At 35.3% G+C, this 57,671-nt stretch carries 50 protein-coding genes and 1 riboswitch (2 of these 51 cut by a window edge); of the genes, 38 read left to right on the top strand and 12 right to left on the bottom strand.

All coding sequences use genetic code 11. The features are described from left to right. From HMPREF2802_RS10580 to HMPREF2802_RS10605, 6 genes are all read left to right on the top strand, one after another. A protein-coding gene (locus HMPREF2802_RS10580) for a PTS mannose/fructose/sorbose/N-acetylgalactosamine transporter subunit IIC (RefSeq protein WP_070504423.1) crosses the window boundary here: on the top strand, positions 1–332 show its 3' end. Its footprint begins 562 nt before the window's first position; the window shows 332 of its 894 coding nt (coding positions 563–894); the start codon falls outside the window, past its left edge; the stop codon is at positions 330–332. Beyond that, complete coding sequence (locus HMPREF2802_RS10585) at positions 319–1,194, top strand: PTS system mannose/fructose/sorbose family transporter subunit IID (protein WP_083307636.1); 876 nt, start codon at positions 319–321, stop codon at positions 1,192–1,194. The genes HMPREF2802_RS10580 and HMPREF2802_RS10585 overlap by 14 nt, the downstream gene beginning before the upstream one ends. Positions 1,195–1,466: 272 nt before the next feature. Further along, positions 1,467–1,859: a PTS sugar transporter subunit IIA gene (locus HMPREF2802_RS10590; RefSeq protein ID WP_070504426.1), complete on the top strand. Its 393-nt coding sequence runs from the start codon at positions 1,467–1,469 to the stop codon at positions 1,857–1,859. A gap of 266 nt (positions 1,860–2,125) precedes the next feature. Next, entirely contained in the window at positions 2,126–2,893 is a 768-nt protein-coding gene (locus HMPREF2802_RS10595; protein ID WP_070504429.1) for a hypothetical protein, read from the top strand. 5 nt (positions 2,894–2,898) lie between these two features. Then, positions 2,899–3,243 (top strand): hypothetical protein, encoded by a 345-nt coding sequence (locus tag HMPREF2802_RS10600; RefSeq protein ID WP_070504432.1) that lies wholly within the window; start codon positions 2,899–2,901, stop codon positions 3,241–3,243. A 221-nt stretch (positions 3,244–3,464) separates the two neighbouring features. Beyond that, complete coding sequence (locus HMPREF2802_RS10605; protein WP_070504435.1) at positions 3,465–4,400, top strand: AEC family transporter; 936 nt, start codon at positions 3,465–3,467, stop codon at positions 4,398–4,400. 398 nt (positions 4,401–4,798) lie between these two features. Here the strand turns inward: HMPREF2802_RS10605 and HMPREF2802_RS10610 are convergent, their stop codons facing one another. Further along, positions 4,799–5,785 (bottom strand): hypothetical protein, encoded by a 987-nt coding sequence (locus tag HMPREF2802_RS10610; protein ID WP_070504438.1) that lies wholly within the window; start codon positions 5,783–5,785, stop codon positions 4,799–4,801. A gap of 210 nt (positions 5,786–5,995) precedes the next feature. Between HMPREF2802_RS10610 and HMPREF2802_RS10615 the strand changes: the two genes are divergently transcribed. The 10 genes from HMPREF2802_RS10615 to HMPREF2802_RS10660 all read left to right on the top strand — a co-directional run bounded on the left by HMPREF2802_RS10615 (position 5,996) and on the right by HMPREF2802_RS10660 (position 15,902). Further along, the gene (locus HMPREF2802_RS10615; RefSeq protein WP_070504441.1) at positions 5,996–6,565 is read left to right on the top strand and encodes an LPXTG cell wall anchor domain-containing protein; all 570 of its coding nucleotides are present in this window, start codon (positions 5,996–5,998) and stop codon (positions 6,563–6,565) included. A gap of 89 nt (positions 6,566–6,654) precedes the next feature. Then, positions 6,655–6,981, top strand: coding sequence for a lipoprotein (locus HMPREF2802_RS10620; RefSeq protein WP_070504444.1), 327 nt, complete (start codon positions 6,655–6,657; stop codon positions 6,979–6,981). A 191-nt stretch (positions 6,982–7,172) separates the two neighbouring features. Beyond that, positions 7,173–7,427, top strand: coding sequence for a hypothetical protein (locus HMPREF2802_RS10625; RefSeq protein WP_070504447.1), 255 nt, complete (start codon positions 7,173–7,175; stop codon positions 7,425–7,427). A 223-nt stretch (positions 7,428–7,650) separates the two neighbouring features. After that, positions 7,651–8,385, top strand: coding sequence for a midas domain-containing protein (locus tag HMPREF2802_RS10630; protein WP_070504450.1), 735 nt, complete (start codon positions 7,651–7,653; stop codon positions 8,383–8,385). Positions 8,386–8,404: 19 nt separating this feature from the next. Further along, the gene (locus tag HMPREF2802_RS10635) at positions 8,405–9,157 is read left to right on the top strand and encodes a hypothetical protein (protein WP_070504453.1); all 753 of its coding nucleotides are present in this window, start codon (positions 8,405–8,407) and stop codon (positions 9,155–9,157) included. Between the two features lie 54 nt (positions 9,158–9,211). Beyond that, the gene (locus tag HMPREF2802_RS10640; protein ID WP_070504456.1) at positions 9,212–11,350 is read left to right on the top strand and encodes an AAA family ATPase; all 2,139 of its coding nucleotides are present in this window, start codon (positions 9,212–9,214) and stop codon (positions 11,348–11,350) included. Next, on the top strand, positions 11,347–12,384 hold the full coding sequence (mcrC, locus tag HMPREF2802_RS10645; protein ID WP_070504459.1) for a 5-methylcytosine-specific restriction endonuclease system specificity protein McrC: 1,038 nt from the start codon (positions 11,347–11,349) through the stop codon (positions 12,382–12,384). The genes HMPREF2802_RS10640 and mcrC overlap by 4 nt, the downstream gene beginning before the upstream one ends. A 301-nt stretch (positions 12,385–12,685) precedes the next feature. Beyond that, on the top strand, positions 12,686–13,795 hold the full coding sequence (locus tag HMPREF2802_RS10650; protein WP_070504462.1) for a carbohydrate kinase: 1,110 nt from the start codon (positions 12,686–12,688) through the stop codon (positions 13,793–13,795). After that, positions 13,779–14,690 carry a pseudouridine-5'-phosphate glycosidase gene (locus tag HMPREF2802_RS10655; RefSeq protein ID WP_070504465.1) on the top strand — a complete coding sequence of 304 codons (912 nt, stop codon included), beginning with the start codon at positions 13,779–13,781 and terminating at the stop codon, positions 14,688–14,690. The genes HMPREF2802_RS10650 and HMPREF2802_RS10655 overlap by 17 nt, the downstream gene beginning before the upstream one ends. Before the next feature lie 9 nt (positions 14,691–14,699). Further along, positions 14,700–15,902, top strand: a complete 1,203-nt coding sequence (locus HMPREF2802_RS10660) for a NupC/NupG family nucleoside CNT transporter (protein WP_070504468.1) — start codon at positions 14,700–14,702, stop codon at positions 15,900–15,902. Between the two features lie 68 nt (positions 15,903–15,970). Here the strand turns inward: HMPREF2802_RS10660 and HMPREF2802_RS10665 are convergent, their stop codons facing one another. Next, positions 15,971–16,681, bottom strand: coding sequence for a nuclease-related domain-containing protein (locus tag HMPREF2802_RS10665; RefSeq protein WP_070504470.1), 711 nt, complete (start codon positions 16,679–16,681; stop codon positions 15,971–15,973). A 159-nt stretch (positions 16,682–16,840) separates the two neighbouring features. On the opposite strand from HMPREF2802_RS10665, the gene HMPREF2802_RS10670 reads away from it, so the two are divergent. From HMPREF2802_RS10670 to HMPREF2802_RS10710, 9 genes are all read left to right on the top strand, one after another. Next, entirely contained in the window at positions 16,841–18,367 is a 1,527-nt protein-coding gene (locus HMPREF2802_RS10670; protein ID WP_070504473.1) for a UvrD-helicase domain-containing protein, read from the top strand. A 13-nt stretch (positions 18,368–18,380) separates the two neighbouring features. Beyond that, a complete protein-coding gene (locus HMPREF2802_RS10675; protein ID WP_070504476.1) occupies positions 18,381–19,085 on the top strand; it encodes a DarT ssDNA thymidine ADP-ribosyltransferase family protein in 705 nt (234 codons plus the stop codon). After that, a complete protein-coding gene (locus tag HMPREF2802_RS10680; RefSeq protein WP_070504479.1) occupies positions 19,075–19,731 on the top strand; it encodes a DarT1-associated NADAR antitoxin family protein in 657 nt (218 codons plus the stop codon). The genes HMPREF2802_RS10675 and HMPREF2802_RS10680 overlap by 11 nt, the downstream gene beginning before the upstream one ends. A gap of 179 nt (positions 19,732–19,910) precedes the next feature. Beyond that, positions 19,911–22,703, top strand: a complete 2,793-nt coding sequence (locus HMPREF2802_RS10685; RefSeq protein ID WP_070504483.1) for a type I restriction endonuclease subunit R — start codon at positions 19,911–19,913, stop codon at positions 22,701–22,703. Between the two features lie 108 nt (positions 22,704–22,811). Then, positions 22,812–23,375: a restriction endonuclease subunit S gene (locus HMPREF2802_RS10690; RefSeq protein WP_070504486.1), complete on the top strand. Its 564-nt coding sequence runs from the start codon at positions 22,812–22,814 to the stop codon at positions 23,373–23,375. Between the two features lie 14 nt (positions 23,376–23,389). Then, entirely contained in the window at positions 23,390–24,946 is a 1,557-nt protein-coding gene (locus tag HMPREF2802_RS10695) for a type I restriction-modification system subunit M (RefSeq protein ID WP_070504489.1), read from the top strand. Beyond that, positions 24,939–26,162 (top strand): restriction endonuclease subunit S, encoded by a 1,224-nt coding sequence (locus tag HMPREF2802_RS10700; RefSeq protein WP_070504492.1) that lies wholly within the window; start codon positions 24,939–24,941, stop codon positions 26,160–26,162. Before HMPREF2802_RS10695 ends, HMPREF2802_RS10700 begins: the two co-directional genes overlap by 8 nt. Before the next feature lie 448 nt (positions 26,163–26,610). Further along, positions 26,611–27,570, top strand: coding sequence for a hypothetical protein (locus HMPREF2802_RS10705; RefSeq protein ID WP_070504495.1), 960 nt, complete (start codon positions 26,611–26,613; stop codon positions 27,568–27,570). 23 nt (positions 27,571–27,593) lie between these two features. Further along, positions 27,594–28,121: a hypothetical protein gene (locus tag HMPREF2802_RS10710; protein WP_070504498.1), complete on the top strand. Its 528-nt coding sequence runs from the start codon at positions 27,594–27,596 to the stop codon at positions 28,119–28,121. Between the two features lie 319 nt (positions 28,122–28,440). Here HMPREF2802_RS10710 and HMPREF2802_RS10715 read toward each other — a convergent pair whose 3' ends face one another. After that, positions 28,441–28,914, bottom strand: coding sequence for a JAB domain-containing protein (locus HMPREF2802_RS10715; protein WP_083307637.1), 474 nt, complete (start codon positions 28,912–28,914; stop codon positions 28,441–28,443). 1,922 nt (positions 28,915–30,836) lie between these two features. Between HMPREF2802_RS10715 and HMPREF2802_RS10720 the strand changes: the two genes are divergently transcribed. From HMPREF2802_RS10720 to HMPREF2802_RS10735, 3 genes are all read left to right on the top strand, one after another. Continuing rightward, on the top strand, positions 30,837–31,268 hold the full coding sequence (locus tag HMPREF2802_RS10720; protein WP_070504504.1) for a DUF805 domain-containing protein: 432 nt from the start codon (positions 30,837–30,839) through the stop codon (positions 31,266–31,268). Positions 31,269–32,014: 746 nt separating this feature from the next. Then, a complete protein-coding gene (locus HMPREF2802_RS10730) occupies positions 32,015–32,692 on the top strand; it encodes an LPXTG cell wall anchor domain-containing protein (protein ID WP_070504510.1) in 678 nt (225 codons plus the stop codon). Between the two features lie 448 nt (positions 32,693–33,140). Further along, on the top strand, positions 33,141–33,335 hold the full coding sequence (locus tag HMPREF2802_RS10735; RefSeq protein WP_070504512.1) for a DUF6007 family protein: 195 nt from the start codon (positions 33,141–33,143) through the stop codon (positions 33,333–33,335). A gap of 79 nt (positions 33,336–33,414) precedes the next feature. Here HMPREF2802_RS10735 and manA read toward each other — a convergent pair whose 3' ends face one another. The 3 genes from manA to HMPREF2802_RS10750 all read right to left on the bottom strand — a co-directional run bounded on the left by manA (position 33,415) and on the right by HMPREF2802_RS10750 (position 38,463). Continuing rightward, positions 33,415–34,350, bottom strand: coding sequence for a mannose-6-phosphate isomerase, class I (manA, locus tag HMPREF2802_RS10740; RefSeq protein WP_070504515.1), 936 nt, complete (start codon positions 34,348–34,350; stop codon positions 33,415–33,417). Positions 34,351–34,377: 27 nt separating this feature from the next. Further along, positions 34,378–36,510, bottom strand: coding sequence for a PTS fructose transporter subunit IIABC (locus HMPREF2802_RS10745; protein ID WP_070504518.1), 2,133 nt, complete (start codon positions 36,508–36,510; stop codon positions 34,378–34,380). Positions 36,511–36,588: 78 nt separating this feature from the next. Further along, on the bottom strand, positions 36,589–38,463 hold the full coding sequence (locus tag HMPREF2802_RS10750) for a BglG family transcription antiterminator (RefSeq protein ID WP_070504521.1): 1,875 nt from the start codon (positions 38,461–38,463) through the stop codon (positions 36,589–36,591). A 265-nt stretch (positions 38,464–38,728) separates the two neighbouring features. Here HMPREF2802_RS10750 and HMPREF2802_RS10755 point away from each other — a divergent pair, with 265 nt between their 5' ends. Together HMPREF2802_RS10755 and HMPREF2802_RS10760 are read left to right on the top strand one after the other, a co-directional pair. Further along, entirely contained in the window at positions 38,729–38,902 is a 174-nt protein-coding gene (locus HMPREF2802_RS10755) for a beta-class phenol-soluble modulin (RefSeq protein ID WP_232587140.1), read from the top strand. Positions 38,903–39,191: 289 nt separating this feature from the next. Beyond that, positions 39,192–39,533: a hypothetical protein gene (locus tag HMPREF2802_RS10760; RefSeq protein ID WP_070504524.1), complete on the top strand. Its 342-nt coding sequence runs from the start codon at positions 39,192–39,194 to the stop codon at positions 39,531–39,533. 288 nt (positions 39,534–39,821) lie between these two features. On the opposite strand, the gene HMPREF2802_RS12200 is transcribed toward HMPREF2802_RS10760, so the two are convergent. Beyond that, complete coding sequence (locus HMPREF2802_RS12200; protein ID WP_070504527.1) at positions 39,822–42,911, bottom strand: Ig-like domain-containing protein; 3,090 nt, start codon at positions 42,909–42,911, stop codon at positions 39,822–39,824. A gap of 545 nt (positions 42,912–43,456) precedes the next feature. On the opposite strand from HMPREF2802_RS12200, the gene HMPREF2802_RS10770 reads away from it, so the two are divergent. Continuing rightward, entirely contained in the window at positions 43,457–45,193 is a 1,737-nt protein-coding gene (locus HMPREF2802_RS10770; protein WP_070504530.1) for a CDP-glycerol glycerophosphotransferase family protein, read from the top strand. 99 nt (positions 45,194–45,292) lie between these two features. Here the strand turns inward: HMPREF2802_RS10770 and HMPREF2802_RS10775 are convergent, their stop codons facing one another. The 3 genes from HMPREF2802_RS10775 to HMPREF2802_RS10785 all read right to left on the bottom strand — a co-directional run bounded on the left by HMPREF2802_RS10775 (position 45,293) and on the right by HMPREF2802_RS10785 (position 49,063). After that, the gene (locus tag HMPREF2802_RS10775) at positions 45,293–46,492 is read right to left on the bottom strand and encodes a GTP-binding protein (RefSeq protein ID WP_070504532.1); all 1,200 of its coding nucleotides are present in this window, start codon (positions 46,490–46,492) and stop codon (positions 45,293–45,295) included. A gap of 411 nt (positions 46,493–46,903) precedes the next feature. Then, positions 46,904–48,199: an LLM class flavin-dependent oxidoreductase gene (locus HMPREF2802_RS10780; RefSeq protein ID WP_070504535.1), complete on the bottom strand. Its 1,296-nt coding sequence runs from the start codon at positions 48,197–48,199 to the stop codon at positions 46,904–46,906. A 114-nt stretch (positions 48,200–48,313) separates the two neighbouring features. Continuing rightward, entirely contained in the window at positions 48,314–49,063 is a 750-nt protein-coding gene (locus tag HMPREF2802_RS10785; protein ID WP_070504538.1) for a 3-oxoacyl-ACP reductase, read from the bottom strand. 119 nt (positions 49,064–49,182) lie between these two features. After that, positions 49,183–49,282, bottom strand: a riboswitch (TPP riboswitch). A 258-nt stretch (positions 49,283–49,540) separates the two neighbouring features. Between HMPREF2802_RS10785 and HMPREF2802_RS10790 the strand changes: the two genes are divergently transcribed. After that, complete coding sequence (locus HMPREF2802_RS10790) at positions 49,541–50,410, top strand: DUF4064 domain-containing protein (RefSeq protein WP_070504541.1); 870 nt, start codon at positions 49,541–49,543, stop codon at positions 50,408–50,410. 43 nt (positions 50,411–50,453) lie between these two features. Here HMPREF2802_RS10790 and HMPREF2802_RS10795 read toward each other — a convergent pair whose 3' ends face one another. After that, positions 50,454–51,752, bottom strand: coding sequence for a PrsW family glutamic-type intramembrane protease (locus HMPREF2802_RS10795; RefSeq protein ID WP_070504544.1), 1,299 nt, complete (start codon positions 51,750–51,752; stop codon positions 50,454–50,456). Positions 51,753–51,964: 212 nt separating this feature from the next. Between HMPREF2802_RS10795 and HMPREF2802_RS10800 the strand changes: the two genes are divergently transcribed. Both HMPREF2802_RS10800 and HMPREF2802_RS10805 read left to right on the top strand, forming a co-directional pair. Further along, positions 51,965–52,492 carry a DUF4064 domain-containing protein gene (locus HMPREF2802_RS10800; protein ID WP_070504547.1) on the top strand — a complete coding sequence of 176 codons (528 nt, stop codon included), beginning with the start codon at positions 51,965–51,967 and terminating at the stop codon, positions 52,490–52,492. Between the two features lie 318 nt (positions 52,493–52,810). Beyond that, positions 52,811–53,659 (top strand): YitT family protein, encoded by an 849-nt coding sequence (locus HMPREF2802_RS10805; protein ID WP_002472088.1) that lies wholly within the window; start codon positions 52,811–52,813, stop codon positions 53,657–53,659. Between the two features lie 94 nt (positions 53,660–53,753). On the opposite strand, the gene HMPREF2802_RS10810 is transcribed toward HMPREF2802_RS10805, so the two are convergent. Then, positions 53,754–54,437 carry a hypothetical protein gene (locus tag HMPREF2802_RS10810; protein WP_070504550.1) on the bottom strand — a complete coding sequence of 228 codons (684 nt, stop codon included), beginning with the start codon at positions 54,435–54,437 and terminating at the stop codon, positions 53,754–53,756. Between the two features lie 137 nt (positions 54,438–54,574). Here HMPREF2802_RS10810 and HMPREF2802_RS10815 point away from each other — a divergent pair, with 137 nt between their 5' ends. From HMPREF2802_RS10815 to bioA, 4 genes are all read left to right on the top strand, one after another. Further along, positions 54,575–55,948, top strand: coding sequence for a YqeG family HAD IIIA-type phosphatase (locus tag HMPREF2802_RS10815; protein ID WP_070504553.1), 1,374 nt, complete (start codon positions 54,575–54,577; stop codon positions 55,946–55,948). 74 nt (positions 55,949–56,022) lie between these two features. Further along, positions 56,023–56,550, top strand: coding sequence for a hypothetical protein (locus tag HMPREF2802_RS10820; protein ID WP_070504556.1), 528 nt, complete (start codon positions 56,023–56,025; stop codon positions 56,548–56,550). A gap of 204 nt (positions 56,551–56,754) precedes the next feature. Next, positions 56,755–57,444: a dethiobiotin synthase gene (gene bioD / locus HMPREF2802_RS10825; protein ID WP_070504559.1), complete on the top strand. Its 690-nt coding sequence runs from the start codon at positions 56,755–56,757 to the stop codon at positions 57,442–57,444. Continuing rightward, on the top strand, positions 57,425–57,671 hold the 5' end (the start) of the coding sequence (bioA, locus tag HMPREF2802_RS10830) for an adenosylmethionine--8-amino-7-oxononanoate transaminase (protein ID WP_070504562.1). It continues 1,121 nt past the right edge of the window; 247 of the gene's 1,368 nt are visible here — the first part of the coding sequence; the start codon lies at positions 57,425–57,427; its stop codon lies beyond the right edge, outside the window. Before bioD ends, bioA begins: the two co-directional genes overlap by 20 nt.

A 57,671-nucleotide genomic window follows, 5' to 3' on the forward strand; every position in this document is an offset into this window, starting at 1 on the left:
GTGCCGTCTTACCAGCAGTCGGTTTCGCGATTCTCTTGCGTTACCTTCCGCTCAAGAAACACTTCCCGTACTTTATTCTCGGGTTTATGATCACAGCGATTTTTACCGCAATCTATACCAACATGAATACGATTGGTACAGCTGTTACAGGTATTAAAAAGAGCTTCGCATACACAGAATCTAACATTCCAATGTTAGCTGTAGCGTTGATTGGATTAGCGCTTGCTGCGTTAGATTACAAACGTCATGCAGAACAACCTGCTGTATCAACACAACAAAATACGCCACAACAGCACGATGCGGAAGGAGAGATAGAAGATGACGAACTCTAATTCAAATGTGAATCAGACAGCACAAAGTTCAGGTACTTCACTCGGTCACACTGGCACAACAGGGTATCAATTAACGAAGAAAGACTTCAATCAAATCAACCGTCGTAGCCTTCTCTTCTTCCAATGGGGTTGGAACTACGAGCGTATGCAAGGAAGCGGTTATCTGTATCACATCTTGCCACAATTACGTAAGATTTATGGCGATGATACACCAGAATTGAAAGAAGCGATGAAGACACACGCACAATTCTTCAATACAAGTAACTTCTTCAACACGATTATCACAGGTATCGATATCGCGATGGAAGAAGAACAAGGCATCGCGTCTAAAGAGGCCGTTAAAGGGATGAAAGTCGGACTCATGGGTTCATTCGCTGCTGTTGGTGACTCCCTCTTCGCTGCACTTATCCCAACGATTATGGGTGCGTTAGCTGGTAACATGGCACAACAAGGTAACCCGCTCGGCGCGTTACTCTGGCTCATCGTGTCGGTCGCTGTCGTTATCTTTCGTTGGAAACAGCTCGGTTATGCCTATAAAGAAGGTGTGAGCTTAATCACAACGATGCAACATCGTCTTGAAACGTTGACGAACGCTGCTACATTGCTTGGGGTCTTTATGGTCGGCGCTCTGATAGCTACAGTTATTAAAGTGAACTTCGCATGGACACCAACGATTGGTAAAGTTACAGTCAATATTCAACAGAATGTCGATATGATCTTACCGAAATTATTACCACTTGCCATTACACTCGGCGTGTACTGGTTACTCGGTCGCAAGCACATGAACGCAACACGTGCCATCTTCATCGTGCTCATCCTTTCTGTCTTGTTATCCGCACTTGGCGTAATTACGCACGGTTAAGGTTGAGAGGTAGTTGTTGTGAGATGATACTTCTCGAGACGATGGAGTTAGGTTCCGTCGTCGCGTCGAGGAGTTAGGCAGTTTGAGTAAAAGGCGAGGCGTACGAGGAGACTTGTGTGCTTGGCCTTGATGGATAAAAGGTTAGGTGTACGGATTATTTAGCAGAATTCGTGAAGTTAGCCTTAATCTGTAAAAGGGCTGGGTGTGCGGACTTTATTGTAGGGTTCGCGTATCTGGCTTTTTTGTAAATATAGGCTAGAAGGTGAACGTAAATGGAGAAATTAATATTAATCAGTCATGGTGGGTTCTGTGAAGGGATTAAAGACAGCGTAGAGATGATACTCGGACCTCAAGAGAATATCGAAACCGTGGCGTTGATGCCGTCTGAAGGTCCAGAAGACTTTGAGACGAAGTTTAAAGCGGCTGCGGGTGAAGCGGACAAAGTTGTTGTCTTTGCAGATTTACTTGGCGGCACTCCAGCTAACACTGTGTCGAAACTTATCATGCAAGGCGCAAAATACCAATTATACGCTGGCATGAACCTACCTATGATTATCAGCTACATTAACGGTCAAATGCTTGGCGAAGAGATGGATTACGTAGCTGGTGGTAAAGATGGGATTGTCGACGTAGTAGCGATGTTGAATCAAGATGATGATGAGTAAAAGTCAGGGAAATCTAGCTTGACTATTGAATTTAGCGGAAATAATTAAAATGTGTACCACTTTCATTTCGATATTGGTAGAAGAGCAAGTGACGTTTCTTCTATAATGTTGGGGTGGAAGTGGTTTTTGGCGTTCAATCTATAGTGATTCACACACTTTTTCAGCCTATAAAAGATAATAATCATCAATTTGTAGGCAATATAAATGTTTTGTTACCATATAATTGATGGACTATATATCGATTATAGAGAAAAAGGGAGATATGTATGGAATTTAAGAAATTATTGATGGGTGTGGCAGCCTCGACACTACTTTTAGGCGCCTGCGGAAATGTAGAAAATCACGAGGATTCTGATAAAAAATCAAACGACCCAGATAAAGAACAACATGATAAAGATAAGAAATCTAATGACGACAAAGACAATAACTCAAATAATGATAATTCAGAAGATGTAGGAACTACAAGTGATCAAGACCAAGATCAAGCGGATAACGGCAACAATGGTGGTAACGAAACACACAATGTTTACAATGAATATAATACGACAAATAATACAGAAACCAATAACACTGATAGCAACAACGTAGACAGTGGCGATAAAGAGGATAATAGTTCAGTAGAAACTCACTCCAACTACCAACAAGATAACTCACAAGACAACTCTAAGAACGATAATTCATCAGGTAGCCACAACAATACACACGAAGAAAATAGTAATAACAGTAATGATCAAAGCGATGTGGGCAACGATAAATCAGAAAATGTTCAACAAAGCCAAGATAATTCAGTAGGTAAGACGGAAAACAAAGATTCTAATAATACTTCACAAAAACAAGACAATTCCGTGGATAAAAAACAAAATCAAAACTCAGATAATAACGACCAAGATGATGATAAATCTACAAATAAAGGTGACAACGATAATTCAAATAATGTGAACCAAGAACAAGATAATTCAGTAAATAAAGATGAAAATGATGATTCCGATGACGAAGATGAAGACAAGGGTGAGGTTTCCGAAAAGGAGCAGTAGACAAGGTGTACGACTGGTATAGTCATAGTGGACAAGGTGCTAGAGCGCATGAAGAATTCCATTATGATAAAGGGAAAAGTACCGATAAGTATCAATATGTTACATTCCCTTCATCTAGTGCTACGGGTAAGCCAATGTATTCCTATGGACTCGTAGATAAAAAGACTGGGGATATTATTGATATCGTCGTACAACCTACTGCTCAAGAACGTCACTATCTTGAACAAGAAGCTAATGAGAATAATCCTGGTTATGATTATACGATGACTGATAAACCGAACCACTTAATCCAGAAAGATAAAAACGAATTTAAAGGTTCAATGTTCACAAGAAAGAAAAAAGATGAATGATTTAGAATAATATAGTTCAGCAAAGAGTACAACAAGGTAGAGGCATAGTTTTAGTCTCTCAACTTAGTAAGTTGGGAGGCTTTATTTAATAAAAGAGAATGATGATAAATACAAGTTAATTTCTGATACAATCCTTTTCACCATCAAACGCACTCCCCAATAATTAAATTATTTGTGATATAGTGGTTAAGTTATTCAAATTGATAGAAAGAAGGATTGTTATGTTTTCTATTGCGATTTCTGCAATAACGCCCATAGTCCTACTTTTAATTATTGGGTACTATGCGAGTGTCAAAAAACATTTTACGCTCAGTGATAGCAACACATTTAACCTCATCGTGATTCAATATCTCTTGCCATTCAGCCTATTCTCATCCATATTATCGATTCCTATCAAGACTTTAATACATAATTTGAATTTATTCTTTATCATATTTCTCTCGCTTAGCATCTTTATGGTTTGTTTCACCCTGATCTTACATTACATATGTTCTCTGACACCTGAAAAGACGGCTTTACGCAGTTTAGCGTATTCATCAGCGGCAGTACCATTTATCGGTAAACCAATTCTCGCACCTTTCATGAGTAACGACATTACTACTGTGATTATCGTGTCAGCTGCGTTCGCTATTGCGCTCGTTCAACAACCGATGACTTTCATCATGCTTGCTTCTCAGAATAATAAACATAACGTCTCATTTATGAGAAATTTACTGATTACCTTAAAGGAACCTGTGATATTAGCACCTATTGTAGCCGTAATTTTACTTTTAGTTCGTTTCCCAATGCCACATATCATCATAAAGACGGGTGAAATAATGGGGATGGCCATTCCAGCAATTGCGATGTTTACGTCGGGAATTATTCTCTATACGCAGAAAATTGCTTTTAACTTTAATGTGATACTTTCTGTCATTATTCGAAATATTGTTACACCGCTCATTATTATTTTTGTGTTAAAGCTACTTCACTTTTCTTACGAAACGATTCACTATACAGCATTAGCGGTCAGTATTCCTGTGGGCTCTGTAGTAGTAATTATGGCAATCAAATTCAACACGTTACAGAAAGAGATGGCTTCAACGCTATTCTGTAGTACGGTGCTTTCCATCGTTACAATTCCATTAATCTTAACTTTAACGAAGTGGATTGTTTAGATTTTTAGTAGGTTAACGCTTTAAAATTAATTTTAAAACAATATAATACAAAGTTAAAAATGCATTAACAATGATAAGTGACGTGTTTATAATTAGATTTCTAAATATATTGCGATGAAATATGATGTGTGATAAGTTCGAGATACAAAGGCTACGGGATGATATGTTGTCTCGACCTTTGCAGTTCTGAACGCAACAACGCTTACGGGCACGTTAGCGAGCAGAATATAAATTGGGAACACGGCGATAGATTTAGGGATATATTACAGTTATTTTGATAAAGCTTCTCTCTTAGAGTAAAGAGGGGAGCTTCTGTTATATAGTAAAAGAGCCCTTTATGATTTGCTCATAAAAGACTCTTATAAGATATTTCCTCAATAAATGATATCACGATGAAATTAAAGGTTATCTAACTCGTCTTCTTTTTCTTTTTTCTCTTTTTCACCTTTATCTGTATCTTTATAATCAATAAGTTCATCTTTATCAAAGTATTTTTTGTCGTCTAGAACAATTTGGTCATTTTTGTGGTCAACAGGAATAAGCAATAATCTTTCAATATTTCCAGAATGGCCGGCATCGCTATAATAAGCTAAACCAGAATAATATTGACCTTTGTATTCGAAAGGTTTGATAGAAGTATTAAATGTAAAGTATCTTTCTAATTTATCGTTATCTACAGAACTATGAGAAGGATTGTTTTTCTTTAATGCCTCTTTTAATTCTTTATATTCGCGATTATTTGCATCTTTATCATATGAGTGACCTGTATCTTTTTGTCCAAATAAATATGATGTTGTAGAAATATTACCTTCTTCATCTAATCTCGCAGCTTTTCGTGGCTCGACAAATTTTGATGGTTGATCACTATGTTTATCTTCATAATGGTCAAATTTATCCATCAATTTATCAGTGTCGTATTTTAGACATTCATTAAAGGTATATTTAATTTTTCCAGTTATTGATGAAGCAGAATCGATTTGCTCAATTTTAAATTCACGTGTTTTTCCATTTTGGACAGCTACTATTTTATCTAAGAAACCGTCTTTATCGAAAGATCCTTTTATTTTTGATTTTACATCTTCTAATTCAAAGTGATCTCCCTTTTTTGTAGGTTTGTCATATAAATTTGTCGCTACTCTATACATCAATTTCTTATCAGAAGAATTCATGTAATCATGTAGCTCGATTTTATTAGTTTTTTGCTCATCGTCTGCTTTAGATTCATTATTATCTTTGTTCTCGTTATCTTTATTAGAAGAGTTGCTTTTGTTGGCAGCATGCTTATTACTTTCATCATTACTCTCATTTGTACTTTCATCATTTCCACAAGCCGATAATACTCCAACTAAAAAGAGAATAGGTATAAGTTTAAAAATAGTTTTCATAAAGACACTCTCATTTTCATAATATGTAACAGTTGTATTATTGAATGATAAGACTATTATATATCAATAAAGGTTGCCTAACAATATACTGAATGTTCAACTATTGCATTTATATAATTATGAATTTCTTTGGATTATATTTTAAAATATATTGAGATAAAATATTATATGTGATAAGTTCATAGTATCTTAGCAAAAGGGGGATGTTGTATGACAAAAAACTTAAAAATTCTAGGTTCAATGACAGTAGCTGGAGCTGTTTTAGCCGGTAGTATGGGCTTTAACCATGCAGATGCAGCTGAACAATATTCCGAAGTAAATGACGATAATGCGGTAGATATAGTTAAAGACGTAGGTTCAGACCATGGTATGAACCCAGATTTAGGTGAATATTCTGACCCTAAAGACAAAGGTGACTACTATGAAATCCATATGCATAACAAATCACATGTAGGTGGTAATGTATATCGTGTTTATAAAGATGGGGAGGTTAAAAGTAGCGGTTTAGCTAATGACGAATTTACAAAACTCGGAAGTTACGATTTAGCAGAAGATAACAATCAAACTTCCGAATCTGAACAACCAAAAGCTGAAAATAACAATGAACAACAAGATGACTCTACAGCAAAAACTGCTCAAAATCAAAAAACAAATAATCAAGCTAATGAATTACCAGAAAGTGGCCAAAATGACAATACTGCAATCAACATTATAATCGGTGCAATGGCATTAGTACTCGGTATAGGAGTATTAGTAAGTAGAAAATTCGCAAAGAAATAAGCAAAATATTTCGATTAATAAATCAGAGCTTCTTTCTTTGAACTGAGGAAGAAGCTTTATTTTTGTAATATATAAGGGGGATATACATAATGAAAAAATTGATAATGATATTGAGTGTTTGTATTCTAGCACTTTCACTCTCAGCATGTGGTAAAAGTGCTAAGGAAAAAGTACAAGGTAAATGGGAGCACAAAGAATCCGGAGAGAAGATATATTTAAAAATTAAAGATGATAAAGCGGAATTAAAACATATGGGAATTACACTTGTGACTGGAAAAGTTAAAAAAACTAAAAAGAAAGATACTTTTGAAATAAGTGATGGAGATGCTAAAAGTAAAGTTGAGATAATAGATGAAGATCATATTAAAGTAGATGGCGATAAATTTGAAAGAACTAAAGATGAAGATGATGAATAAATAAGCGTTACTTTTAATGATTAGAATAATACCGGATTCGACGGTTAGTGACCAAGCTCACTAACCGTTATTTTGTTGATAAATATTTATAGTAGAGTATTAATAATTAATAATGAAAACAAACTATGTTCAAAATTAATTTAATGTTATTGTGAAATTATAATAATCATTCACTTCGGGAGGATACATATATGGTTGGTCATTATATACTACGTAAAATTATTGGAGTATTAATAATCGTACCTATTCTCGCTGCTCAATATTTCATTTCTCGCTACGCAAAAGGAAAGTGGAAGTATCTAATTCCAGCATTATTACTTATCGTATTGGCAATTTTGTTATTCACTAAAGTGATAACTGTAGCTAGTTTCTTCATCATATTAATTATTGGTGAACTTGTATTGTTTGCTCAGACAGGTATGAGCGAGAGGGAGAAAAATAACTAAGTGTTAATTTAGAGTTTATAGCTAAATGATAAAAGTGAGAGAAAAAATCAAATTAAAAGTTGCGAGTCCGATGACTATTCTGTCAGGTTATCGGGCTTATTTTTATGATGAAATTCAAATTCATCATTCTATAATCTATACTACATAATATTAAAAATATTTTATTACAAAATAGTAAACGTCTGTTAATATTGAGTGTGAATATGATATAGGAGATGTATTTATGAAATTAAAAGCTTTATGGACAATTGGTTTATCATCTGCATTAGTGCTAAGTGCTTGTGGAACCAATAATGACGAGAATCGTAAAGATGACAAAGAGAATGAAACTTCAGAGAGAACAGATAAGAAGTCAAATAAGTCTGAGCAACAAACAGAAAATAATCAATCTGAGCAACAAACAAATAACAATGAACAGAATCACTCTGAAGATGATGAATCGAATTCAAATCAAGAGTTTGAAAATAAAGACCCAAATAATAATGCTGAAAATAGCGATCAAGTAGCCGAAAATAATGAACCTATCTCAATTGAGGAGGCAAAAGCGATTGCTTATAAAGCAGAAGATGTTCAAAGTTTAACTACAGACGAAAATAAACTGATCTATAATCAAGATCGAAGTACAGATAATGAAATTTTTATTGAAACACCCTTTGGAGGTATTAATGGGGCAGTTAAAAATTATGCTATTGTAAATAAATTTACAGGTGAAATAGTTGATAGTGGTGGAGCAATCACCTCACCAGATGGATTTATAGACGATAAAGATGGTTATGTTAATAAAGATATTTATAATACAACTACTGATTTCTACAATACATTCGTTTATAAAGAAGGTATGCCAGTATACGAGGCTAGTTCAGAAGATGTACCATCAGATCAATATAAAGATGTCTTTGATTTAGTAAATGATTATAGTAAAGCACAAAGAGAAAAAGAAAAGCAAATAGCTAATTAGGCTAAAAAGGAGAATTAGAATGGCTACTGTGACGCAAAGAATTAAGCAAGTTAAGCAACCGCGTGGAGGGTATTTGAACAGAAAATCCTTTGAAGTTGAACAATTAGAACCTGATGAACTTATAGATACAAAGAATGAAAGTGTGGCTCCTCAGACAATCGGTTTGGTTGTGGATTATTTAACACGAATGATTTTGAACAAAGATGCTCGTAAGGCATTTAGTATATCTTTAACAGGTGCGGAGATAGCAGAGGAGTTAAAAGAAGCGGAAAGTTTATTATCAAATATTAAAGATAATGATGATCAATCTATTATAAATGCATGTGAATTAGTTAAATATGATACTGTTTATCGAGCAGGGTTAATGCCCCCGGAAACTAAGATTCCTGACCATAAGACTATCAATAACATTAAATCACTAGTAGATAGAAGTCTTTCATTTTTCGAGAAAATAGGTGAATTTAAGGAAGATGGTTTTACCTTTGAAGGTGGTTATACAGAGACTATTCATGCTGGCGATGGTGATTTTTTAACTGAAGATACATTGTGGGACTTTAAAGTTTCTAAACAAGTACCTCAGAAAGATACTACTTTACAATTAGTTATTTATTATTTGATGGGCAAGGCGTCTAAAAACTCTATTTTCGATAATATACGATACATAGGTATTTTTAACCCGAGACTTAATCGGATTTATAAATATGATATGAAGAAAGCCGATCCAGATATGATAAATACTATAAAAAGAGAAGTAATTGGATATGAAGTATAGTAAAAGTTTGCTGAAAGTATTAGTTTAATTTCAAAAAGGATAAGGAGGTTCAGTATGAGCCATGAGATAGATAGAACATGGATTGGTTTCTACAAAGAGCTAGCTGAAAAATTACTGAAATATAAGTATAACCGTGATGAACTAATTGAGCATGTAAAAAATATATACGAGAATACAAATATAAGGATGCCAAAGTTAGAAAAAGATCATCAATTGGTGGATATTGATCCGTTTACTGTATTCGGATTATTTAATAAAAGTGCTATGAAAGCCTCAAATAAAATAAAAATTTTAGAGACGGTTGCTGAAATTTTCAATATTAACTCCGAAGTACCAATAAACTTTGAAAGTGTGCCAACAATTAATACTATGAACGCGACCTATTATTATTTTTTAGGGGATCGTGAAGATAAAGATATCGATAACTTATGGTCATTATTTGAGAATGCTTTAGCTTATGCCAAGAATAAGACGGAAGAGTATAAGCGACAATTTATTAAATACTTCAATTTAGTAATTGCTAAAAAAGGTAACGGAAATAGCAAGATAACGAATGGATTATTCTGGATTGCACCAGAGGTATATGCGAATCTTGATTCTAGAACTAGATGGTATGTTTTTGAAACTAACAAAGTTCCTTCTAAATTTATAAACCATAATGAAATCATCTCTAACAAAATATCAGCTGAACAGTACTTAGAGATTGTGAATCAATTAAAAGACTATCTATCAAGTGAAGATACGGTAATGAATGATTTTGTTGATCTCAGTTATGAAGCATGGCGTTACTCTGAAGAAATCAATGAGAAGAAAAAACGAGAAATTGAAACTTCAGATGCTGATAAAGATGTTGAAGTAGTGAATTATTGGACAATTTCACTAGACTCACAAGAGATTAAATGGAGAGAGTTCTTAGAAAATAATATTATTGCTCTAGGATTTAACGAGTTAGAAGACTTTTCAACTTACGAAGATAAACAACAAATTAAGAAGAAATTTCAAGAAATAAATGATACAGATCGTAGTTACAACAATATTGCAAATGCTATTTGGCAATTTACTCATGAAATGAAATCAGGGGATATCGTATACGCTACTTCCGGACAGTCTAAAGTATTAGGTTGGGGTAAAGTAACTTCATACCATATTTATAATTCAAATGGAAAGTTCAAAAATATACATCAGATCGATTGGAAAGAGCGTGGAGAGTGGACAACATCTATTAAACTTAAAAATAAATTGTTATACAAAATTACTCCTTATAAAGATGTCATAGAATCATTGAACGAAATTTTTAATACTAGTAGTGAAGAAGATTTAGGTAAAGAACAAACCAAATATCCAGAGTATACAAGTGAAGCCTTCTTAAACGAGGTATTTATGAGTGAGGAACATTACAATCGTTTAGTACAACTACTTGAAATGAAGAAGAATGTGATCTTACAAGGTCCTCCTGGCGTCGGTAAGACCTTTGTTGCTAAACGTTTAGCATATTCGATTATGGGAGTTAAAGATAAAAACCGCGTTAAAATGATTCAATTTCATCAAAGTTACTCGTATGAAGATTTTATGATGGGATTTAGACCGACAGAAAAAGGTTTTAAGCTTCATACAGGTGCTTTTTATAATTTCTGTAAGCAAGCAGAGCAAGATATGGATCATGATTATTTCTTTATCATCGATGAAATTAATCGTGGTAATTTAAGTAAAATATTTGGAGAACTGTTTATGCTTATAGAGAATGATAAGCGTGGTACAGAGCTTGAATTATTATATGCAGATGAAAAATTCACTGTTCCAAGTAATGTCTATATTATAGGACTCATGAACACAGCGGATCGTAGTTTGGCCATACTTGATTACGCTTTACGTAGACGTTTTGCATTCTTTGATATAAATGCTGGATTCTCTACTGAAGGCTTTAAAGAATATCAAGAAAAGCTTCAAAGCCCTAAATTTAATGCACTGATTCAGCGTGTAGAAGATTTAAATAATGATATACGAAATGACGAAATGTTAGGAAATGACTTTATCATCGGTCATAGTTATTTTAGTAATTTAACGCAAGTAACAGATACTATTTTATCTAATATCGTAGAATTTGAGATTATCCCATTATTAAAAGAATATTGGTTTGATGAGTTATCTAAAGTTGATGTTTGGGCCGATACGTTAAGAAGTGCTATTCGATGATAAAGATTAATAACATTTATTATATGTTGTCATATGCATTCACAGTGTTAAAAGAGGATAGATACAAGAATTTGGCCACTGAGGACTTCGAGAATTCAACAGAGCTTTATGCTGCGATTTTGATACGAGGTTTATCTAATCAGGTTAAAAGGGGTCTACATCATGAATACATTGAAGAGGAAGATGCTCTCTCTACGATACGAGGAAAAATAAATGTAACTCGTTCTATTAAAGATTTAGACATTGTTAATAAACGCTTACATTGTTCTTTCGATGAGTACTCACCCAATAATTACATGAATCAGATTATTAAAACGACACTTACACTTTTACTAAAATCAGATATTCCGAAAAAGCGTAAAAAAGAAATAAAAAGACTTACATTCTATTTTGAACAAGTAGATACTTTAAACTATCGCAAGATAAATTGGAATTTGCGTTTTACTAGCAACAATCGGACTTACAAAATGTTGATTTCAATATGTAATTTAATTATTGAAGGTTTGATTCAAACTACAAGAGAGGGCAATAAACAGTTCATGGACTTTGTAGATGAACAGCGAATGTCACGTCTATATGAAAAGTTTATATTAGAATACTATAAGAAAGAATTTCCTGAACTCTCTGTCTCAGCTTCACATATTCCATGGGTCGTTGACGACGGAATAACTACCATGTTGCCACTGATGAAAAGTGATATTATGCTATCGTATAAAGGTGAATATTTAATTATCGATGCAAAATATTACGGTAAAACGGTACAAAATTTCTATAATACACCCAAAATGCATTCAGGAAACCTCTATCAAATCTTTACGTATGTGAAAAATTTAGATGTAAGTTCAAATACTAAAACAAAGAAAGTCTCAGGAATGTTACTCTACGCTAAAACTGACGAAGCTGTTACTCCTAATCAGACGTTTCAAATGAGCGGGAATCAAATTAGTGTAACGACATTGGATCTTGGTGGAGACTTCTTTAAAATAGAAGAGAAGTTGAATCAAATAGTAGATAACCACTTTGAGAGAAACTGATTGATTTTGGACGGAAACACTTTAATTATTCTGCAATTATTATATAAGTTTTTGTTAGATAGACTTTATGTCATGTGAATTCATTGTTATAGCAGCGGTATGGAAGCACCGTTGACAAAATGAAATTCACATGACTTTTTTATTATTTTTGATGGTAGCAAATTTAAAAGTAAAAATTTAAAAGCCCTAAACGTTGAAGTAGTTGAAATTATCAAAAGAAAGCGTTTACAAAAACGAATATAAGTGCTATATTTTAAACTAAAGTTTAATATTTAAACATTTGTTTAGAGGTGGTGCGTCAGTGAATAAAAACGAGAAGTTAATATATCAACGTATCCAAAAAAATCCCTTTATTTCCCAACAGGAACTTGCTGATGAAGTTGGACTTTCTCGTCCAGCTGTAGCTAATATCATATCAGGATTAATTCGTAAGGAATATGTTTTAGGTAAAGCATATGTTTTAAATGATGATTTTCCTATAGTATGTATTGGTGCAGCTAACGTAGATAGAAAGTTTTATGTTTACCAAACATTAATTAAAGAAACTTCAAACCCCGTGACTTCCACTAAATCAATAGGAGGAGTTGCACGAAATATTGCTGAGAACTTAGGTAAAATGGGAGAAAATGTTGCTTTTTTAACGGCAGCTGGTAACGATAGTGAATGGGATATGATTGATAATCTTTCAAGTCCATTCATGAATTTAGATCACGTTGAACAAATTGAACACGCAAGCACAGGATCATATACTGCATTAATTAATTCTGAAGGTAACATGGAATATGGGTTAGCAGATATGGAAGTATACGATAGAATCACACCAGAATTTTTAATTAAACGAACGCACTTACTGAGAAAAGCAAAATGCATTATAGTAGATTTAAATTTATCTAAAGATGCTATAGATTTCTTATGTGCTTATTCAGAAAAACACCATATTAAATTAGTAGTTATTCCAGTTTCTTCTCCAAAAATGAAAAATATGCCTTCTTCTTTACATGCGATTGATTGGCTTATTATTAATCGAGATGAAACAGAAGAATTCTTGAACCTAACAATTGATTCTTTAGATGATTTGAAAATAGCGGCAAAAAAATGGAATGATCTAGGTGTTTCTAACGTTATCATCACTAATGGAATAAAACCGTTCATATACCGAAGCGAAAACGAAGAAATCATTCAAGAAGTAAGCAAATCAGATAATGTTGTGGATGTAACAGGTGCAGGGGACTCTTTCTCTAGTGCAGTAGTTTTTAGTTGGTTAAAGAACGACTCTATAGAAGATACTTTAATTGCGGGATTGGTGAATTCACGTAAAACAATAGAAACTGAATATACAGTGCGACAAAACTTAGATAAAAAACAATTATATAGAGATATGGAGGAATATAAAAATGGAAAAGTACATTAAATTATCAAAAGAAGTAGAAGAAGCTAAGAAAAATAATCAACCTATTGTTGCTTTAGAATCAACTATTATATCTCATGGTATGCCATATCCACAAAACGTAGAGATGGCTAAAAAAGTTGAAAATATTATCCGTGAAAATGGTGCAGTTCCAGCAACTATTGCTGTTATGGACGGATATATAAAAGTAGGTTTAGAAGAGAAAGATTTAGAAACTTTAGCAAACAGCGAAGGTGTAGCAAAAGTCTCACGAAGAGATTTAGCAGAAATTATTGCTAATAAGCGTATAGGTGCTACTACTGTTGCATCTACTATGATTTGTGCTCATTTAGCAGGTATCCAATTCTTTGTTACTGGAGGTATCGGCGGTGTACACCGTGGTGCTGAACATACAATGGATATTTCAGCTGACTTAGACGAATTATCAAAAACTAACGTAACTGTAATTTGTGCAGGTGCTAAATCTATTCTAGACCTTCCTAAAACAATGGAATACTTAGAAACTAAAGGTGTTCCAGTAGTAGGTTATCAAACAGATGAATTACCTGCATTCTTCACTCGTGAAAGTGGAGTTAAATTAAATTCCTCAGCTGATTCTTTTGAAGAGATTGCTTCAGTTTGTAAAGTTAAAGATGATTTAGAACTTGGAGGAGGCATGGTTATAGCAAACCCTGTACCTAAAAAAGATGAGTTATCTAAAGACTACATTGACGCAGTAATTGACGAAGCAGTTAAAGAAGCTGAGGAACAAGGAATTCAAGGTAAAGATTCAACACCATTCTTGTTAAGTAAAATTGTAGAAAAAACTGAAGGTAAAAGTTTACAAACAAATATTAAATTAGTAGAAAATAATGCCGTTGTGGGAGCAAACATCGCAGTAGCATTTAATCAAATGTAGGTGATGTGTATGTCAATTTTATTTACCTTAACGGGTCTTCTCTTTTCTTTGTTTATCGCATATTTAGCTAGTTTTGATCGTAAACACATTAATTTTAAGAAGACACTTATTATGATAGGGATACAGGTCGTACTAGTTATATTTATGATGAATACATCTATTGGTTTGAGTATTCTTTCTACTATGGGAAAATTCTTTGAAGGTTTAATTGACTTAAGCAAAGTAGGAATTAATTTTGTATTTGGAGATTTACAAAATAAAAATGGATCTACTTTCTTTTTAAATGTATTACTACCTTTAGTATTTATTTCAGTACTGATAGGTATTCTAAATTACTTTAAAATTTTGCCATTCATAATTAAGTATGTAGGAATTGCGATCAATAGTATTACACGTATGGGACGTTTAGAAAGTTATTTTGCTGTATCTACGAGTATGTTAGGCCAACCTGAAGTGTTTTTAACAATTAAACATTTAATTCCTAAATTAACTCGTAAAAAACTTTATACCATCACCACCTCAGCCATGAGTGCAGTAAGCATGGCTATGCTTGGTTCATATATGCAAATGATCGAACCCAAATATGTAGTCACTGCGGTTATACTTAATATCTTTAGTGCATTGATTGTTGCAAGTGTAATCAATCCTTATACTACTGATGATACTGATGTAGAGATGGAGAATTTAGTAGAAGTGAAAGAAGAAGAAAATAAATCCAAGCGTGTGCCTTTCTTTCAAATGATAGGTGACAGTGCTATTGACGGTTTTAAAGTTGCTATTATAGTAGCGATTATGTTACTAGCTTTCACTTCTCTCATGCATGGAATCAGTCTTGTTTTTAGTGCTGTTGGCTTGAACTTTAAACAATTGATCGGTTATGTATTTGCTCCAATAGCATTTATTATGGGTATTCCTTGGGGTGAGGCTGTTAAAGCAGGTTCTATAATGGCTACTAAATTAATCACTAATGAATTTGTAGCGATGCTCGATTTCCAACACATTTCTAAAGAATTAAGCGAAAGAACAACTGGTATTATTTCAGTTTACTTAGTTAGTTTTGCGAATTTTGGAACCGTAGGTATTATTGTAGGAGCAATTAAAGGAATTAGTAGTAAACAAGGTAATGAAGTAGCTTCATTTGCTTTACGTTTATTACTTGGTGCAACATTAGCTTCAATCATTTCTGCTTCAATGATTGGTTTGGTCTTATAAGCACTACATTTAATAATAAAATATAACATTATACCAAAGACAGGAATTTTTAATTAAACTCCTGTCTTTTATGAGTTAAATGAAATATGATTATACGAACTATAATTCTCTAGTTGATTAATTATTGTGGTATATAAGCTATCATTTAATTCAAAACGGCTATGATCTATACAGTTAATTAATTGTATTTTTAGGTCATTCCGAGACTCAGCACACTTAATGTATTTATGTTTTGTGCCTATGTATAAATTACTTTCGGGATGATTGAAGTAAACAATAAGATTAATATACTGACCGTTAAGCACTTTTCCAAGAACTTTTTGAGCTTCGCATACTTGTTGAAACGGATGGCCGTATTTATTGAATATGAGTTCGTTGTTTGTATTTGTAAGAACAAATGTAAAATAGTTGTTTGTCTCCGGACTGTATAAATAATCACCTAGTCCATATAAATTCACCTTTTTTAAGTCTTCTTTTGAGAAATTGTAATAAATATCTCCTCTCCAATGTTTCGTTTCTATAATAAAGATTCCTCTGTTTGTTAATATTAGGTGATCGATTTGTCTCATAGTGTTTCCATCCACAACTACTAAATCATTGAACAAATCACATCTTGTGATGATTTTACTTTCTACAAACGCTTTTAAGATAGATTTTAAATGTACAATTGTGGCTCTTTCACCTTTATTAATCATCCTATATTCTTGAGAAGGTGTTGAGTAATATTCATATTTTTTGTTCTCATAATGGTGTTGTGTTTGGTTCTCCTCTTTGCACATATAAGCACTCCAATAGTGAATTATTAATAAAATTATACCGTAATATTTCAAAAAAATCACATATTCAGAAAAATTTAATGTTACACTAAGAGAGAGTACTAACTCATTTTGAGAGAATACAGGTCTCTTAGAATTAATAGTTGAAGGGGATAGTATATTATGAATTTACCAACTCTTATAGGACACCAGACAGAAATATTATACGTGCCCGAAAAGCAAAATATGATGATAACTGGCAGTGCAGGAAGCGGAAAATCTTTATTAGCCTTATATCGAGTGTTTTGGTTAGCTAAGATTCATCCTGAAGAAAAAATCGTGTTATTAACATTTAATAAGCCAGTTAATGAAGATATGAAGAAAAAACTTAAACTAATTCTAAATAAACGTAATGAGGAATATCCGCAAAATTTATATATCCAAACTTATCATAGCTTTCTTTATGAAATTCTATCTCATTTAGTAAAGAATTATAGTGATGTGATCGAGGATAGTAAAAAATATATCAATCCTCAAAACGATCGTCTATGGTTATATCATGATGAGAGAAATAAACTAGTTTCTCAAATTATTGAAGACATGAGAGAAGAAAATCCTGAGGAGTCTTCATATCAAAGACCAGTCCAAACATTTGTTAACGAAATTAAGTGGATGCAACAAATGTCTATCAAGGATGAAGAAGAATATTATGACAGCGAAAGAATCGGTCGTAAAGATACACGTATAACTCGTGATAAAAGAAAGTACTTTTATACAGTTTTTGAAAAATATAAAGAATTAAGGGAAAGTGGCGAAAATCCAAGGTTTTATGATTACGAAGATATAGGTAGTTTGGTCCGCGAAATTCTACATAAGATCGAGGATACTAAGGAAATTAACGATGTTCTTAATTATAAGTATATATTTATTGATGAATTTCAAGATTTTACTACCGATATGTTGAAAACGATCAATGCGCTTTGTCATAGTGAGGGGACTGTGACGTTATTAGGAGACATAAATCAAGGGATTTATGGGAAGCGAGTTTCTTTTAAATCGGTCGGTATTAATATGAATAAATATGAAAAACATATGCTTAATCAAAACTATCGAAACAGTAAACAAATAAGCGAATTCGCAGAAATCCTATCCCAGTCCACGTACTTTGATAAAAACAGCGAATTATATATACGAGCGAAAAATGGAAAAAGAGAAGGCGAAGAGCCGAAAATTCTTAAACACGTTAGCCAATACAGAGAATTGGATAGTGTAATGGAATATATTAAAGAAGCGCCTGAAGAGGAAGAAGTGTTAGTAATAACACCTCCAGACAAAATTGGTTTACTGTTATACAACTGCAAAAAACACCATATTAGATTAAAACAGGTCAAACAAATTAATGATAGGTATAGTACTGAAACAAAGTTCTTTGGAAATTATAACAATATCAAGGGGTTAGAATTTGATACTGTTTTAATGCCACTATTGAGTAAAGACAATTTCATTGAGTTACTGAACTATGAAAATAACGAACTCGATATTTCAACAGAAGATTTTGACATAGAAGATATAGAAGATGAGCTTTTAGAAAAATATTTAGCCCAATTATACGTAGGGGTTACCAGAGCTAAAGATAAATTAATTCTTTCGTACACGGGAGAACTGCATCCTTTACTTCAAGAAGAAAAATTAATTCAATACATCAAATGACGGGGTGAGAATAATGTATAAAGAAATCATCGAGAACAGAGGTATAACGAGACTTTGTCATTTTACTAAAGCTAAAAACCTACCTTTTATCCTTGGAAATGGAGAGGATAGTAGTAATGGTATTGTGGCCAATAACTTTATTGAGGATACATCGTTTTTACAAAAAATAGATGAACAGCGTTATGATCAACATGAAGATTATATTTGTACGTCAGTTCAATATCCTAACTGCTTATATTTCTCTACCGTGCAGAATAAAAGAAAGAAGGATTTATTTAGAGAATGGGTTATACTAGAAATTGATCCTAATGTCATAAATGATACAACGAAATTTTGTCCGGTCAATGCAGCGACCAAGGGTGGACGTCTGATTGAAGCGGGAGAAGAAGGATTTGAAAGTCTTTTTGCCGGAATGGTAGAAGGTAAACGCACGATACAACGTAATATGTTTAGACCATCTAATCTGCCAACGGATATCCAAGCTGAAGTATTAATATATGAGAGCGTTCTCAAGGATTATATTAAAGGAATTATCTTTCCAAATGAAACACGTGCATTTCAAGAGTGTGTAAGACTAGATCTTTGCGGCATAGATGTTGAAAACTATGAAATTATCTGTTCAGAGGAAATGTTTGATAGAAAAGAGCTACTTAGTCATTTAGAAATGGGAGAAATTCCAGAAGAAAGAATATTAGAGAGGGAAGAGTATGGCTTATAGATATGTTTATTATGTTGATGAAGTAACAGATTCTTTCGAGAAAGAACAAGTTGCATTTAAATGGTATCCAGGATTTGCAATCGAACAGAAACAAAAAAGCATTGAAAGTCTGCATATGAACTTTATTAAAAAGCAACCCAGATATAATATATTAGAAGTCTCCAGCAAGTCTAAATTGCCTTTAGGTAAAGAGGCAAGTTCCTTTAATTTAACTATGCGAACTAAACAAGGGAAGAAATACACTTTAGAACAAGTCTTTCAATCTAGTAAGGTATATAAAAAGGCGGGAAGTCAAAATCACTTGTTAGCTAAAGGCTACAGTTCTAGAGAAATGAAGAAAATATTAAAAGAAATAAATAAGAATGACGAGATTGTCGCATTTGAATGTTTCAATCAAGAGTTTCCTTTAGAGCCTAAAACATTATTTTATAATTGGATATATGTTAATACATTAGCCCAAAATAAAGAAATAGCTAAACAAATATTAGAATATGATGCGTTTACCGATATAGAATTTAATCCGAAAAAGGCGATTAATTGTCAGGCAGAGGCTTGCTCTATTTTCGTATCGCTTTCCAGACAGAATAAGTTACAGGAAGCTTTAACAGATGTAGAGACCTTTAAAAAGATTGTATATAGGGAATAGTGGAACGTGATTTTTAGTGGATAAGGCACCTTAGTAGTGAGGTGTCTCTTTTATATTTATGCGATACATTTTCCTCGTAAAAATTCTCCAATTTACCTATATCTAATCCCTAAATATATTAATAAATTGGCACGTAATATGATACATTATAAGTAAGAATGTATGAAAGAGTGAATGTCATGGCTTATCAAAGTGAACACGCATTGGAACAGGAATTAATGGGGCAGTTGAAAGGTCTCAAATATGAGCCTGTAAAGATAAATAATGAAGAAGAGTTGTTGAATAACTTTAGACAGATATTGAATGAACGTCACAAAGATAAATTGAATGGTCAGCCGCTCACTGATCGTGAATTTCAACGTCTTTTAACTCAAATTAACGGTAAAAGTATCTTCCAAAGTGCGAAGATTTTGAGAGATAAGTTTCTTCTCAAACATGATGATGAAAGTGAACTATATTTATCGTTTTTTAACACGCAAAAGTGGTGTAAAAATAAGTTTCAAGTGACGAATCAAGTAGCGGTGGAGGATAAGTATAATGCGAGATATGATGTCACTATTCTCATTAACGGCTTACCGCTTGTACAAATAGAACTGAAACGTCGCGGTGTCGACATCAATGAAGCATTTAATCAAGTGATGCGTTATCGTAAGCAGAATTATACAGGTTTATTCCGCTACATCCAGCTGTTTGTCATCAGTAATGGAGTAGAAACGCGTTATATTTCAAATAATGATGGTGAAATTTACAAAAGTCACATGTTCTACTGGAGTGACAAAGAGAACAATCGTGTAAACACACTGAAAGACTTTGCGGAAACGTTCTTACGTCCATGTCAATTAGCGAAGATGGTCTCACGCTACATGATCATCAACGAAACGGATAAGTTACTCATGGCGATGCGACCATACCAAGTCCATGCGGTTGAAGCGTTAGTGGCGCAAGCGACGGAGACGAATAACAATGGCTACATCTGGCATACGACGGGGAGTGGGAAGACGCTGACGTCGTTTAAAGCGAGTCAGGTGTTGGCGCAACAGGAGGATATTAAGAAAGTCATCTTCCTCGTCGATCGTAAGGACTTGGATAATCAAACCGAAGAAGAATTTAACAAATTCTCTCACGGAGCGGTGGATAAAACGAAAAATACTAATCAGCTTGTTCGCCAGCTTAATGATAAAAGTTTACCGTTGATCGTCACAACTATTCAAAAAATGTCTAAAGCAGTTCAGAACAACGCACATCTCTTAGAACAATATAAGAATGACAAAGTCGTGTTTATCATCGATGAGTGCCATCGTAGTCAATTTGGTGATATGCATCGCATCGTACGTCAGCACTTTAACAATGCGCAATTCTTTGGTTTCACTGGTACGCCACGTTTCGAAGAGAATATGAGTCAAGACGGTCGTAGTACGGCAGACATCTTTGGTCGTTGTCTTCACACATATCTCATTAAAGATGCAATTCATGATGGAAACGTACTCGGTTTCTCAGTCGACTATATTAATACTTTCAGTAGTGACCAATTGCCGACAGATGAGAACAACGAGTTAGTCGAAGCGATTGATACAGATGAGGTGTGGCTCGCGGATGAGCGTATAGAGATGATTGTGCGACACATTTGTGCGAATCATGATAAATACACGAGAAATCGCCAATATTCTAGTATATTAGCGGTTCAAAGTATTCCAGCTTTGATTAAATACTATGAGATGTTTAAAAAAGTTAATAAAGAGATGGAACGTCCTTTGAAAGTGGCCGGCATTTATACGTACCAAGCTAATGAAGATGATAAAGAAGGCGCGCAAAAGTACCACTCTCGTGACAAGCTAGAAGAGATGATTGCTGATTATAATCGAAACTTTAATACGAACTTCGACACTGACACTTTCTCAGAGTATTTCAACCATATTTCTAAAAATATGAAAAAAGGTGTTAAAGATAATAAAATAGATGTTCTCATCGTTGTAAATATGTTCTTAACTGGTTTCGACAGCAAAGTACTTAATACGCTGTATGTCGACAAGAATTTGAAATATCATGATTTGATTCAAGCATACTCACGTACGAATCGCGTTGAGAAAGAGACGAAACCATTTGGTAAGATCGTGAATTACCGTAATTTAAAAGAAAACACTGATGAGGCCTTACGTATATTCTCTAAAACGGATGATACAGACCGTGTATTAATGCGCAGTTATCCTGAATATAAATCAGAATTCTTAGATGCTTTGAAAGAGTTGAAGCAAATCGCGCCAGATCCTCAATTTATGGACCAAGTTCAGGATGAGGAAGGTAAGAAATCGTTCGTAGAAGCGTATCGTTTACTTTCTAAACTCGTCTTGCGTTTGAAAGCCTTTGATGAATTTAATTTCACAGAAGACGAGTTGGGCATGAGTGAGCAAGAGTTTGAAGATTATAAGAGTAAATACTTTGCGATTTATGATGAAGTGAAGCCAAAAGCAGGTCAGAAAGATAAAGTTTCAATCTTAAATGATATCGACTTTGAGATTGAAATTTTAAGAAATGATACAATTAATGTTTCTTACATTCTTGACCTTGTCCGTAACATTGATTTGAAAAACCGTGCCGAGCAACGTCGCAATCGTGAACAAATTCGTCGTATCTTAGATACTGCTGATGATCCAACACTTCGTTTGAAACGCGATCTCATTCGTGAATTTATTGATGATGTTGTACCGCATCTTCATGAGGAAGAAGATATCGATCGCGTGTATATTGATTTTGAGAATAAAAAGTTACAGCGCGAATTTGAGGAATTTGCGGATACACATGATATTAATGAAGATCAGCTCATCGATCTTACTTCAGAATATCAATATAGTGGAGACGTGAATAAAGACGAACTCAACGCTATGGTAAAAGGTATGCGCTTGAAGACAAGAGTGAATACTAAGAATGCGATTACGTCGTTCGTAGAAGAAGTATCAGAGAAATATAGCGTTTAAAATAAGAAAAGGAGATTTCGTAATAAATTATTATTGCGTTATCTCCTTTTTGTGATATACTAAGTTTAGTAACAAAGAAATAAAAGTATATTACGAGATGGTGATGCGATGAAATTACAAGATTATGCGACGATTAGTGCAGGCACATTAACTTCACGGTTAAAGGAAGACGAGGCCGGAACCACTTATAAGCTTTATGACAATCAAGACTTTAATCGAGATAGCTTTGAAGTAAGTAAGGGAAGCGGCATACCGAAATATTATACGTTGGCGAATGATAGTTCAAAAGAACTCGTAAAGCCTGGAGAGGTGGTCATTAGTCTCACAGCTCAGAAAGCCGCAGTCGTTCAAGACGCTACAGAAACATATTATCTTCTGACCTTTAACTTCTGTAAAGTAAAGCTCAATGAGAAGTTAGATGCCCGATACTTCGTCTATTGGTTTAATCATTCAAACGAGGCACGGCGTCAAATTCACAGAGACGTTCAAACAGCAACACAGATCAAAAAAATATCAATCAACAGCCTTAGAAATTTAGAAATTAACTTTCCGCCTATCGAGGAACAACAGAGAGTCGGAAACGTCTTCGAACTCTTTTACAAAAAAAGACTACTTGAATCAAAGAAAAATAAATTACAGGAACAGTATTTGTTAGCACAATTACTTAACTAAATGGAGGATAAATTATGTCAGTAACTGAAAAACAACGTCAGCAACAAGCTGAATTACATAAAAGATTATGGTCAATCGCAAACGATTTACGAGGAAGCATGGATGCGAGCGAATTTAGAAACTACATTCTCGGACTAATCTTCTATAGATTCTTGTCTGAGAAAGCAGAGCAAGAAGCACACGAAGCATTATCAGGTGAAGATGTTACGTACGAAGAAGCGTGGGAAGACGAAGATCTTAAAGACGCGCTCAAAGAAGAACTGCTTGATAGTGTAGGCTACTTCATCGAACCTCAAGACTTATTTAGCCACATGATCAAAGAGATTGAGAATCAAACTTTCGATATTGAACATCTTTCTAACGCGATTCGTAAAGTTGAAACGTCTACGTTGGGTCAAGAAAGTGAAGAAGACTTCGTAGGACTCTTCAGTGATATGGACTTAGGTTCAACACGTCTTGGTAACACAGTTAAAGATCGCACAAACCTCATCGCGAAAGTCATGGTACATCTATCTGAATTACCATTCGTACACAGTGATATGGAGATCGATATGTTAGGTGATGCGTATGAATTCTTAATCGGTCGTTTTGCGGCTAACGCGGGTAAAAAAGCAGGGGAATTCTACACACCTCAACAAGTGTCTAAGATTTTAGCAAAAATCGTCACTCATGGGCGTGACAAATTACGTAACGTCTACGACCCAACATGTGGCTCAGGTTCACTGTTACTACGTGTAGGCAAAGAAGCGGAAGTTTATAACTACTACGGTCAAGAACGCAATAACACCACTTACAACTTAGCACGAATGAACATGTTATTACACAACGTGCGTTACGAGAACTTCGACATTCAGAATGGCGACACGTTAGAGAATCCAGCATTTGAAGGAGATCAATTCGAAGCGGTCGTTGCCAACCCGCCATACAGTGCGAAATGGTCAGCTGATAGTAAGTTTAACGACGACGAACGTTTCAGTGGTTACGGTAAACTCGCGCCTAAATCTAAAGCAGACTTCGCCTTTATCCAGCACATGGTGCACTATTTAGACGACGAAGGTACTATGGCGGTCGTACTTCCACACGGCGTACTCTTCCGTGGTGGAGCAGAAGAAACAATTAGAAAGTATTTAATTCAAGAGAAGAACTATTTAGACGCAGTGATCGGTTTACCTGCCAATATCTTCTACGGTACTGGAATTCCTACATGTATCTTAGTCTTTAAAAAATGTCGTGAAGCAGACGATGACATCTTATTTATTGATGCTTCAAATGACTTTGAAAAAGGTAAAAATCAAAACAATTTAACAGATGAAAACGTAGAAAAAATTATAGAGACGTATACAAAACGAGAAACAGTTGATAAATATAGCTATAACGCTAAATTGGAAGAAATTGAAGAAAACGACTATAACCTCAATATTCCAAGATATGTTGACACATTCGAAGAAGAGGAACCCGTCGATATCGATCAAGTTCAAAAAGATTTAGCACAAATTGATAAAGAAATCGCAGAAGTCGAAGAAGAAATCAATGGATACCTAAAAGAATTAGGAGTGTATAAACATGACTGATGAACAGAAAAAAGTGCCAGAACTGCGCTTCCCAAAGTTTAGTGGCGAATGGGAAGAGAAGAAGTTGGGGGAAGTAAAATTAGAATCTATGTATGGTATTAGTGCTTCTTCAGTTCCCTATGATGGCAAAAATATTTATGTGAGAATAACAGATATTTTTGATGAATCAAGACAACTTAATACTCAAAGCATAACATCACCAAATAAAATTAATGATAATTATTTATTAAAAGAAGGGGATATAATATTTGCTCGTACTGGAGCAAGTACTGGTAAAACCTATATTCATAAAAATTTTGATGGTAGTAAAAATTATTATTTTGCCGGATTCCTTATAAAATTCTCATTTGATAATAAAATTGAGCCTGAATTTATATATCAATATACATTTACTAATAGGTATAAGAATTGGGTTTCAGTAATGTCTGTAAGATCAGGTCAACCAGGTATTAATAGTAAAGAATACAATAAATTATCGGTGCATATTCCAAAGCTTAAAGAACAACAAAAAATCGGTGATTTTTTCAGTAAGCTAGATAGACAAATTGAGCTGGAAGAGCAAAAGCTAGAGAAGCTGGAGGAGTTAAAGAAGGGATATATGCAGAAGATCTTCTCACAAGAGTTGCGGTTTAAGGATGAGAATGGAAATGATTATCCAGAGTGGGAAGAGAAGAAGTTTAATTACTTTATGAGCGTGCCAAACGAATTAATAAAAGGAAAGAATATTAGTCCTTCTCAGCTTCTTACTGTAGGTTTACACTGTAAGGGTGTATCGAAATATCAAAATACCAGAACTTTGAAATTAGGCGCTACAGTATACTATCAACGATATAAAGGTCAGTTTATCTATGGTAAGCAAAATTTCTTTAATGGAGCATTTGATATTATTCCATCTTATTTAGACGGGTATTATAGTTCTGGAGACATACCAGCATTAGATCTTGATTACAATCTAATAAATAAAGAGTATTTATTAGCATATATTTCGAGAGAAAACTTTTACAAAGCGATAAAAGCTTTTTCTACTGGCACAGGAAGTAGAAGAATATATGAAAAAACATTACTAAATTTAAAGTTAAATTTACCATTTCTTGAAGAACAGAAAAAAATAGGTGATATTTGGAAACAATTTAATAATGAAATATATAGTCATAGTATACTAATAAGTAAACTCAAAGAAAGAAAGAAAGGTTATTTACAAAAAATGTTTGTTTAAACTGTTCTAAATATTGACAGTATATTATAAAGATGAGACAAGTGCTTTTAAATCTATATAGAAACTCATTATTGTTTTAAGAAAGAGGCCAAGTAGAATATTAACTAGTATAAAGTTTCTTATTAGTTAAAAAGTAAGAGATTTTATCGCGTCCAGAATTCAATTTATAAATGTCAAAGAAAGTATCTTTGAGATAAAGTAGAAACAAATATTTCCTGATCAAACCGTAAAATTTAATTTAAAAGCAATTAACATGAAATCTGGTGTCTAAACCTTTCATATCAGAGAGAAAAGATCAAAATTATTTATTCTCCTATAAGGTTACGCTCTTTCTTATTCATATAGAAGTAGCGATTTATATATGATGACTTTGATGTAACATAGGCATTATAATTGAGTGACTCATTTCAATATTTACATTTAATATAATGAAAGAGGTGTTGAGTGGATGGACAAAAAGGTAAATTTTTACATACCTATTATATATTGTAATTCTGAGCCTACCGCAACCCCGATTAATAGTTTTATCGACCATATTAATAATTTTGATGTCGAAGAACGAGAGACAAAGATTGATGGAGAATATTATTCTATTATAAAATTTAGAACTCAGAATGAAAAAAACGATATAAAAGATAATTATTTATGCATGGGTAGATATAGAAGTAAAAAACCTAAACAAGGTGAAAGAGGTACAGATAAACTAGATGATATAGATTTCGATATAGTGGAGCCCATTTCAATTTATCATTGTGATGTAAATAATTTGTTTATGTATGAGTATAATCATTTTGGGCCCCGAAAAACTAAGATTGAAAGATATTTTTCATCTTTTTTAGTTGATAATAATGAAGAAAAATGGGAGTTTAAATTAGTACCAATTGAAAAGACTTTTAATATAGATGAATTAAGACAAGCTGAACAAATCAAATTTATAGAAATGAGCTTTAGTTTAAATGATAAGTTAAAAGATTTAGATAGATTAGATGAAAATAATACTATAAGTCCTATTACTGAAATGATGAGTGCAATAAGTAACTTTTTGCAAAATGATGGTGGTAATTTAGTAGACATTAAGATTAGTAATGGGAGATTTTCTAGAAATCAGTTAGATCAAGAAACAATGATGATTTTTATAGAGTTAATTTTACAAAATAATTTAAATGAAGAGTTTGCTAAACTTAACGTAAGGTATAAACTTGATAATGGAGAAATTAAAACTGTTAATTTGAGTGACTATGGATTTTACACTTCAATAATTAAAAGAGAGGAAGGGTTAGATGGTTGGGAATATATAGTAGACAAAGTTGAAGAAGATTATCATGAAAATCATTACAATATACTGAACAGAAAAGTAAGTAAATATTTAAGTGGATTAAAATACATTGATAGAATATATACATTTTAAAAAGTGTAAAATGAGGCATTTGAATGAAAAAAATTTGGGTTTTAATAGAGAAATATCTTCTGTTTATATTTTTTGTGTTATATAGCTTAATTTATTGGTTTCTTGGTCATAACAACATATTAAATTCTGTGTTTAAATTGATCATTGATAAAAGAAATGATGTTTTAGTAAATGTAGCTTCAATATTTATTGGAATGTATATATCGATACTATTAATATATCCTAGTTACATGATAGGAGGAGGATTAGATAAATTAAGTAAGAAAAATTACCTGATTTCAATTAGATATATAATTATAGGGTTATTAATTTCTTTTGTATATATATTATATTCTGTATTAGATGGTTTATTTTTTGAATCTGTGTTTATACATTCTCTTATTTTATTAATGATGTTTCTTTCATGTATAAGAGTGTCACTGTTCGTAGTTGTATGGTTACTTTATGACATTTTAAATAAAAAGATGAAAGAAAACAAAGATGTTGATTATAATAAAAGAGTTTATGAAAGATTAAAAAATATTGAAGAAGTTTTGAAGAAAAAGAAATGATATATATCAATAATTAGTGAATTAATATCAATCATTTTACTGATTTTTACTGTAACCTAATCTTACTATAATAATGGTTATTTAAAAAAGGATAGTCTATCTAAGTAGGCTATCCCTATTGTTAATCAATTAAAGCTACCATATATCATAAAAGGAAAGTAAAGGAACTGATAACTAGTAGCTTACTCAATATCAAATTTTGTTAACCAAGAACTTATCTCGTAACCTAATCTACCTATATCCTTCATGCTTAAAAGGTGACCTTAAGAAAGATAAACCTTACGTGAACAGTAATCTTAATATAGCTCCAGTTACCGTTCTATTCATCTTCATCCGTTGGCAAAAGGTCGTGATTAAAGATAGGGGATTCTTGCAATATAGAGTAATAGTTCTCCCCACTGTATATGATATGATCCCATAAGTTGATCTGCATGATATGACATACCTGCTTCATAAGATGTGTCATTTCTATATCTTCAACAGAAGGGATTACGTAACCACTCGGGTGATTGTGCGTAATAATAATACTTGCCGCATTTGAAAGGATAGCGACTTTCATTAGTTCACGCGGATGGACAGTACTATGACATAGATCTCCTATAGCGACGATTTGTAAATGAGTGGGTTCGCATCTCGCATTCAAGCATATTATTGAAAGGTGTTCTCTGTCGCGTTCTCCAAGATAGTTTTGTACGATATCCACTGCATCTTTTGTGTTAAGTACTGCATTTTTTTCGAAAATAATTGTCTTTATATACTTTAGTACTACATCTACTATTTTGATTTTCTTCATTTTAATGTGCTCCCTTATCATTTGCTGAGATTTCTAATTTTTATACGTTGTTTTTTCACTTAAGCGCTACACTTTCAAAGTTAAATGTACATTTGATTATCTCTATTAAGATGTTTTCTAGATTTATGATTAATTGTGTTTAAAGAATAACTAATTTCATCTTGAGCAACCTCTACTAAAGCCGTTCGTGTAAGATAAATGGCACTTAAAATGCGTGTTGTTAAAAAAAGACAGCCCCACACATTAGGGCTGTCTCGCACTTTAGTGATTAGAAATGCTTTGCACAATTAATTTTATAAACCTAACCGGTAAATATATCGGTTTAAAAACATTACTTAATATTAATTACCATCAGTGATAGGTTAGAGTATCAGGGTTTCACTGAAAAGATAACTTTTATAAATACTTGAATAGTATTTATAAAGGAAGGAAGTAGCCCATTGAACCAGGCTATCCTCCCTTTTTAGTTATCAAAACACTTTGTACACTTATTTTTATAAACCCAACCATTAAATATACGGGTTTAAGAACAATTACTTAACATTAACTTTCACAAATATAAGTCATAGTATATCGTATGAGGTACATATTCAATGACGAGTATTTATAAACGCGTTAACTGTAATTTTTAAGGAGGGGGATAGCCTAGTGTTATAGACTATCCACTCCTTTTCATCTAATGAAACTTAAATTATTAATACATACTTATACATACAACAAGATAATACTTAAAACACTTTACCCATGTATCTCTTCTGAAATCACCAACGCTACAGGAATATTTAACGGGCCTCTCCTGTATTCTCGAGAGATACATACTTTCCTTAATGAGGTTATTGATGAATAAATAAACGCTTTCCTTAATGATGTTGATTCTAGTTGTCATAGAAAGCTATTAAATTGTAAATCAATCGTTATTTGCTGAGTGCGACGGTTCATCTGAAAGTTGTTAAAGTGGAAGTTGAGGATAAATATTCATGATGTTCTAACAGGGGGAATTTCCACTATATATATCGAGATCTATAAGATTTAAACAATTTATTTGCTCACATAGTTTAGATTATTTAAGAGGTATCTCGATGATAGTGTGACATTACCCTTCAGATGTTTGTAAGTTGAAGTTTGAGAGTGTTGAGGTACATAGATTCTTAAGAAGATGAGTTTCACCGTTAAATATTCTCATATAATCTTCTTAAGATCTTTTAAGTTTTTATTCTCCGATGTCACTTTGGAGAACTTCTCTCTTGAAGTCAACTTCAACTATCTCTAGTTATTAATATATTTTTTTCTGAGATGGGGGAGTTCAGCTCCTTCTGTGATGTATTAGGAATCAAACGCTTTGCGCTTTATAGGACCCTTTCGATTGATTCCTTAAGTCTATAATACAATATCTTGGCTAAAAATCTAGTATCAATTTTACTTATAAATGAAATATGGTAAATTTAGTGCGCTATTATATCATTTTGGTGGAAAATTTCGAATACTTAAAGTTTTCACTTTAATTCTATTCATATAGTTCAATTTTACTACTTGAATAGTGAAATTATTAGGTTATAAGGAGATTTTGTTAATAATTTATGGTAATTATGATGATAATTTTAACTTCTTAAGAAGTAGTTGAGAAAGACAATAAAAATATCACGTTTTGAATCATTTAGATTGTGATTTTTTCACTTAGATTCAAACTTATTTTACCATTTTATCCGTAAAAGTATAGTGAAAATTTAAAGAAATCACTGCAAAAATGAGGAAAGAACTGAAATAACTAAAATGATAAGGAATGAATAGTTTTTAACTATCATTTAATATTTAAGTTGAAAAGGATATAAAAGTTATGTAATGCTTATAGTAAGAAGAAAATGATGTGCAGTAGGTCTATGAAGTAGCAACAATATATTAACGACAAAGGTGGGTAGAGTAGTATGAATGCATATCGCTCATTCTGGCGACGCTACTTTGACTTTAAAGGTCATTCCACGCGAAAAGAATACTGGGTGCCGACGCTGGTTAATATAGTGATCATGGCTATATTGCTTGTGTTGATTTATGCCAGTTCAAGTTCTAAGTTGGTTTGGCTAGTAAATACTCTCTCAGGAATTGTTCTTATATTTGTAATCGCGATGATTATTCCACAAATTGCAGTACAAGTGCGACGATTACATGATATTAACCGGAAAGGGTTTCTCGTTTATTTAAATCTTGTCTTAGTATTAGTTGAATCCTTTCCAAGAGAAGGTTCAGTACTCGCTACAATCATCAACTTCATAGGTTTAATCATAGGTATATGGCTATTTGTCTACATGTGTTTGGGTACGCGAGAGCACGTTGAGAAAGAAAATCGTCTATGGATTTAACGAGGTCACACCATGCGTGTGATCTTTCTTTGTGGTGTGGGGATGTGGGGGCGTTGTTTAAGGACGGAGAAGAATTGACTATATTAAATAACCATGGGCGATGATTTAAGAAAATGTGAAAAAACGAGTTGTAGAAGTGAAGCATGGAAGTGCGAATCGATATTTGAGAAAGTGTTTGATTGAAGAGCGGATGTGCGTTAGGTGAGTGTAAGTGTGGATGTGCGATGGGAATTATTATTGAGCGAGTGTTCGAAGCTTCGATTTGCGTTGATAATTATTTGAGAAAGTGTGAAAAGGCGATTTGATGAAGTGCAGTTGTGCGTCGGACATTTATTGAGAAAATATGAAAGGACGAATATATGAAATCTCTTTTTTACGCTGTGAACGTTATTAACTATTTGATATTAGTGGCTCTTCTGATTATTAATTATCATAATTTGAGCTATAGCGGGCTAAATATCGTCACGTATTTTATGGCAGCTAGTCTCGTGTTGTTGGTGATTTCGCTGGGGTATTATTTCTATGCGAAGAAAGATGTGGGTCTTGTTAGTATGTTTATTAATATCGTGAATCTATGTTTAATAGGGCCGATGTTGTTGGTGTTCTTGTTTTAAGATACAGGACATTTTACCTAATCAATTAAGAATAAATTACAGAAATTAATAATTTCTACTGTAAATGACATAATATGTCGCCTCTATTCGTTATACTGCAAGTGTAAATTTATCTAAATGGAGGGTCATTTTATGAAGAAATTAGGTATCACTTCAGCAACAGTACTTACAGGAGCTCTCATCTTTGGAGGCGCAGGTGCACATGAGGCTCACGCTGCGAACTACGATACGGTCACAAAGGACAACGCAACGGACATCGCAATCCAAATTGGTGCAGAGAATGGTCATAATGCGGGTGAAAAGAATTTCCTAGAGCCTAAAGATGAAGGTGACTATATCGAAGTTCCTGCAGCTAACAAGTCTATGCATGGTTCAGCGGACTACCACGTTTATAAAAATGGTGACGTTAAATATCGCTATGGTGCAGTAGAGGATTTCAAGAAAATTGGTCATTATGATTTAGTTGAGAAAAAAGACTCTAATGGACAAAATGGAGCTGCGCAAGATACGCAAAGTAATGGCGGTCAAGCAGCTGCGGATAATCAACAAAATAGCGGTAACCAAGCAGCAGGTAACACTCAAGAAAATAGCGGTAACCAAGTAAAAGGTGATATGCAGCAAGGTCAATCAGTAAATCAAAGTGCGATTGACGAAAATGCACAACAAAACGCTAATCAACAACAAGGTGTGCAGAAAGTTGAATCTTTACCAGATACAGGTAAAGAAAATTCAGGAATGACTATCACAGCAATTGCTCTATTAATGACAGGTTTGGGCTTAATTAGTTTCAGAAAACGTAAAGATGCATAAGGTGAATTGAGTTTGGTTCGTTTCTAATGTGTGGACTCCCCCTAATTACTTAAACATAGTTTGAGTGATAGGGGGGGAGTTTTTGTGTGGGGGAGAAATATTTGGCGGTGGGGTTAAGAATTTGTGGTCGAATATGCCAGGGGGCAGAGTAGCGCATATTGGCATGAGAGATTTTGCGGTAGAGTAACGGGTGGGATAGGTCGAGAAAAGGAGAGGAAATTAACATTAAGTGGAGCTCGATATTTTAGTTTATTAATGGGGGTGGTTCTTATATAATAAGGCTAGAGGTTTTAGGTATAACTGATTCATTTTAGTACTCAGTAATTTTAGGTATAACGTAATTAGCAGCGCCCACTCATACTGCTTGAGTGAGCGCTTCAATTCGTAGATTGTTCTCATTTACTATTATCTAAATCATATTCTGACTAACTAATCTGGAGGCCCTACAATGAACTTAAAATATTCACTTACCTATCTAGGTTGGTATGATTTAATATTTTTAGTACCTATGTTCTTCTTATTCGCATATTTACCGACGTACAATGTATGGAGTATTTTATTAAATGTGATCATCGTAATCTTCTTTAGTATTGGATTAGCGACAATTACGCATATAGTTATAGGTTTAGTGGGGAAGAAATAAAAATGTAACTCTATCTCCTCCAACAAAAAAGAAGCGAAACTCCAAAATCTCCTCAGTTTCGGTTTCGCTTCTCAATATATTAGCTATAGCTCACGATAAAGGTTAATTGACCTTTGAAAGTGATATTTTTATCCTCGCTTGTCAGAATGAAATGAGTGCCTTTTTCAATATCAAAGTTTGTACCATCGACTTCGATCACTCCGTTACCTTCAATCACTGAAATCAGGCAATAACTGTGTGGTTTCTCGTAATTTAAACTTTCCGCCATTTTCCATTTACCAACTGTAAAGAAATGGTTTGAGACAAACTCTGTATAAGTATTTTCTCCGTATTTAGTGACTTCAGGGGTAGTATTAGGCGTTTTATTACTAACATCAATTACAGCTTTACTTTCTTCAAGATGCAAGTCGCGTTTATTACCATCTTTATCTTTACGATCATAGTCATAAATACGATAAGTCGTATCTGATGATTGTTGGGTTTCAAGTATCATGATACCTTCGCCAATCGCGTGGACAGTGCCAGCTGGTACGTAGTAGAAATCGCCTGGCTTCACTTTAACGCGATGGAATAAGTCATCGAATGCTTGTTTATCAATGAGTTCTTCAACTTCTTGTTTACTATCAGCATCTACACCGTAAATAATTTCTGCATCTTCTTTGCAATCTAAGATATACCAACATTCAGTCTTGCCACTTTCACCAGCGTGTTGGCGCGCGTAGTCATCATCAGGGTGAACTTGTACGGATAGCTTGTCATTGGCATCTAGTATTTTAGTCAGTAAAGGGAAAGCGTTACGTGAATCATTATCGAAAAGTTCACGATGAGACTCCCACAGTTGATCGAGTGTTTCTCCTTTATAAGGGCCGTTAGTTACACGATTGGGTCCATGAGGATGAGCAGATATTCCCCAACACTCACCAGTTGAGTCAGTAGGGATATCGTAGCCGAATAGCTCCAAGTTACGTCCGCCCCAAATGCGTTGTTGGAAGACGGGTTCTAGAAATAGTGCCATAAATTGTACTCCTTTCTGTCATCTTGATTAAATGGTTTGTAATAGGTTGTAGATTGTCTCAGTGTCCTGAGCCTCAATGAGTTGTGCGCGTGTGTCATCGTCCATTAGTGCGCGTGATAAGCGTTGTAGTATCTTGAGATGTTCATTGCTACTTTCCTTTGGCACTGTGATGAGAAAGACGATTTGTGGTGCAGTGCCATCGAGACTTTCCCAGTGCACACCATGCTTGTTATTCAAGACCGACACGACAGGTTCGTTCACTGCTTCTGATTTCGCATGTGGAATTGCGACGTTCATGCCAATGGCTGTCGTTGATTCTTGTTCGCGTTTCAAGATATCTCGTTTCAACTGTTCTTGATTAGTTACATATCCTTGTTGTGCTAGGTTTGTGATCAGCTGGTCAAAGACTTCATCACGTGTGAGGGTTTGTTGGTTCATTGTGATGAGATTTTTATGGAAAATGCTAGAGTCTGAGTTGGATTTCACATCCTTGTTTGCAGGATCAATCGCTTTGTCTGCTATAGTATCAGCACTGCCTGCATTTGTAGAAATGTTTGAGTTAGTATTGACACTGGAATTATTAGCTTCCGTCTCATTTGCTGGTATGCTAGTACCAGAATTTGACATCTCAGTAAAATCAGTAGATTCTGCTTGATTTCCTTCAACCCTTTTAACCTCACTAGAGTCTTCAGTCTCTTCGCTCGCATCTAAACCACTGTCAGCCTGAGTCGTATCGACTTGAGCAGCTGGATTGCTACGGCGAAGCAGAATGACAGTCGCCATCGTAACCAAACTACCGATGAGAACAGCGATAAAGAACCATAAGATCTTATCAATACCGCCTAATACAGCTACAATCGGACCACCATGAGCGACACGGTTACCTACGCCACCAATTGCAGCAATAACGGATGCGATCATCGCACCAATCATGTTAGATGGGATAATACGTAATGGGTCTTGTGCAGCGAAAGGTATTGCACCTTCAGTAATACCGAAGAGTCCCATAGTAAATGAAGCTTTACCCATTTCAATTTCAGCATGGTTGAACTTACGACGACGTATAAATGTCGCTAAGCCAAGACCAATAGGTGGAGTACAGACTGAAACAGCCACCATACCCATAATGCTATAGTTACCTTCAGCAATGAGTGCAGAACCGAATAGGAAAGCAACCTTGTTAACCGGTCCACCCATGTCAAAGGCAATCATTGCACCGATAATTAATGCGAGAATTACAATATTGGTACCTTGCATGCCTTTTAACCAAGATGTAAGACCTTCGAATATATGAGCGATAGGGGCACCAATCACGAAAATAAATATAAGTCCTACGATTAAGGACGAAATAATTGGAATGATGATGATTGGCATAATCGGAGCCATTGCTTTAGGAACCGGAATCTGTTTAATCCATTTAGCAATGTAACCTGCTAAGAAACCAGCGACGATACCACCTAGGAAACCAGCACCTGCATCACTACCGTAGAAACTTCCGTCTGCAGCGATTGCGCCTCCAATCATACCGGGAACGAGACCTGGTTTATCAGCGATACTTACGGCAATGTACCCAGCGAGTATAGGTACCATAAATTTAAATGATAGTGCACCGATATTTTCAATTGATTTCCAGAACGAATCATCAGGAATTTGAAGTCCTTTAGATGTAGGATGGCCTCCGAGTGTAAGGGCGATAGCGATGAGCAAACCACCCACCACGATGAATGGAACCATAAAGGAGACACCATTCATGAGATGTTGGTAGATCATTTGAGTGCCTTTCTTAGATTCGTTCGAGTCGTTAGAGTTATTGGATTGTTGCGATGTATCGGTGTGGTTTTGGCCGCGATAAATTGTTGCATCACCTTTCATGATGCGTTGGATGAGCTCATGTGGGTGATGGATACCTTCACGCACGTTCACGTTAATGAGACGTTTGCCGTCGAAGCGGGATAAGTCGACTTGTCTGTCTGCTGCGACGATAATTCCCTCTGCTTCTTGAATCTCTTGAGCAGTGAGGATATTCTCAGCACCCACGCCACCTTGAGTTTCAACCTTTATTGATACGCCGAGTTCGTCTGCGGCCTGTTCTAACTTTTCCTGCGCCATGTACGTATGTGCTATACCGTTGGGGCAGGATGTAATCGCTAGTATTTTCATGTCGTTCAACCTCCTTATATTTAGTGTAAGCGTATTTATTAGCGGTAAAAAAAGAATAATTGCCGTTAATAGAGGCAATTATTCGTAAAATAGTGTATTGAGTTGTGATTTAAGTTGCTCGTGGTCTAGTTGTAATAATTCGGTGACGTCTGCTTCGGTTAGACGAGCAATTGATTGCATGATGTGTTTCGTTTCATGCGCATCTTTGTCAGCGATAGCTAAGAAAAATATCAGATGCGCTTTATGATGTCGCCAATGTATACCGCGTTGGCTAGTAAAGACAAGTATTTGAGAATGATTGAGTGCCTTTGGATTACCATGCGGTATAGCGATGCCATTACCGATATAAGTTGATGAAGATTGTTCGCGAGTGTAGGCGTTCTTGATGTATGTGTCGATGATTTTTGAGTCAGGTTCTGTGGTGTGTAAACTATTAGCGGCCGTATCGAATACGTCCTGCATTGATGTGATTTCCTGGGAAATAATATGGGTGTTTATCGAACCTGGCGATTGTTGTGATTTCTGAGTTCTTGTTGTTTTTTTAATGGCTTTGTCGAGTTTTTCTTGATCTGTAGTATCTAATAAGGGCGAAACTTGTAAGATTTGTGTTCGGTTTGTATCAATTTGATCAGGTTGATGTGTCGTGATAAGTAAATCGATATTAGTAAAGTCATAATGTGTGATTTGTTCAAGCGTAATGGTATCGATGACTTTGATTTGCGGGTAGTCCTGTGTGATCTTAGTCTCCAAAAGATTAGATATCCCAATACCGTAATAACATGCAATAAGCGTGCGAATAGGGCGTTGTTTCTGATGTTCTCTATCATATGCAGCTTGAAAATGCACAGTTAGAAAGGCAATTTCATCTTCATTTAAGGTGAGATTTATTGATTTCTGTAACGATATAAGTACTTCATATAAAGTATTAAACATGTATGGATATTGTGTTTTTATACGTGTAGTGAGTGGATTGTTTACATACACGTGATTGATGATTCGATAATACATTTTACTAAAGTGCGTTAAGATATTTTCTTTGAATAAGTGATCATTAGAAAACGCAAAGTTCGTTTGTCGCTCCATTTTCTTAATTAATGTGTCGATAAAACTTTTTACTAATTCACGTTGGAGAGACAGACTAAATTGATTAAAGTGATGCGAAATGAAAAACGAAAATAGCTTAGCTGTCGTCTCGTTAATTTGATAACCAAGAGCATCGTTGATACGTGTCATACACGTCTTCGCAATTTCTAGTGATTGTTGATTCGTCGTAATATCATCAGTTGAATAGTCTCGACGTTTGTAAATAATGATGAAATGAATCAATAATTGCTGTAATTGTGCTTGAGAAGTTGCAATATGATGCTCGTTAAGTGTTCGCTCGATAATTGTCGCGATAGTTTGTCGATGTGCGTGCGGTAATTCATTCAATATCAATTGTTCAACGCCTTGATGGCCCTCAATGAGCTGATCTAAATGTAAAAGAGCATTGCGAATTTGTGTTTCTGAGCCTGTAACTCGGATGCCGTTACGTTTATGAACAGTGATCTGGAGATTGAAAGATGCACTCCATGCTTGAATTTGGTTAATGATTTCAGATACTTCTGTTTTAGATAGCTGGTGGGCGCGCATGATTTCCTTTATTGTATGCGACTTCTGATCCATGAGCAGGTGGTATCCAATAGTTATGACTACTTTATCCTGATAAGTACTTAGGTGTGCTACGATATTTTCAATTTCTGCAGGGGTATAGTTGTCGAAGTTTAATTTGAAGCCACGACTTTTATAACTTGCAATAAGATGTGGCGTAGCATTGTTAGCATTAATGAGTTTAATGTCATTTCTTGCAGTACGATTCGAGACATTAACATAGTTAGCGATTTCGGTAGCACTGATAAATTCACTTTGATTATTTAATAATAACTGTATGATTTTAATATGTCGCGCTTGCATACGGATTTGGACTCCTTTACGACGAAATATTGAAACTTATTCCCTTAATCTCAACTTTATTGTATTTTTAAAAATGAAAAATCACAAGTGGGTTTGGGCAAAATATGACATATTGAATAATAGCATCTTATTGAAATGTTTAAGTTAACTTATATAAATTGTTGTATTTATGTAAAGATTTTTATATAAATTGACAATAAATAAATTCTATGTCAATATATTAGTTGACACGTGTCAACTAATAGAATTATCCGGATGGTTAATTATGGAAGAAAGGGTGAATTTAATGGAACACCTTAACAACATTGGTGAAGCGGTTGTCAATATTGTTACAGCGTCTGAGAATGCTGACGGCGCTGGAATCGCTAAGGGCGTGATTAATATTGTTACTAACGCTGGCGGTATAATCGAAGATATCGTGCACATGTTTGTCGGATAACTTAGCAGAATCGATACACTCACTATAAACACACCCAACACGGCGGCTACACATTCTTTGTGTGGTCGCTTTTTTGCATGGGGAGTAGGGGCAGGTTATTAGTTTAAAATGTTCTCGCATTTCTAAGGTGAAAGTTTATTTATTGTAGTCCCCATTTTAATGAGGACTTGCGATATAATATAGATAAAGAATAAGGTTGGAACGGTTTTTATTGAAAATGGTGGGTGTGGCGTTTTCGCATAAATGTGCCTAGACCTTCTACAGAAAGAGATAAACTGGGGTGTGCGTGTTGGAAACATTTGAGGTTATTAAAGATTTTGTTATTTTTTCGTTTGAACTACTATGTATTTTAATAATGGGGTCATTTATATGTGTTTATTGGCCGTTTCAATTGATTATGAGTTTTTATGTAGTAACGAGAGATTGGGCTGAAGCGCACTTCGGAATAGAAGAAACTGGCTGCATAGGGATGTTAATTGCGATTTTTGTCGTCTGTATACCGTATTTAATTATCATTTTTTTATTTGGAAAGTTAGCACAAGTTATTGGAATAGGAGGCTGGATGATTGTTCTTTTATTCCTTATTGGGGTATTGATTCATTATTTAGTTGTGAAATTTCGGCGTGGCTAGTGGCAGTAAGTGAGTGCGAAACTACGATGTAATCTGCTTCAGTAACCATATTACAATTACACATTTATAAAAAATTGAAGTGGTTTAAGCCTAGAATATGAATTATCAAAATTCAATTTCTGCTTCTCAATTATTGCGCGGGAATAACCACTTTTATGAGAAACATTTTATCCATAATTGTGGGATAATAAGAGTCATGATTTAAATAACTACCTATAAAATACGAAAAAAGAGGCTAAGCACGATGCTTAACCTCAATTTTTTACCTCAAAACATTTTACTCAGAAATTACTTATCTGCTTTACGACGACGAATACCGAAGAAAGCGAGAATGCCTCCGAGCGCAGCCATGATTGAGATACCAGTGTTATTTGACTCGTGTTGACCAGACTCAGGAAGGCCTTGCGTAGTACCACGAACTGGCTGTTGCGTCTGATCTACTGCAACTTCTGTCACTTGAGTCGTATGGCCTTGAGCGTCTTGCTCAACGACTGTAACAGTATCACCTGATTTCAAGTTCACATGCTCAGGCGTTGGCGCGTTCCAAGTACCGTCTGAATTTACAGTCGTATGAATTGTTGTACCGTCCGGATAAGTGACTGTGATCGTGTTGCCCGGTGTACCATGCTGACCTGTCACGCCATTATCGTGATGCGTCACTGGATTAACTGTTGGTGTGTTAGGCGTGTTTGGATTATTTGGTGACTCTGGGCTGTTAGGACTTGTTAGTGTACCCGGCGTACCATGTGTTGCTTCAGGTGTTGTCGGTGTACCTGGTGTTGGTTGATTAGGGTTATTAGGGTTTTGCGGATTCTGAGGGTTGTTTGGATTTGTTGGATTATTAGGATTCTGCGGATTCTGTGGATTGTTAGGGTTATTTGGATTAACCGGTTCGTTAGGATTGTTAGGATTTACCGGTGTGCCAGGGTCTGTTGGCGTACCAGGATTAGTTGGCTCACCTGGATTAGTCGGTTGACCAGGTTGTGTTGGGTCAGGCGGTGTACCGGGATTTGTCGGATCGCCAGGGTTAACCGGTTGCGTTGGATCTGTTGGCGTACCTGGGTTAGTTGGCTCGCCTGGATTAACTGGTTCTGTTGGGTCAGTCGGATCTCCTGGGTTGGTAGGTTCAGTCGGTTGGCCAGGGTTCGTCGGCACATCTGGCTCAGCACCTGAACCTTGCATGAAACGACTGAGGTAGTTGTGATAGTCGTAAAAGTCTGATAAGCCGTTGCCTAATTGATTTTCAATAGTCGTTGTTTCAGTGATATTGTCCGCATCTTCATAAGCATCACTCTTCGTATTGATGATAAAGCCTTGTCCATCGAGGTCGTAACCGAAATCAATAGTTGCTTCTGTACCATCATCATTATATTGAATATCGTATTGATCTGTAACATCCTCTAAATCTTCATAATTAGGCACATAACTGTCTACCATTTGATCTTTTGATGAAGGTTTATAAATTTGTAGGTTACTAAGATTAGAACCTTGTGTAGAGATGGTTACGATAGAATGGTTCATTGGATGGTAACCTTCGTTAAGATATGTTGTACGAGATTGATGCTTGTGATCTTGACTACGTGAATCCCAGAATGAAGATACATAATCAGATTGATGTACGTAATCAAATTGAAGATTTGTAGAATATTTTTCACCAGCTACATCAATGTCGATTGGATAATCTTTGAAAGAATCGGTCGCATTTCTACGATTTGGGTAAGCTACGAAGTCAAAGCTACCTTTCACATCTTTATGTTGGTCTACGAAATCTGTGAAAGTGTATTTCACTTTATTTGTGTCTGGATCGTACTTCGCAGTTGCGACAGTTTGTGAACCATTGTCATTATAAGACTTCAAATCTTCAGGAACGATAGGGTCTTCCAAACCAGTAGGGCGTACGTAATCGCCGTAATCTACATAGAAGTAGTCACCAGATTTCACACTATTGTCTAGCTTGTAATTACCCTTGAATCTGAGATAGCCGTTGTTACCGATTTCTACATTATCTTTATTATCAGGATTGTTAGGGTTCACGCCAGAAAGATTGAGATCTGAGAAGTGCACGTTATCACTGACGTCAGAACCGTCGTTGTTTCCAGCTTCTTCTGTAGTTGGTTCGGCATCTCTAAAGCTTGTAGATTCGTTCTGATTTGTGGCAGAAGTTGTGCTGACAGGTGTCGCAAATAATGTAGTCGCATTTTTCTTATCTGAGTAGTCTTTAGCCGCACTTTCTAAAAATTTCTGTTGAATTGTAGCTTGGTCGTCTTTATCGAAATCAATGTCGGAGTTCTCCGCGATTTCGTTCAGATCAGATTCTGACATTTGGTTACCTGTTTGGTCTTTGTAGTGATCCACTAAATCTGATTGATTTTGGATATTTGTAGAATCTTGTTGAGAATTTGTATCGTCATTTGATTGTGGCATTGAGAAAAAAGTGTCTTTACTGTGGTCGGATGCTTGATTGTTGTCGCCATCATCATTGTTAGATTGTTGTGAGATTGTGTTTTGTGTTGGTTGAGTTGTATCTTGAGATGATGAAGCGGATGTATCTTTCGTTTCTTTATCATGTTTAGGTGATTGTACTTGGGAAGATTGTGGTGCTTGTTGAGCTGATGAGTCAGTTGTGCTTTGATCAGAATTTGAGTTGCTTTCGTCATTTTTTGAAGTAGATTGCTTCATGTTTGAATTTGTAGATGTTGTGTCATTAGCGGATTGTGATTGAGATGAGTCAGAATTTGCGTTTTGGTCATTATAGTTTTCTGCATTTGAGTTAGCAGAATCGGTAGTGTCGTCTGCTTTATTGTCAGTGGTTTGTTCAGAATTTGAAGGTTTGCTTTTTGAGTTTTGGTTAGCATCAGCTTGTTGTGGTTGTTCTTGTTCTGTTTTACCGTTGTCTGTATCGTTTTGATCTGATGGTTGGTTAGAAGCAGGTTGGTCATTCGAAGTTGTAGAAGCGTCAGTGTCTTGTTCATTGTCAGATGTTTGAGTGTTTTCCTCATTTTGCGTTTCAGAATCCTGGTTGTCATTAGTATCTTCGCTTTGAGTATTGCCAGAATTTGAATTTTGCGTATTTTGAGTTTCTGTTTCTGATGTGTCAGGGGAATCTTGAGAAGTTTGATCTGAAGTGTCTTGTTCTGTTTGATTCGCTTGGTCATTGTCATTTACGACATCTTCAGAATCTTGGTTTCCGTTATCTTGAGAAGATTGAGCTGTCGTCGTAGTTGTGTCGTCAGACTGCTGTCCTTGTTCTGCGGCATGTGCTTGTCCTGCACCAAAGAACAACGTTGCGCCTACAACGATACTTGCTGTTCCAAATGTGAATTTACGTATGGAATAGTTATGCTTTTTATTCATAAATTGTGGTGAGTTTTTTCTCATAATCAAAGCCCCTTTCTTAAATATTATGTACCACCCTAGATGTAAGGCCACTATAGCTAAAATGATTTCGAAATGAATGATTGTACAATCAATTTTAATTACATTTGTAAATCACAGTATTGTTATAAATATAGTGACCTTTTTAAGTTTTACCCGAATACATAATGGACTAACGATAAATAAGAGACTTTTTCTAATGCACACATAACTTAGTTAAGCGTAACTTAAATTAAAATGCTTATCTTTACATATACAATGGATATAAATATAATATAGTTACAAGCTATTTAGTGTAGTTTGGTATTTAATTAACTATCCCCAAGGAGTGGGACGTAAAGCATTAGTGTTTTAGCGTCTCATTCCGTCTTTATAGATTTAAATCAAATATTCCTCATTTTATCTTCTGAAATCACTATAACTGTAAAGCACTTTCATACCAGTCGAACGTTCATTTATTCGAAAACTGATAACTATCTTACTGCGATAGACCTCACATTATTTGATATAATGTACTACAAATCCAGAAAGTTAAAAGGGGTCACACTTTGAGTATTAAAAGCAAGATTATCAATTATCGTAATAATCGTGGTTTATATAAATATGTGAATATGCGTCGGCATAAGCGAATTAAGAAAAATTATGTACTCCTAGAATCGATGCATGGGGGTGCTGTTACAGGACAGATATATTATTTAATTCCAGAAATTCAAGATACTCTTCGCAATAGTAAGGTTTTTGTAGTTTCACAAAATCCTGAGGAAGATGCGCAGTTTTTGAAAAAAAGAGGACTGTCTCATTTTAAGATTGTGAAGCATATGTCCTTAGAATATTTCGAATTACTAGCAACTGCCCAGTATCTCATTAATGACACGACGTTTTATCCATTTTTTAATAAAAGAGAAGGTCAGCAATATTTCATTATTTGGCATGGCACACCTTTAAAGAAAATGGGCAAAGATACGGCTCATATTTTTGATTTAGCGAATGTACAACGAAACTTTTACATGGCCGATCAAGTTATCGTCAGCAACGACTACTCGAAAGAAATTATGGCCGAAGCCTATAATCTCAATCAGGTGTATAACGGTGACATAGTTGTCGGGCCGATGCCACGAAATAGTGTCTTTTACGAAAAACAACTGCGAGAAAGAATACGTCACGACCTTGATATAGAGGATAAGAAAGTGTTGTGCTACATGCCTACGTGGCGCGGACAGATCGGTAACGTGAGTGATGCGCGTCAGTTAGAGACAATGTTGTTGTACTTAAATCAACATTTAGATGCAGATACCGTGCTATATGTGAAATTGCATCATCTCGTTAAGCGTCAGCTAAAAATGAATTACAGTAATATTAAATTTGTGCCGGATCAGTATGAAATTTATGAATTTCTTACTGCTACAGATGGTTTAATTACTGACTATTCTTCAGTTATGTTTGATTACTTGAATATGGATAAGCCGATCATTTTATATTTATATGATCTGGCAGAATATCAGCGAGAGCGTGGACTTTATCAGTCTCCATCAGACTATCCTTTTACTACAGCTTATACATTATCAGAGTTAGCAGAGTCTATTACAAATTTAGATTCTGAGGTGCATTACACTAACATTAAGGATGAAATGGTTCCCTACGATAATCGACAAGGTGCAAGAGAAATTGCGGAATTAATGATAAATAGTAGTATCTCAAAAAATATTAAAAGTTATCGTCTTGATGGTAATAAGTCAATTATTGCCATACATTTAGATTCCAATAACGTAGATGAAGTACTGGGCAAAATGCAGTCGTTAGAAAGTACGAGTGCGCAATTTATACTTTATTTCGATAGAGAAACGATTTCTGTTGAACAATTCCCACAGCTGATGAACATGCCGGACAACGTGACGTTCTATCCAACTTTAGGAAATATGAATGGTAATTTCTTAGATCGTTTAGTTATGAAGAAATCACAGTTGAAAAAAGTTATGAAAAATAAGATGCGACGTCTAAAAAACGAAGAAGAAAGACGTTTGTTTGGCGATGTCGCTGTTGATTGTTTCGTTACTTATGTAGCTTCTGAAAACTCGACGTTAATTCCAGCAGTAAGTGATAGAGGTAAGACTGCGGTATGGCTTAGTTCTAACTTATCTCAAACTCAAAGTAAGGCGATGTTGAATAAAGTGAATTTAAGGAATGTTGAGTTTGTGGTCACTGAGAATCAAGACTTGGTTAACCATTTTTCAAAAATAGCTCAACCTCAATTCATGACAGAAAGTGAGTTTCTGCGACAATTTTAAAATGAAAATCTGTGGTATCAGTGGTGAGATAATATGAATTTTAGATAACCATTATAATGATAGAAAGGCTTGCGTTGAACGCAGGCCTTTTTTACACGTCTAAGCTTCAGAAATTACCCAGCCATACGGGTCTGAAAGCGCAGTCCAATCAGCTTCGAGCTCATCACTATTCACTAAACAAGCATCGAGTTCTTGCTCAATTTGTTTGGTATCGAGGTTTTGACCGATAATGACAAATTGCGTCTTACGATCACCGTATTCGATGTCCCAATCTTCAGCTACGTCTGGGCGTTGCGCTAGGATAGCTTCCCGTTTCTCCGGTGCTAATCCTGCTACCCAGTACGTGACAGGGTGAATATTACATGAAGAACCGGCTTGAGACAGCAGACAAGCAACGTGGTTGTATTGGGCGAGCCACACAATGCCTTTAGAACGGACGATGGATTCATCAAGTTGTTCTAACCATTTATGAAATCTTTCAGCATGGAAAGGAAGTCTTCTTGAATAAACGAAAGAAGAAATACCATATTCTTCAGTTTCTGGCGTATGTGCTTCATGGCCGCCTTCAGTTAATTCCTTAATCCATCCTGCAGAATTACTCGCTTTCTCAAAATCGAAACGATGTGTATTCAGAACTTCAGATAATTCAACTTCAGCATTAATCGTTTTGATGATTTTAGCTTCAGGTTGCAGTTGTTTCAACACGCGTTCGAGCTTTTCTAATTCTTCAGGGGTAACGAGGTCAATTTTATTAATAACTAACACATCACAAAATTCCACCTGATCGATTAACAAATCTGCAATCGTGCGCTCATCTGTAATGTCAGCACCTTGACCACGATCTGTCAGCAAATCTTCAGAATGAATATCGTGTGTGAAGCGGTTCGCATCAACGACTGTGACCATGGTATCTAGCCTGCATATTGAAGTGAGATCGATGCCCAGATCCTCGTCCACGTAGGAGAAAGTTTGAGCGACCGGAACAGGCTCAGAAATTCCTGTAGATTCAATGACTATGTAATCGATGTTGCCTTTCTGAACGAGGCGCTCGACTTCTTGAAGCAAATCGTCACGCAAAGTACAGCAAATACAACCGTTTGAAAGCTCTACCAGTTTCTCATCTGTTCGAGAAAGACCGCCGCCATCCGCCACGAGATCCTTATCGATATTGACTTCACTCATATCATTTACAATAACTGCAATTCTGCGTCCATCACGATTATTCAAAATATGATTCAACAATGTCGTCTTTCCAGAGCCTAAATAACCACTCAGTACTGTAACAGGTATTTTCGACATACTATTCCCTCCATGGTAGATAAAATTTTGTTCTAGTTTCCTTTCAATAAATAGTAATTGTTACGATTTAAAATTGTACTAGAAATTTACAGAAAATCAAGAGGGAGAGATGACGGAATCATTTTATGGTAATAAAAAAACTCCAAAAATTGAAACTTTGCGCGTTCAACTTTTGGAGGTCAGTAGTTCTTTTCTTAAGTTTTAAATAGTTAATTTTTCTTATTTTTCTTCGCATTAAGTGCTATAAAATAGCCGATAAGCGCAGCGAATACAATAAAGCAAAATTTTAGCATAATAAGCATCCTTTTAATAATTTATCATAATTCTAGTTGTTTTTTAGAAATTAACTCTTTTAAAAAATGTATCATATTTAGAACATATATTCGAAGTTTTATAAATTTATCTTTATCCCTACACTCCCAACATCTCTCTAAACGTCTCATCAGAATATGACTTTCTGTATAAATTACGTTTCTGCATTTCTGGCACGATAAGGTCAACGAAATCTTCTAAACTGCCAGGAAGTGTGGGTGGCATTAAGTTGAAACCGTCTGCCACGCCTTCATCAACCCACGTTTCCATAGTATCGACAATTTCTTCAGGTGTACCAATTAATGTGAGATGACCGCCACCTGCACTGAGATAACCTAAGAGTTCACGTACAGTGGGCTCTGTATCTTTGATAATCTCTAAGACTGTTTCGTATCTACCCACGGGACCCTTGAATACTTCAACTGGTGGCAGTTCTGGAACGGGCGCGTCTAATTCCCAATCTGAACAGTCTTGTTGGACGAAGAAACTGAGTTGTTTCAATGCTGAATCGATAGGCAATTGGTCGTCTAACGCAGCTTTTTTAGTTAAAGCCTCTTCATGTGTAGGTGCGACGTATGTCACGAGGCCTGGGAAGACTTTGATTTTAGCGTCGGGTCTATGACTTTCAGCGATAGCCTGATCTAGCTTGCGACGATAGGTCTTAGCTTGATTCAAGTTCCAAGAAACGGAGTACACTGCATCTGCATATTTGGCTGCTAAAGCTATGCCTTGCTTAGATGCTCCCGCTTGCATTGCGACAGGTTTGCCTTGTGGACTTTGTGGTGTAGTGGATGGTCCATTTACTTGAAAATGTTTCCCTTGATGAGCGAACGAATCGATTTTCTGACTATCTACAATTTCTTGTTTTTTGCGATCAGGTGAAAAAGCCTCAGAATTCCAAGAAGTGAGGAGTTGATTTATCACTTTCGCAAATTCGTCTGCTTTCGCATAACGTGCTTCTCTTTCTGGTAATTTAGGCATACTATGATTTTGCGCTTCTTGATCAGTCATTGAAGTGACGAGGTTCCAACCGACGCGTCCTCCAGTAATATGATCTAAACTTAAAAGTTGACGAGCCACGGTAAAGGGATTACTGAACGTGCTAGAAATTGTTGAAACAAGACCTACATGCTTTGTAACTTGTGAAATTGCAGTTAGATTAATGAGTGGATCGTACCAGAATGCAGGTAGGGAACGATTGTCACTAGGATTGAATGCTTGGTTGTCGGCGAAGAAGACTGCATCGAAATAGCCTTTTTCAGCAAGTTGTGCAAGGTGTTGGTAATAAGAAATGGAACCGATTTGTTCGATAGATGAGTCTTTCATGAGCCACGCAGCCTGATGGTGACCACAACCCAATAGTAAGATACCAATATGTATATGTTTGTTTTGCATTTTACGAAACCGCCTTTACTAGATATTTTTTAAAATTGCATAAGGAACTGTTTTACAAAAATACAAAAGCTAAAGCCCGCTATAATTAAAGAAACGAGCTTTAGCAAGATCTCATTAATTCATCGTTAAACCGCCATCAACTGTAATATTCTGACCCGTAATGTTGGTCGCGTGTTCTGATGCTAAATGAGCAACCATGTTAGCCACATCTTGAGGTGTAGTGACTTGTCTTGTCGGCGTAGTTTGAGCGATTAAATCAAACACTTCTGGCGTCGTAGCTGCACTTGCATCTGTCGTTTTCAACAAACCGCCAGACACTACGTTCGCAGTAATGCCGTGTTGACCCAATTCAGAAGCAAGATTACGAGTGAAGCCGATTAGACCCGCTTTGGCAGTCGTATATTCATGATAAGGCACCACCGGATTCTGATATAAATTGGTACCAATACTGATAATACTGCCGGAGTGACGCTCCATAAATTGAGGAATGACACTTTGAGAAACATTAAATGCCGCTTTCAAAGTACCGTTAATTTGTTGTTGATAGTCTTCCCAATTGAGGTCTTTAAATGATTTCTGCGCATTAGGATCGAATTTAAAGCCAACAAGCGCATTGTTGACCACCACATCGATTTGTCCAAAGTGCTCAGTGGCTTGTTTGACCATTGCTTCAACCTCTTCGCGTTCGGTAACGTCGGCTTGGATTGCGATGGCTTGATGTTCGTATCCTTTAATCAGTGCTTCAGCCTCTTCTTTACTTCGATGATAGTTCACTACCACGTTGAATCCTTGTTTGAGTAGCGTTTTGGCGATTGTTGCTCCGAGTCCTCTGCTGCTTCCTGTTACTAATACTGTTCTTGTCATATTTAACACTCCCTAGTCCAATTTTTTGGCAAATAAAAATACACAACCTTCACGAGGAAAGTTGTGTAAAAGACGTAAACGAATCTATAAATAATCATAGTAAGCGTGATTAATTATTGTGAATCGGTACTACACTTTCCTCCGCTAGCGCAAACTAGATCAGGTTCAAAGGGTTTGGGCCAGGCCCATCTCAGTTCGATGACACCCCTAGTGTATGTATGAAGTTATACTCTAAATGTAAGGTTATTACATGTCAGAGTCAAGATTAGTGAGTTTTGGTGGGAGGGTGAAAATGAAAAACTGTCACGATAATCGTTTGAAATTTAGAAATCTGTACATATTTTGTGAGAGGATAATTTTGTCAAAACTTCTTTAAGGTTCGTTTTTTAAGTTCTAAAATTTTAAAATTCATCTCCTAATCAACTTCAGATTATGGTACGTTATTAATAGATTATGGAAAAAATTGGGAGGGCTACCATGATTTATAAGTCGGAGAAAATGTTAAATATGATCGGTATAGGACTACAGATGTTGACTATATCGGTATTAATACCGTATGCGTTATATAAGACGCGCATGCATATTTATATTAATAAGAAACTTGAAGGGGTTGCTGACCAAATGATTGGCTATCCGATTGAATCATCGGATCAAACTTTATTTTGGTTATGTATCCTAATGATAGTGAGTGTTATTACAATAATATTAGCTTTTGTTGCTGCTAAAAATTTTAAAAATAGACCCAAACTCACAATAACTTTGATGTTTATTTGTGCTTTCTTAAGTTTGGTGACGAGCTTGCCAGCTGTCGTAATTTGGATTATTGCTGGTATAAAGACGATAAATACATATAAAAGAAATGGTAGAAGTGAAATAGTGAGAGAGAATGAAACTTCAAAAATTAAAAAAATGGACGGATTTGAATTAGGATTACTTATAGCAAGTTTGTCTATTAGTATTCTTTGTATATTTATTTACGCGTTAGCAACTATCCCTTATGCAATGATTATAAATTCTGAGGCATCCCGTACATTCTATCGCGATCCAAGTGTCATAGATGGTTATACTCAAACCATGATATACAAATCATTTTTATATACGAGTTTCATATACTCTGGATTATTAGTTACCGTAATTGCGATAGTAGTGCTGATTATCTATTTAATTAAAAGTAAAAGCGTTAATTTCTTAAAAGCGAATTTATTTATTATCGTTGGTTGTGCTAATTTAATATTTAACATTATTGCAGGCATGTTCTTACTTATATTAGGAATTCTGTTATATAACAAAATGGGACAAAAACCAGAATATGATGAGAATAATCGACGAGAAGAATTAGCACAGTAAAAAATAGCGAGATTCACTGGAATGGTGAGTCTCGCTATTTAATTTACTTCTCATTCTCATAAATTTCTTCATTAACAGTATTTTGCAGTGTATTAACTTGATTTAATCCTGCTTTCATTAGGATGAAAACTAAAAGCCAACCGAGGACAATTAAAATAATGATTTTCAGGTTATAACTACCTAAAAATGTTATATTTACGTCCCAAATTGCGTGTAATATAACAGATGCGAAAAAGAAAAATAAGAATCTTGGATCTACGATGTTATTAAACTCGAATTTCGCTTCACTTTTAGCAATAACTACGGCAGCACCTACAATCGCCGCCCAAACAAGATGACTTCCAAGGCCTGTCCAAGCACGTAGGATGATCATATTCATGAAATCACCTTGAGTAAATAAGCCAAATTTCAAAATATAACCTGCTGATTCAAAGACGGCAAAACCTGCTCCAATTGCGGCTCCTATGAGTAATCCATTAAGAATCTTATTTGTCTTACTCATGTTCACAATTATGATAATGATAATTGCTTTACCAAGTTCTTCTACGATTCCTATAGAGATGGCATCAGTGAGCGTCATTAATCCAAATACTTCTGCCTCTTCGCTAAATGATACAAAGTTATAGAGGAAGAGTGTAACTAAAAGTGAGAATACGCCCCCAATAAAGAACCATTTCAGAACTTCGAAGATACTGATATTTTTAAAAGCGTTAGTCTCATAGAAAAAGAAGAGTCCTGATAAAGGTACAGTTAAGGCACCAGTAAAGATAAGACCTGGAATGGCGTTCTCATTTCCAAATGATGTAGCCATAACCCATAAAAGTACAAATGTTATAGCCATGGCCGCAAATACTCGAGAAAATAGCCATGGGCGGCCCCATTCATTGGAAACATCTTTAAGGGCAGGCGTCGTTTCTTTAGTACCTGCAATAAAGATGCGATCGGCTTCTTCTCGTGAGTGAGATTTAAATACTTCTGAGAACATATCGCGTAAATTGAGATTTAGACTTTCTTCATTTCCTGCCATTTTACCGATAGATTTCGTCGTATTGTTGAATAATTGTTTCGCTTCGTCCGCGAGACTCACGTTCTCTTTAGTTTGATTTTCGAGAGATTCCGTATGTGAGAAATTAGAATTTGAAGCGGTCGCTAAGTTGAAACCGCACTGCATACAGAATTTGTCGTCTGGATTGACTTCTGCATGACAACTTGGACAGTGAGGGACTGAAGTAGTTTGTGCTTCTTCAGAATATGTAGCACCATCATTTTCTAAATTATTACCGCAATACATGCAGAATTTATCTTCAGGATTAACTTTTTGATTACATTTCGAACATTGCATGAGCATCCACCTTTGTTTTTTTATGTATAGTCATATTTTAATTTATTATTAAAGGAATTGCTATATGATTTTTGGATTGATTAAAAGGGGAAGCACATAATTTACGCATACTTAGAAAATAGATGTTTAGAATTTTTTAAATAAGTAATTAAATTCACGTTATTTCATGATAAACTATGTTTGAGCAAAGTCAGAAGGGAGTTTACATAATTATGAAATATAAATCAGAACGTGTGTCATCTTGGGTTGCTGTCGGATTAATGGGACTCGCATTATTAGGGTGCTTTCTAGGAACTATCTTTTTCGCAATTATGGGTAATCAAACGAAAGAAGGACTTATAGCTACAGATGCATTTAGTTATAGTGAAGCTGATGATTTTATTACTTTGTGGGGACCTATATCAGTTTTTTTCCTCATTTCATCTATTATTCTCATTATTTTTGGTATTATTGGTTCGATTTGGATAGGCAAGAAGACGAAAGCAGCAGCGATTATGCTTTTGGTTATTGGTATTCTATCAATAGTCTTTAACTTTTGGCCAATCGGTCTGATTTGGATTATTGTTAGTATTAATCTTTTCCGCAAACATTCTAAAGAGCAACCTAGCCAAGGACCTCACCAAGGTACATATGATAGACAACAAGATTATACTAACGAGCAAGATAAACACGCTGATTTTCTAGAAGATGATGCTCGTCGTTATACGAAAGAAGTTAAAGACGATCCGTACAAGTATTAATAAATGTTAATGATATGTCACCCAATTATCGAAACAGTGATAGTTGGGTGGTTTTTTATTTAAAGTAGAAACCTCCTCCAACCTTGTCCCCATCTGTCTTAATAGAAATGTCAAATTTTCCTAACCTGCTTGTGTTGTAAAAGCAAGAAATCTTTATTATGATTAGAAATTGCGTGTGACAAGAACGATAACAATAATGAATATTTAGGACTTTTTAGCGAAAATCTAAAAGGTTCTTTTTGTTTTGTCCAGTATTTAAGAAATAAAAATTTTACTAAAGGAGATTGATTCTATAGTAGGAAGGGAGGACAAGTGAATATGAGTAAGAAAGCTATTCAAATTCACACTAAAAATATTATTTTCTGCTTGCTAGGTACGTTCCTCATTGGGGTGGGCGTCAATGCTTTTATCATCGCAGCAAACCTTGGTGAAGGCGGTACGGTCGGTATTTCCTTGAACCTCAAGTATACGCTCGGCCTCTCACCAGCGCTCACGTCATTTATCATCAACATTATTCTCATCGCGGTAGGTTGGAAGTACTTAAGCAAGACGACAGCGATTTATACACTCATCACGGTGATTGCGAGTTCGGTTTGGCTAGCGCTCACTGAATCTTTCAATCTGCATCTCCAGTCAGACTTTATTAACAGTATCTTCGGTGGTGCGTTTATCGGAATTGGTACAGGTTTCGTTATTTCAGCTCGCAGTACGCTTGGTGGTACGTCAGTTATCGCGAAGATTATCGATAAATATACGGAAGTGAAGACGTCGCAAGCGCTATTCGTCCTAGATACGCTCATTGTCCTCTCTTTCTTAATTACGATAGATATTGAGAATGTACTTTATACCATCGTTATGCTCTTTATTGTGGAAAAATGTATGGCGTTTGTTATTGAAGGTTTCAATCCTAAGAAGGCCATAACCATCATTTCTGAGTATAATGGTGAAATTAGCGACCAAATCCATTATGAAACAGGGCGCGGATCTACGTTGCTTAACGGTGTAGGTGGCTACGAACGTCGACAAACGAACGTGCTTTACGTTGTCGTGCCTCAAAACCAACTGGCACGTATTAAAAAGATCGTCAATGCGCATGATTCTAACGCTTTCTTAGTCATCCACGATGTACGGGATGTCTTAGGTAACGGATTTATGAAAATGCAGTAGGACGGATGTCTTAAAGTTGAATAATATGAGTGTACCCTAACCGAAAGTTGAAGTTTAAGACGGTTAGGGTACGTTTTTTATCTAATAGCGTTGATTAACTAGGAAGGGCGTCTTCTTGGTTGATATATTGAATCACTTTATCAATTTGTTCACTAAAAGAACCATCAAATTTGTGATCGAAGAAGGCGCTTCCTATCGTGAATGCCCATGGATTCACACGCTTAATGAAATCAAGTTTGTCGTAGCTATCGATACTGCCTGCAACACAAACGGGTAAGTCGTTCTCTTCTACAAAAGCTTCAATTAGTGCTTCAGGTGTCTCCTCATGTCGATAACCTAATAGGTCAAACCCACTAACACCTCGCTCTGATAAAGTTTGAGCTTGTTCAACAATTTGTGAGATGTCGCCTTTCAATACGGAAGGGCGACCCACTACTTCTCCAGCGAATGGAAGGTAAGTGATGTGATTGGCTAAACAGAACGTGTTGACGGAGTCGAAATATGTCGTTCCCATGAGAATCTCTGCTCCGCACGCTTTAGCAAGTTCCGCGCCCGCTAAACTGTTTGATTCATCATATTCAACGACTTCCAAAACTGTGGTTTTACCACACGACTTCATGTAATTAAACAATTCCTTCATTTCAATTTCTGGTAAGCCTTTATCTTTAAATCCCCAATATTGTGCTGCCGTATCTTTGCACTCCTCGAAGATTTGATATGCATTTTGAACTGTAAAGTCTTGATATGTAAGCATAACGATTAAATTACTATGATGCACGTTTCTCTCTCCCTTTGATGTGTAACTTCATAGACTATTGATTTTCTTATGTGGACAGTTTACACTTATAGAGTGAATATAACAATAGTTTTATTGTATTTTTTTATAAAAATATTTTTCAGTGAGGTATAAAAAACATGAATTTACTACGAAGATATATGCCTGACGCCTTGAGCGAGAGCGTTTATGATATCAATTACAAGAATTTATACGATGTGGGTTACAGAGGACTCATCTTTGATATTGATGGCACATTAGTTCCACACGGAGCGGACACTACAGAGAAAGTAGATGCTTTGTTTACTGAAATACATAATATAGGCTTTAAAACGTTATTATTATCAAATAATAGCGAGGCACGCATTAGTGATTTTAATCGTCATATCCAAACTCAATTTATTCCGATGGCAGATAAGCCGGATGTGAGAAATTTTCATAAAGCAGTTGAGCGGTTAGACCTTCCTAAAGATCAAATCATCGTGATTGGCGACCAATTATTTACAGATATTGATGGCGCGAATAAATGTGGTTTAGCGAATATATTAGTGAAATTTTTGATGCATGAAGATGAGACGAAGATTGGTAAGAAACGTCGCGTAGAACAGCTTTTACTAAAGGTGGGGAAAATATTTAAAATTCAACAACGCTCACCACTACAACATCAAATTAAGGAGACAGACATGACAGAACGTAAACCTTTAAGCGAAAGATATCCGAAACTTTATGATTTAGCAGTTAAAAAAGAAACAGCGAAACGCCATATTCAAGATTTGAAAGGGCGTAAAAAGTTTGCGCAACATCGACAAAAATTGAAGTTACCGAATGTGGTTCATACCGTTTCTTCATATTTGATTAAAAAAGGGCCAGGTATCGATCCTGTGCTACAAACGAATAAAGCTGACAATATTGATTTAGCAGCGTCTAAAATTGATGGCATTGTCATTAATCCAGGTGAGGAATTCTCATTCTGGACACTCGTAGGAAAAATTAATAAGAAAAACGGCTATAAAGATGGCCGTGTCATCGTGAATAATCAAGTTCAGGCCGGCATGGGTGGCGGAATTTGTAATTTAGCTAATAATCTACATTTACTTGTAATTCATAGTCCACTTCAAATTACTGAATTCCATGCACATTCAGATGCGCTCGCGCCTGATCAAGGTGAGCGTAAACCATTTCAGAATGGGACGTCAGTTTCTTATAACTACGTGGACTATCGTTTTAAAAATCCAACTTCGCAGAAAATACAAATCTGCTTATGGGTTGCTGATGAAACATTGTATGGTGAATTGAGAAGTGAAGAGGCCTTTCCTTGGAAATATCATTTAGAAGAAGAAAATCATCGCTTCGTGAAAGAAAACGGTAAATACTATCGTAAATCAAAAATCTATAAAGTGACTGAAGATGCGGCTACTTCTAAAGAAATTGACCGTGAACTCTTATTGGATAACCGTTCTGAAGTCATGTTTGATTATGATTTAATTCCAGAAGATCAGATTAAAAGTGAATAAGGAAGTGGGATTTTCTCACACATTTAAATAAATAAAGGATAATTCAACTCGAAAAATAGAAAGCAGTGATGCTGATGACTCAGTTATATGAAATTTATCTAGAAAATGATGAAACAGTCTTTACGGTTGGCAGTATAGTGGCTGAAACAGAGGAATTATATATTGTTGAATCACTTGATGAGACAGGACGATTGGATAGTTTCCAACTTCGACCAAAAACTAAAGTAGAGAGATTAGTCAGTGCTTCGGCATATCTTGAATTGATGGAGTTTAATAAGAGCTATAATGTCGAAAATGGGAGCTATAACCCTTTAGGTTTAGAAGTAAACTATGATGACTATAGTGATTTAGAAAATGCGTGGTATCAAATGCGAAATTCAGGAGATATTTATACTATCGTTACAAGCACTCATGAAGAAGTGTTGGTTGGTAGTGTTAAAGATATTTTTGAAAAAGATATCGTAATTGCGGCTATTGATTTCGAAGATTTCACTCAAACAGAGGCACCCATTGATAAAAATGACATCATTGCTATCGATATTTTGAGTTATGAGAATGTGTTACTTCAAAAGTTTTTAAATAGAAGTAGAAAAATTGAATAAAGTTGGCTAAATGCCATATGTAGAAGCGGGACAGTTTAATGTCTCGCTTTTTCCGTTTTCATCATCAGTTTCACGAAGTTTCTCATAAACTAACGTTAATTTTACCCTTAATGTTAACTTATATGTTTATTGGGTTTACAATTACCGATTTTCAATTTAAGATATAAATATCCTATTAAATTTTTAAAGTAATTGGTGAGAAAAATGAATATTTTTATTACAAGTACGAATACAGACGTTGGTAAGACGTACGTTACAGTGAATCTGTATCACTTTCTGAAAAATGAAGGGTACAACGTCACGATATTCAAACCTTTTCAAACTGAAGAAATGCCTGATGGAACCTACCCAGACTTGGAAATGTATAAGAACGAGTGTGGATTGAGTTACGAAACCACATCACTGTATAAATTTAAAGATCCTATTTCTCCGCATTTGGCATTTAAGAGAGAACCGCATCAAATGTTCGATAGACAAGTAATTATTGACCGTACAGAAGAATTAGCCGCAAGACATGACATTGTGCTAATCGAAGGTGCGGGTGGCATAGCAGTTCCGATACATAACAGTGACAAAGAATGGTACATGACGGCTGATCTCATTAAGGATACTGGCGCTGATCACATTATTAGTGTCGTGCCTTCTAAACTAGGAGCAATTGGTGATATTGTCGTACATCAGCGTTTTTTAGAGTCGCAGAATTTACCTTCCAACACACTTATCATGAATCGTTTTTCAAATACTGATGTAGAACAGGACAATCTTTTAACAGTAAAAGATTTATTGCATCAAAACGTTGAAACTTTTCCAGAAAATGGGGTAGCCTCAGAAATTCCAAAATCAATACTAAATCACCTGAAAGGAGTTAAAAACGATGAATCTTCAAAAGCATGAGGATTTAGTTAATAAAAATTTAGAATATGTGTGGCATCCGTTCACGCAAATGGGAGTTTATTCAAAACAAGACCCAATTATTATTGAAAAAGGGAAGGGTAGCTATCTCTATGATACGAAAGGAAATAAATATTTAGATGGCTATGCTTCGCTGTGGGTGAATGTGCACGGGCACAATGATAAGAAATTGAACAAAGCGATACATAAGCAGTTGGACAATATTGCGC

Source organism: Staphylococcus sp. HMSC071G07 (genome assembly GCF_001811435.1).
Lineage (GTDB): Bacteria > Bacillota > Bacilli > Staphylococcales > Staphylococcaceae > Staphylococcus > Staphylococcus pettenkoferi.

What these genes read in the sequence shown, in the direction of transcription:
- HMPREF2802_RS10625 (WP_070504447.1), top strand. Translation starts at nt 7,173, where the DNA reads ATGGTTGGTCATTATATACTACGTAAAATTATTGGAGTATTAATAATC.
- mcrC (WP_070504459.1), top strand. Translation starts at nt 11,347, where the DNA reads ATGATAAAGATTAATAACATTTATTATATGTTGTCATATGCATTCACA.
- HMPREF2802_RS10795 (WP_070504544.1), bottom strand. Translation starts at nt 51,752, where the DNA reads ATGCAATGTTCGAAATGTAATCAAAAAGTTAATCCTGAAGATAAATTC.
- HMPREF2802_RS10780 (WP_070504535.1), bottom strand. Translation starts at nt 48,199, where the DNA reads ATGCAAAACAAACATATACATATTGGTATCTTACTATTGGGTTGTGGT.
- HMPREF2802_RS12200 (WP_070504527.1), bottom strand. Translation starts at nt 42,911, where the DNA reads ATGAGAAAAAACTCACCACAATTTATGAATAAAAAGCATAACTATTCC.
- HMPREF2802_RS10715 (WP_083307637.1), bottom strand. Translation starts at nt 28,914, where the DNA reads ATGAAGAAAATCAAAATAGTAGATGTAGTACTAAAGTATATAAAGACA.
- HMPREF2802_RS10790 (WP_070504541.1), top strand. Translation starts at nt 49,541, where the DNA reads ATGATTTATAAGTCGGAGAAAATGTTAAATATGATCGGTATAGGACTA.
- HMPREF2802_RS10590 (WP_070504426.1), top strand. Translation starts at nt 1,467, where the DNA reads ATGGAGAAATTAATATTAATCAGTCATGGTGGGTTCTGTGAAGGGATT.
- HMPREF2802_RS10595 (WP_070504429.1), top strand. Translation starts at nt 2,126, where the DNA reads ATGGAATTTAAGAAATTATTGATGGGTGTGGCAGCCTCGACACTACTT.
- HMPREF2802_RS10620 (WP_070504444.1), top strand. Translation starts at nt 6,655, where the DNA reads ATGAAAAAATTGATAATGATATTGAGTGTTTGTATTCTAGCACTTTCA.
- HMPREF2802_RS10820 (WP_070504556.1), top strand. Translation starts at nt 56,023, where the DNA reads ATGACTCAGTTATATGAAATTTATCTAGAAAATGATGAAACAGTCTTT.
- HMPREF2802_RS10675 (WP_070504476.1), top strand. Translation starts at nt 18,381, where the DNA reads ATGTATAAAGAAATCATCGAGAACAGAGGTATAACGAGACTTTGTCAT.
- HMPREF2802_RS10755 (WP_232587140.1), top strand. Translation starts at nt 38,729, where the DNA reads ATGGAAGAAAGGGTGAATTTAATGGAACACCTTAACAACATTGGTGAA.
- HMPREF2802_RS10685 (WP_070504483.1), top strand. Translation starts at nt 19,911, where the DNA reads ATGGCTTATCAAAGTGAACACGCATTGGAACAGGAATTAATGGGGCAG.
- bioD (WP_070504559.1), top strand. Translation starts at nt 56,755, where the DNA reads ATGAATATTTTTATTACAAGTACGAATACAGACGTTGGTAAGACGTAC.
- HMPREF2802_RS10710 (WP_070504498.1), top strand. Translation starts at nt 27,594, where the DNA reads ATGAAAAAAATTTGGGTTTTAATAGAGAAATATCTTCTGTTTATATTT.
- HMPREF2802_RS10800 (WP_070504547.1), top strand. Translation starts at nt 51,965, where the DNA reads ATGAAATATAAATCAGAACGTGTGTCATCTTGGGTTGCTGTCGGATTA.
- HMPREF2802_RS10630 (WP_070504450.1), top strand. Translation starts at nt 7,651, where the DNA reads ATGAAATTAAAAGCTTTATGGACAATTGGTTTATCATCTGCATTAGTG.
- HMPREF2802_RS10695 (WP_070504489.1), top strand. Translation starts at nt 23,390, where the DNA reads ATGTCAGTAACTGAAAAACAACGTCAGCAACAAGCTGAATTACATAAA.
- HMPREF2802_RS10700 (WP_070504492.1), top strand. Translation starts at nt 24,939, where the DNA reads ATGACTGATGAACAGAAAAAAGTGCCAGAACTGCGCTTCCCAAAGTTT.
- HMPREF2802_RS10660 (WP_070504468.1), top strand. Translation starts at nt 14,700, where the DNA reads ATGTCAATTTTATTTACCTTAACGGGTCTTCTCTTTTCTTTGTTTATC.
- HMPREF2802_RS10585 (WP_083307636.1), top strand. Translation starts at nt 319, where the DNA reads ATGACGAACTCTAATTCAAATGTGAATCAGACAGCACAAAGTTCAGGT.
- HMPREF2802_RS10615 (WP_070504441.1), top strand. Translation starts at nt 5,996, where the DNA reads ATGACAAAAAACTTAAAAATTCTAGGTTCAATGACAGTAGCTGGAGCT.
- HMPREF2802_RS10690 (WP_070504486.1), top strand. Translation starts at nt 22,812, where the DNA reads ATGAAATTACAAGATTATGCGACGATTAGTGCAGGCACATTAACTTCA.
- HMPREF2802_RS10785 (WP_070504538.1), bottom strand. Translation starts at nt 49,063, where the DNA reads ATGACAAGAACAGTATTAGTAACAGGAAGCAGCAGAGGACTCGGAGCA.
- HMPREF2802_RS10670 (WP_070504473.1), top strand. Translation starts at nt 16,841, where the DNA reads ATGAATTTACCAACTCTTATAGGACACCAGACAGAAATATTATACGTG.
- HMPREF2802_RS10775 (WP_070504532.1), bottom strand. Translation starts at nt 46,492, where the DNA reads ATGTCGAAAATACCTGTTACAGTACTGAGTGGTTATTTAGGCTCTGGA.
- HMPREF2802_RS10745 (WP_070504518.1), bottom strand. Translation starts at nt 36,510, where the DNA reads ATGAAAATACTAGCGATTACATCCTGCCCCAACGGTATAGCACATACG.
- HMPREF2802_RS10605 (WP_070504435.1), top strand. Translation starts at nt 3,465, where the DNA reads ATGTTTTCTATTGCGATTTCTGCAATAACGCCCATAGTCCTACTTTTA.
- HMPREF2802_RS10655 (WP_070504465.1), top strand. Translation starts at nt 13,779, where the DNA reads ATGGAAAAGTACATTAAATTATCAAAAGAAGTAGAAGAAGCTAAGAAA.
- HMPREF2802_RS10730 (WP_070504510.1), top strand. Translation starts at nt 32,015, where the DNA reads ATGAAGAAATTAGGTATCACTTCAGCAACAGTACTTACAGGAGCTCTC.
- HMPREF2802_RS10610 (WP_070504438.1), bottom strand. Translation starts at nt 5,785, where the DNA reads ATGAAAACTATTTTTAAACTTATACCTATTCTCTTTTTAGTTGGAGTA.
- HMPREF2802_RS10680 (WP_070504479.1), top strand. Translation starts at nt 19,075, where the DNA reads ATGGCTTATAGATATGTTTATTATGTTGATGAAGTAACAGATTCTTTC.
- HMPREF2802_RS10635 (WP_070504453.1), top strand. Translation starts at nt 8,405, where the DNA reads ATGGCTACTGTGACGCAAAGAATTAAGCAAGTTAAGCAACCGCGTGGA.
- HMPREF2802_RS10665 (WP_070504470.1), bottom strand. Translation starts at nt 16,681, where the DNA reads ATGTGCAAAGAGGAGAACCAAACACAACACCATTATGAGAACAAAAAA.
- HMPREF2802_RS10750 (WP_070504521.1), bottom strand. Translation starts at nt 38,463, where the DNA reads ATGCAAGCGCGACATATTAAAATCATACAGTTATTATTAAATAATCAA.
- HMPREF2802_RS10640 (WP_070504456.1), top strand. Translation starts at nt 9,212, where the DNA reads ATGAGCCATGAGATAGATAGAACATGGATTGGTTTCTACAAAGAGCTA.
- HMPREF2802_RS10720 (WP_070504504.1), top strand. Translation starts at nt 30,837, where the DNA reads ATGAATGCATATCGCTCATTCTGGCGACGCTACTTTGACTTTAAAGGT.
- HMPREF2802_RS10735 (WP_070504512.1), top strand. Translation starts at nt 33,141, where the DNA reads ATGAACTTAAAATATTCACTTACCTATCTAGGTTGGTATGATTTAATA.
- manA (WP_070504515.1), bottom strand. Translation starts at nt 34,350, where the DNA reads ATGGCACTATTTCTAGAACCCGTCTTCCAACAACGCATTTGGGGCGGA.
- HMPREF2802_RS10805 (WP_002472088.1), top strand. Translation starts at nt 52,811, where the DNA reads ATGAGTAAGAAAGCTATTCAAATTCACACTAAAAATATTATTTTCTGC.
- HMPREF2802_RS10815 (WP_070504553.1), top strand. Translation starts at nt 54,575, where the DNA reads ATGAATTTACTACGAAGATATATGCCTGACGCCTTGAGCGAGAGCGTT.
- HMPREF2802_RS10705 (WP_070504495.1), top strand. Translation starts at nt 26,611, where the DNA reads ATGGACAAAAAGGTAAATTTTTACATACCTATTATATATTGTAATTCT.